Origin of the sequence: Kitasatospora sp. NPDC085895 (genome assembly GCF_040702125.1) — a bacterium.
GTDB classification, from domain to species: Bacteria; Actinomycetota; Actinomycetes; order Streptomycetales; family Streptomycetaceae; genus Kitasatospora; species Kitasatospora arboriphila.
Genome location: NZ_JBFBJY010000064.1, coordinates 1 through 51,267 on the forward strand (window position 1 = coordinate 1; position 51,267 = coordinate 51,267).

Sequence of the window (51,267 nt, forward strand, 5' to 3'; positions counted from 1 at the left end):
CCACTGGCCCCACTGGTAGGCCAGCACCCAGATGTTCTTGGGCGCGAAGTAGAACAGCGTGGGCGCCACCGCGGCCTGGCCCATCCCGCTCTGCCTGGCCGTCGCCATGTCCGACCAGTTGGTGAACGGGCTGAACATCATCGACCCGTACGACGACCCCGACACGTTCGAGCCGTAGACCAGGTGCTTGCCGTTGTACACCACGTTCGTGAAGTCCTTCACCGCCGACCACCCGTTCGCCGGCTGCGCCAGCGCACCCGTGGAGGACCACCGGTACGTCGACGGAAGCGCGCACGTGCCGCCCGGCGCGGGCGTTGTCGGGGTGGGCGCCGGGGTGGACGACCCGGACGGCCTGAAGTTCCAGTGCTGGTTGGCGGCGCCCCAGGAGTCCCAGATCTGGACGGGGGTGCCGTTGGCGGTCTGGTTGCCGGGGGTTTCCAGTGCCCGGCCGCTGGCGACGTTGATGAGGGTGTAGGAGCCGTCGGCGTTCCGGGTGGCCTTCCAGTGCTGGTTGGCGCCGCCGTTGTTGTCCCAGACCAGCAGCTTGGTCCCGTTGCCGGTCTGGCCACCCGGTTCGTCCAGGACCCGGCCGCTGGCGAGGTTGGTCAGCGTGTAGGAGCCGTCGCGGTTCTTGGTGGCCTTCCACTGCTGGTTGGTGGCGCCGCCGGCGTCCCACACCTGGAGCGGGGTGCCGTTGCCGTTCTGTCCCGCGGGCTCGTCGAGAACACGTCCGGCGGCACCCACCGCGGAGAGCGTGTAGACGGTGCCGGAGTTGATGCCGTCGCCCGGCGTGCTGCCGCCGGCGCCGCCGAGGGCGGTGAGGACGGCGGTGTAGGCGGGCTTCTTGTTGCCGCTGCTGTCGAACAGCAGCGGGTTCTCGCCGCCGCGCCAGGAGTCCCTGTCGCGGATGCCCCACACCGTGATGCCGGTGCAGCGGGCGACGTCGAGGCAAGCCTGGACGGTGTCGGTGTAGGCGGTGGCGGAGGCCTGGGCGATGTCGAGTTCGGTGATCTGGACGTCCACGCCGAGCGCGGCGAAGTTGGACAGGGTGGTCCGGAAGCTCGCCGGCGGGCCGCCGGTACCGAAGTGGCTCTGGAATCCCACGCAGTCGATGGGAACGCCACGGGACTTGAAGTCCTTGACCATGCGGTAGACGCCCTGGGTCTTGGCGTCGGTCCAGTTCTCGATGTTGTAGTCGTTGTAGCAGAGCTTCGCCGAGGAGTCGGCGCTCCGGGCGGTGCGGAAGGCCTCCTCGATGAAGCCGTTGCCCAGCACGTTCTGGAACACCGAGCTGCGGTGCTGGCCGCTGCCGCCGTCGGCGAACGCCTCGTTGACCACGTCCCAGGCGTAGATCCTGCCCTTGTAGTGGGACATCTCCTGGGTGATGTGGTTGTCCATCACGCTGCGCAGGGTGTTGGCGTCAGTGATCGAGGAGACCCAGTTGGGCAGTTGGGAGTGCCAGACCAGGGTGTGGCCGCGCATCCGCTGGCCGTGCGCGGAGGCGTGGTTGACGATCGAGTCGGCGGCGCCGAAGGTGAACGACCCGCGGGAGGGCTCGACGGCGTCCCACTTCATCTCGTTCTCGGGGGTGACCATGGTGAATTCCCGGTCGAGAACGGTGGAGTACGTCGAGTCCCCGAGCCTGCCCGCGGCCACCGCCGTGCCGAAGTAGCGGCCACTACCGGCAGCTGCCCCGCCGAGGACGGTCGGCGTGCCGGCATTCGACGTGAATGCGGCCTGGGCGACCAGCGGTACGGCGGCACCCACGGCGGCGAGCACCACGGCGGCGGCGATCAGGCGGCGGGTTGCCGGACGGCGGCGATGAGAGCGGTTCTGATCTGGCAACGGCTTCTCCCTCTGGCGTAGTGGGCCCTGGTCTTGGCCACGGTTACCTGCCAGTTGCCGCCACGCACACAGAGGTTGCCGTGATCGGGAGAACTTTTTGTCGAGGCGGAGATCTGCGCGGCCCTCGTCCCGTCGGGGTGAAGCCGCCCCCGGACCGCGAGGGCGCCCCCGGCGTTCCCTGCCTCGGCGCGATGGCTGTCGTCCTTGGTATTCCGTCAGACGCGGCGGGGCCGCAGGCCGTTCGGCCTGCGGCCCCGCTCAGGGGGTCGGGATCAGGACGGGTCACCGTACTGGAGGCCGCGTCCGTTGGTGCCGATGTAGACGCGGCCGAAGGTGTCGGGGTCGCCGGTGATGATGCCGAGGCTGCCGATGGCGCCCCACTGGTGGGCGTCGTCGTTGACGCGGAGCCAGGTGGCGCCCTTGTCGGTGGAGCGGAAGACTCCGGTGACGTTCTTGACGGTGCCGATCAGGTACAGGGCCTGGTAGTCGGCGCCGGGTGCGGCCTTGCCGAAGCCGAGGGCCGAGGCGGACTGCACCGAGCCGAGCGGGGTGAAGGTGCGGCCGCCGTCGGTGGAGTGCAGCAGCCCCTTGCCGCCGCCGGAGATCCACAGGTCCCCGGCGATGCCGGGGACGGCCGTGAGCCGGCCGGAGGGCAGGTTGCCGGTCCGGGCGGTGAAGGTCGCGCCGCCGTCGGTGCTGGCGTAGAGGGTGCCGCCGGACAGGGAGTAGAAGGTGTTGCCGGAGGAGCGGTCGGCGACGACCTCGGCGTCGGTGCCCAGGCCGCTGACCTTCGACCAGCTCGAGCCCTTGTCGGTCGAGCGGTACGGGACCTGACCGTCCTCGGTCCAGACGATGGTGGAGCCGTCCGCCGCAAGCGCGACATGGCCCGTCTGGGAGCTGCTGACCGGCTCTGACTTGAAGCCGTTCCAGCTGCTGCCGCCGTCGGTGGAGTAGGCGCCGTCCTGCGCGCCGCCACGGCCGACGCGGACCATCATCGAGGGGTTGGACTGAGCGAAATCGATGTCGGTGCTGCTGCTCATCAAGGGGTTCTTCAGCCGTCCGGCGGGCACCTCGGTCAGGGAGTCGTGGCGGAAGCCGCCCTGGTCGCCCATGGAGGTGATGACGGTGGCGCCGCCGGGAGGGGCGATCGCGTCCGCCAGCGAGGTCTCCTCCAGCCCGCGGGCCCCGGAGGCCCAGTGGCTGGTGCCGCCGCCGTCGGAGGCGTTGGCGTCCTTGCTGCGCCAGATGCCGTTGCCGGTGCCGTACAGCGCGTGCCCGGAGTCGAAGGGATCGATGGCCAGCGCGGTCATCCAGTGCCCGGTGCCGGTACCGACGTAAGGAGCGCCGGAGGCGTCGCGCTGCGACTTGTCGGCCAGTGCCTTCCAGGTCGTGCCGCCGTCGGTGGTCCGGTAGACCTCGTCCTCGGGCCACCAGCGGTCGAGGGTGGTGACCATCACCGTGGACGGGTGCTGCGGGTCGACGGCCAGACCGGAGAACCCGTAACCGCCCTGGGAGGGGGAGATGTTCTTCCACGCGCCGCCGGACGGCGTGTACTTCCACACCGAGCCGGCCGTCGCGTCCATGGGGCCGATGCTGTTGCTGTAGGACAGGTACAGCGAGCCGTCACCGGAGACCACGCCGTGCTGCGGCATCTGGCCGGTGGGCTGCCCGGAGACGGCCTGCCAGGTGTTGCCGCCGTCGGTGGAGCGGTACAGGGAGGTGGACCTGTCGTTGACGCCGACGTAGACCGTGTTGCTGCCGGCCGGGCCGTGGGTCACGAAGGAGATGCCCGCGCCGCTGCTCGCCCCGTCCTTGACGGGGAACGAGGAGACCTGCCTCCATGTCGCGCCGTAGTCGGTGCTGCGCCACAGGCCGTTCTTGCGGGTGCCCAGCAGTAGGGTGCCGTGGTTCGCGGGGTCGATCACGAGCCGTTCGCCCGCCCCGCGGCCGGGTTCGTTGCCGCCCAGCTTGAACGGCAGATCGGTGCGCTGGAAGGTGCGGCCCCGGTCGGTGGAGCGCAGGATCGCGCCGTTGCCGGCCCACTCGTTGGTGTAGGTGCCCGTCGCGAGGTAGAGCCGGTCGGGGTCGACGGGGTCGGTGGCCAGCGCATCCACGCCCAGCAGGTTCCAGTCCTTCTCGCCCATCCAGTCGGTCAGCGGGATCCACTGCTCGGCCGCGGTGTCCCAACGGTACGCGCCGCCCATGTCGGTGCGCGCGTACAGCAGGCCCTTCTCCTTCTGGTTGAAGACCAGGCCGGTCACGTAACCGCCGCCCACGACCTGGGCGTTCTTCCACACGTACGACCCGGACCCGGTCTGCGCGCCGCCGCCGCTCTCCGCCACCTTCACCAGCTTCCACTGCTGGTTGGCGCCGCCCCAGCCGGGCCACTGGATGACCTGCGCGCCCCGGTCCGTGGAGCTTCCGGAGACGTCCAGGACCTGACCGCTCCTGCGGGAGGTGAAGGTGACGGCGTCGGAACCGCTCACGTCGTCGATCCGCCACTGCTGGGACGCTGAGGACCTGTCCGTCTGCTGCTCGGCAGCAGCCGCCTGGCCGGTCGAGTCGCCCGCTATGCCCAGCACCTTGCCGCTGTTGCGATTCACCAGCTCGTAGTAGCCGTCCCCGGTGGACTTCAGTCTCCACTGCTGGTTGGCGGTGTTCTGGTCGGTCCACTGCTGGATCCGGGTGCCGTCGGCGGTGGAGAAGGCGTTGACGTCCACCACCTGGCCGCTGCGTACCGAGACCAGCCTGTAGTAGGCGCCGCCGTCGACCGTCGCGGCCTGGGAGTCCTCGGGTGTGAACATGAAGTACGAGACGCCGGCGAGGGGCACACCGAGCGCCAGAGCGGTGGCGCTGAAACGACGGCGGTGACGCCCGCGGCGCCCGCGGATGGGGTTGCTCATGGGTGGACGTTCTCCTTGCGAACCGTGCACGAGGGAAAGGCGGATCGGGACACCGGAACGGGCCGGCTCCGCTTCCTTGTGGTCACAGGCTCCGCAAAGGGTTGCCGCGAGCCGGGAACTTCTTCGGGTCACCTCGTGGTCAGGTGTCGATCAGCGTCCGGGGTGACGTCGGCTCCACGGCTGAGCAGTCACCTCGGAGGCGGTGGCGCCGGGAAGCAGTGCTTCTCCGCAATGCTTCAGCCCGGAAGCAGCACATTCGCGGCCCGACGACGGAGCAGGGCCACCGCTGAGGAGATGTGCGCCGGTCAGGGATCGGAGGATGCGTGCCCTGACGGCTGCGGTGGGCGATCCCTCGGCTCCGACGCCCAACGGCGGAGCGCTGCCCCGGGAGGCCCCCTCCACCTCCCGGAGCAGCGCGGTCGGTACCGGTCTCAGTCCGCCAGCGGCAGGTAGACCCGGTTGCCCTGGGCGGCGAACTCCGCGGACTTCTCGGCCATGCCGGCCAGCGCCTCGGCGTCGTAGCCGGAGGCGACCGCGGTGGAGCCGTCGCCGTGCTCGTCGCGGATCTTCTGACTGATCTTCATCGAGCAGAACTTCGGCCCGCACATGGAGCAGAAGTGCGCGGTCTTGGCGGGCTCGGCGGGCAGCGTCTCGTCGTGGAAGTCGCGGGCGGTCTCGGGGTCGAGGGCCAGGTTGAACTGGTCCTCCCAGCGGAACTCGAAGCGCGCGTCGGAGAGCGCGTCGTCCCAGGCCTGGGCGCCGGGGTGGCCCTTGGCGAGGTCGGCCGCGTGGGCGGCGATCTTGTAGGTGATGACGCCGGTCTTCACGTCGTCCCGGTTGGGTAGGCCCAGGTGCTCCTTGGGCGTGACGTAGCAGAGCATGGCGGTGCCCCACCAGGCGATCATCGCGGCGCCGATGCCCGAGGTGATGTGGTCGTAGCCGGGCGCGACGTCCGTGGTGAGCGGGCCGAGGGTGTAGAAGGGCGCCTCGTCGCAGATCTCCTTCTGGAGGTCCATGTTCTCCTTGATCTTGTGCATCGGGACGTGGCCCGGGCCCTCGATCATCACCTGGACGTTGCGCTCGCGGGCGATCCGGCCGAGCTCGCCGAGCGTCTGCAGCTCCGCGAACTGGGCCTCGTCGTTGGCGTCCGCGATCGACCCCGGGCGCAGGCCGTCACCGAGCGAGAAGGTGACGTCGTACGCGGCGAGGATGTCGCAGAGCTCCTCGAAGTTGGTGTAGAGGAAGTTCTCCTCGTGGTGCGCCAGGCACCAGGCGGCCATGATCGAGCCGCCGCGGGAGACGATGCCGGTCTTGCGGCGGGCGGTCAGCGGCACGTAGCGCAGCAGCACGCCGGCGTGCACGGTCATGTAGTCGACGCCCTGCTCGCACTGCTCGACGACGGTGTCGCGGTAGACCTCCCAGCTGAGGTCCTCGGCCCGGCCGTCGACCTTCTCCAGCGCCTGGTAGAGCGGCACGGTGCCGATCGGCACGGGGGAGTTGCGCAGGATCCACTCGCGGGTGGTGTGGATGTTGCGGCCGGTCGAGAGGTCCATGACGGTGTCGGCGCCCCATCGGGTCGCCCAGGTCATCTTCTCGACCTCCTCCTCGATCGAGGAGGTGACCGCGGAGTTGCCGATGTTGGCGTTGATCTTCACCAGGAAGTTGGTGCCGATGATCGCCGGCTCGACCTCGGGGTGGTTCACGTTGACCGGGATGACGGCCCGGCCGCGGGCGACCTCGTCGCGGACGAACTCCGGGGCGAGCCCCTCGCGCAGCGCCACGAACTCCATCTCGGGCGTGATCACGCCCTGCTTGGCGTACGCGAGCTGGGTGACGGCGGCGCCGGCCCGGCCGCGCAGCGGGCGCCGCGGGCGGCCGGGGAAGACCGCGTCGAGGTTGCGGAGGTTCCCGCCGCGCGGCGAGGTGTGCTTGATGCCGTCGTCCTCGGGGCGGGCCTCGCGGCCCTCGTACTCCTCGACGTCGCCGCGCTGGCGGATCCAGGCGTCGCGCAGGGCGGGCAGGCCGCGCCGCACGTCGGGCTCGTAGGAGGGGTCGGTGTACGGGCCGGAGGTGTCGTACAGCGGGACGGTGCGGCCGTTGGTGAGGAGGACCTCCCGGTACGGCACCCGGAGGTCGGGGCGGCTGCCCTCGCGGTGGGCCTTGCGCCAGGCCGGGGTCGGGTAGCCGGTGGACGCGCTGCTGACGCCCCGGCCGGAGACAGACTGCGGCTGTGCTTCAAAGGTGGTCATGAGACCCTCTACTCCCTACGCCGGCATTACCCGGTCAGGTTCCTGCGGTCGGCGCAGCGGTCGGTCCGTGTACCGCGGACCTTTCAGCGCCCTCTCAGCCCGGTGCTCCGAGCTCCCGTTGGCTGCAGGCGGATGCCTGCAGCAAGACGTCAACACCGTAGCGGCAGCGTCGTGGCAGGTCCAGACGGGTTCCGGCCAGTGGACGGGCACGGCAGACTGGCCGGCATGGTGGGCAGCACAGGGCGGGTGACCGGGCGGACGGGGCCGGGGCTGGTGGGCGAGGTGATGGTGTTCGTCCCCGAACGGCACGGGACGGAGGCCTTCCTGGCGTATCCGGCGGTGCCGGGCGAGGAGCTGGCGGTGGGCACCCCGGTGGTGGTCGTGGAGTACCAGCCGCCGCGCACGGTGTACGTCGCGGCGGTCCTTTGACGGAATCTTGACGCACTCCTGGGCGAAACACGGCCGCCGGGCCCTTCCCCCGCGATCACGACAGGCGCAGAATCTCCTGCTGCCGCCGGCTACCGCGCCTTCCTGCACACCAGAGCGCAGCCACGGGACACCGGCGTGCCCTGAAGGGGGAATCAGCCGATGTTGATCGGCATCGCGGGGGCCGTCGCGGCTTCCATCGTCGTCCTGGTCGTGCTCTTCAAGCTCATGTGGCGGGTCGCCGAACCGAACGAGGCACTGATCATCTCCGGGTCCCGGCACCGCTCCGAAGGGGTCGCGGACGGGCTCGGATTCCGCATCGTCACCGGGCGCGGCACGCTGGTGCTGCCCGGTGTCCAGGTGGTGCGCCGGCTCTCGCTGGACCTCAACGAGGCCGAGCTGGACGTCGAGTGCGTGACGTCGCAGGGCATCCCGGTGCACGTCAAGGGTGTGGTGATCTTCAAGGTCGGCGACGACCCGGTGTCGATCGCCAATGCCGCCCGCCGCTTCCTCGACCAGCAGAAGATGATGGGCCACCGGGTCCACAACGTCTTCGCCGGCCATCTGCGGTCCATCGTCGGCGGGTTGACGGTCGAGGACATGATCCGCGACCGGGAGCGGATGACCGGGGAGACCCGGGCCGCGTCCGGCAGCGAGATGGAGAAGCTCGGCCTGATCATCGACTCGCTGCAGATCCAGGAGATCCTCGACCCGACCGGCTACATCACCAACCTGGCCGCCCCGCACGCCGCCGCGGTGCAGCGGGACGCCCGGATCGCGGCCGCGGAGGCGGACCGCCGGGCCACCGAGGCCGAGCAGGAGGCCTTCGCCCGCAAGGCCGAGGCCACCCGCAACTCCGGCATCCAGCAGGCCGGTTACCAGGCCGAGCTGGAGACGGCGCAGGCCCGGGCGTTCCAGGCCGGTCCGCTGGCGCAGGCCGCGGCCCGGCAGGAGGTCGTCGTCCAGGAGACCAAGGTGGCCGAGCTGGAGGCGGACCGCAAGGAGCAGCAGCTGCAGGCGGACGTCCGCAAGCCGGCCGACGCCCGGGCGTACGAGACCCGGACGAAGGCGCAGGCCGACCGCGACGCCCGGATCTCGGCGGCCGAGGCGCTGGCCCGGGAGACCGAGCTGAAGGCCGCGGCCGAGGCGAACCGGGTGAAGATCGCCGCCACCGCGGAGGCGGAGGCCACCAAGGCCCGCGGTCTGGCCGCGGCCGAGGCCACCCGGGCGACCGGCCAGGCCGAGGCGGCGGCCGCGGAGGCCAAGGGCCTGGCGGCGGCCGAGGCGGCCCGTGCGCTCGGTCTGGCCGAGGCGGAGGCGATCAAGGCGCGGGCGTCGGCCCTGGCGGAGAACCAGGAGGCGGTCGTCGCGCAGCAGTTGGCGGAGAACTGGCCGGAGATCGTCCGGGCCGGCGCGGAGGCCTTCGGCAACGTCGAGCACATGGTGCTGCTGAACGGCGCCGAGGGCATGGGCGAGATGATGGCCAAGGCGCTCACCATGGGCGGCACGGGTCTCGGTCTGGCCCGGCAGCTGCTCGCCGCGATGGGCCAGCAGCAGGCTCCGGCCGAGCCGGTGGCCGCCGCCGGGCGCGCGGTGAGCCACGCCATCCCCGTCCAGGAGGGCGCGGAGGGCTGAGCACGGCGGCAGCCCGCCCGGCCGCGGTGTGCGGCGGGGCGGGCTGCTGCGTGTCCGGGGGCGGGCGGGCCGGGTCAGGCCCGGTAGGCCTCGGCGAGGGCGGTGAAGACGGCCTTGGGGCGGCGGACGCCGTCCTCCAGGGCGACCGCGCCGTACGAGCCGAGGTCGAGGTCGTGGGCCGGGTCGTCGGGGCGGTGCGGGGCGCGGTAGCCGGCCCAGGTGAACCAGAAGGCGGCGTCCACGCCCTCCTCCTCGAAGACCGGCAGCAGCTCCTGCAGGTACCGCACCTGCTCCTGCTCGTCGCGGACGAGTCCGGCGCGGACGGCGGGCGGCTGCGCGGTGCGGTCGATCACGTCCCAGCCGAGGCCGCCGCGGTCGCCGGCACCGGCGTAGGTGCAGCAGCCGAACTCGGTGACGGCCACCGGCTTGCCGTGGGCGGAGTGGGCGCGCAGCTCGTCGCGGTAGCGGGCGGCGTTGTGGGCGTCCCGGTAGGCGTCGACGGCGACCAGGTCGAAGGGCGTCCAGTCGATCCGCTCCCAGACGCCGGAGGCATAGGTGATCCGGCCGCCGAACGCGGCGCGGCAGACGGCGGCGGTGTCGGCGAGGAAGGCGTCGAGGCGGGCGGTCGCGGCGGGCACGGCCTGCCGGGTCCCGGGGTGGAGGAGGGCGGCGATCCGCTCGCCGAGGTCGGCGCCGGGCAGGAACCCGTCGGCGAAGAGGGTGAGTTCGCAGCCGAGGACGAGGAGCACCTCGGCGCCGGCGGCCCGCAGCCGCTCGGCGCGGCGGGCGCAGTCCAGCAGGACGGGTCGCATGGCCCGCTCGTCCAGGCCGCAGGGGAAGGGCGCGAACCAGACCTCCAGGCCGTGCGCGGCGGCGTGCTCGGCGGCCAGGGCGATCCGCTCCAGGTCGGCACCGGTGATCCGGACGGCCGTGCAGTGCAGGTCCTCGGCGATGCTGCGCATCTCGGCACGGACCTCGGCCGGGTCGAAGTGCGGCCGGGAGGACCGCCCGTCGGGGGTGAAGCCGGTGTCGTAGTTGATGCCCTTGGCGCGCATGGCGGTCGGTCCCCGTGGTCGTGGTGCGGCTGGTGGTCGGGTGCTCGGTGCGGGTGGTCGGTCCCGGGTGTGCCCGGTGGGGCGTTCGGGTCACTCGGCGTCGGCGACGACCTGCTCGGCGATCCGCTCGGCGACCTTGTTGCCGGCGAGGATGCCGACGCCGATCGCGGCGACCAGGAAGACGGTGCCGAGCCAGGCCATGGTCTCCACCGGCAGGGTGTAGGCGCCGACGACCCGGGCGACGCACTCGGCGACCAGGACGGAGCCCCAGACGAGCGAGAAGGTGCGCTCCTGACGGCGGAAGGCGGCCGAGCCGGCGGCCAGCCGGTCCCAGGCGGCGTCCCGGGCGGCGATGCCCTTGACGATGAAGGGCTTGAGGCCGGCGGTCATCAGCGGGCGGCGGCCGAAGGCCGAGACGATGATCGAGATGCCGATGATGCTGCTGATCGCGCCGTCCTTGGCGAGCATCAGCCGCGGGTCGCCGCTGATCGCGGAGAGCGCGATGCCGGCGGTGTTGACCACCAGCATGAGCAGCGCGAGCCCGTTGAGGGTGCGCTCGCGGAGCAGTCCGGCGACGGTGCGGACGGCCGGGACGGCGCTGGAGAGCGCCAGCGAGGGCACCAGGCCGAGGCCGAGGGCGCTGTGCGCGGCGAAGTAGACGCCGAGCGGGACGGCGACGTCGACCGCGAGCGGCCTGAGCGCCGCCAGCTTGGTGGCGGTGGCCTCGCTGCGGCCGCTCTTCGCGGTCTGCTCGGCGTGCTCGGTCGTGTCGATCGCCGCGGTGGTGGTGATGGTGGCCATGGTGTCCGCTCCCCGTTGTCGGTGGTGCCCTGTTCCCGATGCATCGAGAATCCCGTGGACGGGGGGTCGCCCGGCAGTGTCGGCCGCACCGGGATCCGCATGACGGATGTCACGGCCGCGTCCCGGCAGGGAGGTCGGGGGGAACACCGGTCGGTCCTGAGTACGGGTACTCAGGCCGTGGGCGCCCGTGCCCCGGCAGCATGGCGGGCATGGACCTTCGATTCCCGAGCGTGGGCATCACCGCGGTGGGCGCCGGCCTGCCGGCCCGGGTGCTGACGTCGCAACAGCTCCAGGACGAGGTGGTGGCGGGCAGCGGGCTCCGGCTCCCCGAGCGGATGTTCGAGAAGGCCACGGGCATCGTGACCCGCCGCTTCGCCGCCGACGACGAGTACGCCTCCACGCTGGCCCTGACCGCCGCCCGGAACGCCCTCGACGGCGCCGGGTACGACCCGCTCGACATCGACCTGCTGGTGTACGCCTCCGCCACCCGGGACGTCTGCGAACCCGCCACCGCCCACCTGGTGCAGGCCGAACTCGGCTCCCGGGCGCACGCGTTCGACGTCTCCAACGCCTGCAACAGCTTCATCAACGGCATCGACGTGGCCCGCGCGATGATCCTCGCCGGACGGGCCCGGCGCGCCCTGGTGGTCACCGGTGAGACGCCCAGCCGGGCGATGCGCCGCGACCCGTCCGGTCTGGCCGACTTCCGGGACGGCTTCGCCGGCTACACCTTCGGCGACGCGGGTGCGGCCGTGGTCGTCGAGCCGGTCGAGCGCGGCGGGATCCTCGACGTGGAGACCGAGACGGCCTCCGAGCACTGGGCGGTCGGCGGGATACCCGGCGGCGGCTCGCGCCACCCGCGCGGCGACGAGTACAGCTACTTCCGGGGCGGCGGCAAGGAGTTGCGCGGCGTCTTCGAGAAGATCGGCGGCGACATCCTGACCCGGGTGGCGGCCCGCACCGGCCTCGGCTGGGACGCCTACGCCCGGGTGCTGGTGCACCAGGTGACGCTGCCCTACCTGGAGCGCTTCGTGGAGCTCACCGGGGTGCCGGAGGAGAAGCTGGTGCTGACCGTGCCCGAGCTGGGCAACGTGGCCAGCGCCACCCTCGGCGTCCAGCTCGACCGGATCCACGGCCGACTCGCCTCCGGCGACAAGGTGCTGATGGTCGGCCTCGGCGGTGGTGTCAGCCTGATGACGATGGTCTGGGAGGTGCCGTGACCACGCTCTGGGTGGTCGTCCCCGCGTACCGCGAGGAGACCCGGATCGGCGGCACCCTGCGCGCCCTGGCCGCGCAGCGGGACACCGACTTCACGCTGCTGGTGGTGGACAACGCCTCGGACGACCGGACGGTCGCCGTGGTCGAGGAGTTCGCCGCCGGGGCGCCCTTCCCGGTGCACGTCCTGGTGGAGCCGGAGAAGGGCGTCGGCTGCGCCGTCGACACCGGGTTCCGGCACGCCATCGCGCACGGCGCCGCCCTGCTCGCCCGCACCGACGCCGACTGCCTGCCGGAGCCCGGCTGGACGGCCGCCGCCCGCGCCGGGATGCTCGCCTCCCGCGGCCTGGTCTGCGGTCACATCACCGCCCGGCGCGACGAGCACGGGCCGGTCGGCCGCCGGGTGTTCCGGGCCCTGGTGGTGACGGGTGCCTTCTTCGGCCGGATCCGTCCCGCGCACCACCGCCGGCACGGCTTCCTGGTGCCCTACCGGATGCACGCGGGCAACAACATGGCGATCACCGCGGCCCTGTACGAGGCGGTCGGCGGGATGCCGCGCCGGCCCTCGCCGACCGACCGCACCTTCATCAACCGGGTCCGCCGGCACACCACCGCGATCGTGCAGCAGCGCGACATGGTGGTGCAGAACTCCACCCGCCGGATCCGCGCCTACGGCGTCCTCGGCACCGCCCGCTGGTACCTGGAGCGGGGCAGCGGCGGCCGCTCCGTCGACCCCCGATGAAGGAGCCGGACGTGCTCGACCACCTCAGCCGGGTGCTGCGCGAAGGCGCGGACCGCCCGGCCGTCCTCGGCTGCACCCGCAGCGGCTCCGTCCGGGTGCGGGCCCGCTGCGGCGAGATCGCCGACCTCGCCGACCGGTACGCCGCCGCGCTGCACCACGGCCACGGGCTGACCGCCGGGGACACCCTCGGTGTCGCCGTCCGGCCCGGGCCGCGCGCCCTGGCCCTGATGCTCGCCGCGCACCGGCTCGGCCTGCGCGCCGCCGTCCTCGACCCGTCCGCCGGTCCCGACGTGCTGGTCGCCCGCCTCGAACTGGCCCGCCCCGCCCTGGTCGTCGCCGACGCCGCCGCGCAGGCCGTGGCCGGCTGGGCCCGCGGCCTCGCCCGCCGCGCCTCGCTGGAACTGCCCCGGCTGGACGCGCTCGGCCCGGTCGCCACCGCCGGTCCGCGCCGCCCCGGCTGCGCCCCCGCCCTGCGCTCCACCGGCGGACGCCCGCCCGCCGGCTACGACGGGGACGGCGACGCCGTGATCGTCTTCACCTCCGGCACCACCTCGGCGCCGCGGGCCGTGGTGCACACCCGCGCCTCGGTCGCCGCCGGGATGCGGGCCGTCGCCGGGCTGGTCCGCCCGCAGGCCGGGCAGGCCGTGCTCGGCGGCACCTTCTTCGTCCTGGTGCCCTCGCTGGCGGCCGGTGCCACCGTCGCCCTGCCGGCCCGCTCGCCGAAGGTGCTCGGCCGGCAGGTCCGCCGCCTGGAACCCTCCGAGACCTATCTGACGCCGCCGCAGCTGCGCGGCCTCGACCACCTCACCGGCCGGGTCTGGACGGGCTCCGCCCCCGCCTCCGCCGAGCTGCTGCGCCGCGCCAAGCAGGCCGGCGCCACCGAGGCCTGGGGCGTGTACGCGCTCACCGAGCTGTTCCCGGCCGCGGCCGTCGAGGAGGCCGAGAAGTCCGCCTTCGACGGCGACGGCGACCTGCTCGGCCACCCGCTGCCCGGCGTCACCACCCGGCTCGCCGACGGCGGCGAACTGCTGCTCTCCGGGGCCGCCGCCCGCGACCGCTACCTCGGCGAACCCCCCGACCCGTGGGTGCGCACCGGCGACCGCGCCCGTCCGGACGCCGACGGCCGGATCGTGCTCGCCGGCCGTTGCAAGGACATGGTGCTGCGCCGCGCCGAGAACATCTACCCGGGCCTGTACGAGCCCGCCCTGCACCTGCCCGGTGTCGAACTCGCCCTGCTGGTGGGCGTGCCCGCCGGGGACGGCGACGAGCGGCTGGTCGCCCTCGTCCAGCCGCGCCGGGGCACCGACCCGCGGCGGCTGCGGGCCGACCTGGAGCGCCCGCTCGCCCGGATGGGCAGTGCCCGCCCCGACGCCGTGCTGCTCGGCGAGGTGCCGCTGGCCGGCCGCTCCCGCAAGCCCGACCGGGCCGCCGCCGCCCGGCTGTGCGCCCGCGAGCTGGCCCGGTGACCGGGGACACGGCCGCCCGGGCCCGCACCCACCGCACCGCCCGGCGGCTCGACCGCAGGGTCTACCTGGGCTCCCACCCGGTGCTGTTCACGCTGCTCGCGGCCACCCGGCGCCGCCCGGTGCTGCGCCTCGGCCGCACCGTGCTGGTGCACGGCGCCGAGGCGTACCGCGAGGTGCTCACCCGGGTCCCGCTGGACCGCACCGCCGAGGGCACCACCGGCGGCGCCGCCGCCCGGCGGACCGACGGCGGACTGCTCTTCGACCAGGACGGCGGCGAGCACCGGGCCGCCCGCCGCGACCTCACCGAACTGCTCGGGGCGAAGGGCACCGAACGGCTCCGCCCGGTCTGGCAGACCGTCCTCGACCGCCGCCTGGGCGAACTCACCGGCACGATCGACCTGGTGGACGTCGTCCGGGAGGTCGCCGGGGCCACCGCCGCCGCGCTCACCGGCTCCGGCGCCGATCCGCTGCAGCTCGCCCGGGCCTGCGCCGACGCAGCCGCCGAGGCCGCCCGGGAGCACCTGCCGGGCCTGCCCCGGCGCACCTCCACGACGGCCGCCGAGCACCTCAACTCCCTCCTGCCGCACGGCCGGGACGCCATGCTCGCGGTCGCCGCGGTCAACACCACGACCGCCGCGCTGCCCAGGGCCGCCGCCTGGTGCGCCCGGGCCGGCCTGTGGGACGAGATCTCGCCCGAACTCGCCGTCGAGCTGCTCCGGTTGACGGCCCCTTCCCCGCTGCTGCCGCGGGTCGCCGCCGGCGACGGCACCGCGGGCGGCTGCCCGATCGGCCGCGGCGACCGGCTCGTCCTGGTCGCCCGGCACGCGGCCGGCGCCCACCGCACCGGGCCCGCCGACCCGCAGGCCGCCCAGGCGGTCTTCGGCGCGGGCCCGCACGCCTGTCCCGGCGCCCGGCTCGCCCGCGCCCAGCTCACCGACTTCCTGGCCGCGCTGGCCCCGTACCGGCCGGTCGTCGTCCGGGCCTCGGTGGACCGGCGCGCCGCCCTGCCCGGCTACTCCTCGCTGCTCGTACGGAAGGGCTGACCGCATGCTCCGGATCGCCGTGACCGGCGCCAGCGGCTTCTGCGGCTCGTACGTCGCCCGGGCGGCCGCGGCCGGCGGCGCCGAGGTGCGCTGCCTGGGCCGCCGCCCCGGCCCGGTCGGCCGCCACGTCCGCTGGGACGCCGCCGCCGAGGTCCCCGACCTGGCCGGCGCGGACCTGGTGGTGCACTGCGCCGCCGCCGTCGGCGACCACCCGCCGGGCTCGTCCGCCGAGGCCGAGCAGCACGCCGTCAACGTGGACGGCACCGCCCGGCTGCTGGAGGCCGCGGCCGGTCGGCCCGTGGTGTTCGTCTCCAGCGCCAGCGTCTACGACCCGCGCGCCGACCGCGCCCTGGTCCGGGAGGACCACCCCACCGCCGGCGGCCACCGCAACGCCTACGGCCGTACCAAGGCCGCCGCCGACCGGCTGGCCCTGACGGCGGGCGCCGTGGTGCTGCGGCCGCGCGCCGTCTACGGGCCGGGCGATCCGCACCTGGTGCCGCGTCTGCTGGAGCGGGTCCGCCGCGGCCTCCTGCTGCTGCCCGGCCCGGACGTGCCGCTCAGCCTGACGGCCGTGCAGAACCTGGCCGACGCCTGCCTGGCCGCCGTCGACTGGGCGCCGGGCGCGTACAACATCGCCGACGCCCGGCCGTACCGCCGCGACGCCGCCGTCCGCGCGGTGCTCGCCGGGCTGGGCGTCCGGGTGCGGATCGGCCACGTGCCGACCGCCGCCGCCGAGTTCGCGGCCCGCCGCGGCCTGCTGCCCGGGCTCACCCCGTACGCCGTGGACCAGCTCGCCCGGCCCGTGGTGCTGGACACCGCGAAGGCCGCCGGCCGGGGCTTTCGGCCGCGGTGGGAGCTGGCCTCCGCACTCGCGGCCTGACGCGCCCGGGCCCCGGACACCGTGGGGTGTCCGGGGCCCGGGGGGCTGTCCGGCTCAGCTCTTGGCGGCCTTCTTGACCAGGATCACCACCGCGGCGCCGAGGCCGACGACCAGCAGGACCTTGATCAGGAATCCGATCAGCGAGCTGACCACGCCGACCACGAACCAGATCAGGTTCCAGGCCAGGATCAGCACCAGGATCGGGACGACGATGTTGCGCACCCACGAGGGCAGCGACTTCCAGAGCTCGGCCATGTCCGTTCCTTCTCTCCCCTCGGGCTCGGCGCCGGTCCGTCCGCCGCTTTCCCGCTCGCTTCCGATGCTTCGATCGTAGGCGGCCCCGGGACGCCGATCGAGGGCCGGCGGCCCGGAGAGAACCCGGAGATCCCCCCGAGGCCGACCACCGGGTCATCCCTCACTGAGCCGTCAGACCGGCCAGGTCTCGCCCCGCCAGGCCGCGTCCCAGAACATCCACTCGTAGCGCGAGGTGGTGCTGAAGTGCCGTACCGCCCGGCGCCGTTCGGCCGGGGAGATCTCCTCGCCGAGCCGGTCGGTGAGGTCGAGCACCCGCCGGACGACCGACTGGAAGGCCTCGTCGCCGTAGGTGGCGATCCACTTGGCGTAGAGCGGGTCGGGGGAGGACTTCGCCAGCAGCTCCTCGCCGACCCGGGCGTAGATCCAGTAGCAGGGCAGCACCGCGGCGACCGCCTCGGCGAAGGAGCCGCCGTGCACGGTGGCCAGCAGGTAGCTGGTGTAGGCGAGGGTGGTGGGCAGCACCGGTTCGGCGGCGGCCTGCTCGGCGCTCTCGCCGAAGGCGGTGAGGAACGCGCCGTGCATCTCCTGCTCGGCGGCGAGCGCGCCCACCGCGTCGTCGGCGAAGGCCCGCACGTCGGCCTCGTGCGGCGCCCTGGCGGCGCAGACGGCCAGGGCCCGGGCGTAGTCGCGCAGGTAGTGCGAGTCCTGCACCACGAAGTGGCGGAAGGCATGCCGGGGGAGGGTGCCGTCGGTGAGGCCGGCCAGGAAGGGGTGGGCCAGGATCTCGTCGTAGACCGGCTCGATCGCCGACCAGAGTTCGTCGGTCAGGGCCACTGCTCTCGCTCCTCGTGTCGGGTGGTCGCGCCCGGCCGACCCTATCCGGCGGAGGTCAGTCCTCGGGCGGCGAGAAGATCACCAGGACGCGCAGCTCCTCGGTGATGTGGTGGAAGCGGTGCGGCACCCCGGCCGGCACGTAGACGACGCTGCCGCGGCCCACGGTGGCGGTCTCCCGGCCGACGGTGATCTCGGCCCGGCCGCTGATCACCTGGTAGATCTCGTCCTGGGCGTGCGGGGCCTGGGTGTCGGTCTCGCCGGGGGCGAGCGCGTACAGGCCGGCGGACATGTTCCGCTCCTTGAGGAACTGCAGGTAGGAGCCCTGGTGGGCGGCCCGTTCCGCGTCCAGCTCGTCCAGCCGGAAGACCTTCATCGCGCGCTGCTCCTCTCCTGGTCGGGGACCATTCAACACCCGGACGGGCTCCGGCCCGGCACCCGCGCGGGTACCGGGCCGGAGGGTGCGCACGCGTCAGGCGCGGTGGGAACCGGCGTTGCGGCGGCGCAGCACGACGAGCGTGCCGACGCCGAGCGCCAGCACACCGGCGCCGGTGGCGGCGATCACGCCGGCGTGGTCGCCGCCACCGGTGTTGGCGAGGCGGTCGCCGGCCTTCGCCTTGGCCTTGGTGACCGTGGCGGTGGAGGGCTTCTTGGTCGGCACCACGCCGCCCGGCTTCACGGTCGGCTTGTGGGTCGGCTTGGTGGTGGGCTTACCGCTCGGCTTGGCCGAACCGCTGGGCTTGGCCGAACCGCTCGGCTTCGCCGAGGCGGAGGCCGACGCGGAGGCGGAGGCGGAGGCGGAGGCGGAGGTGCTCGGCTGGGCCGAGGCGGAGGAACCGCCGCCGGCCGCGACGATGGCGAACTCCTGGGGCTCACCGATGACGGTGTTGCCTGCCTCGGCCTCCTCGTCGTCCAGCGCGAAGAGGACGGCGAGGGACTGCGCGACGGCCGCACCCGGCTTGGCGGCGGCGCCCAGGCTCAGGCGGACGTCGATGTCCAGGGTCTCACCCGCACCGACGAACAGGAAGGAGTCCTCGTCCGGGCCCTCCTCGCCGAGCTGACCCAGGATGACCGCGACGCTGCCGTCCTCGCCGCCCTCGACGGACGCGCTCAGCCACTTGCCGCTGTCGGGGTGCTTGTACTGGGCCTTCACCTGGCCCTCGGTCAGACCGTTCTCGGCGCCGAAGACGACGGCCGGGATGAGCAGCGCGTCGCCGCCAGCGTTGTTGATCTCCTCGGTGAAGGTGACCTCGGTGCCGCCGGCGGTGACCTGGGCGGGGAAGTTCTTCAGCGTCACGCTGCCGCCCGCCTTGGCGGCGGCATGGGCGATGCCCGGCGCGACGGGGGCGGCCAGGGCGGCCGGGGCGGCGAGGACGGCCGCACCGGTGACGAGCGTCGTGGCGGCGGATATCGCCAGGGCACGGCGCAGCTTCATGGAAACCTCACAGGTCTGCCGGCACACCCGGTGTGCCGGCACGGGGGAGTGTCATGAGGGCGGCATCCGTGGATGCCGCGGACCCGCGGTGTTCCGCAAGATCGGAGCCGGATCGTATCCACATGAATAAGTGCTGGATAAGACCGGGGTGCCCACTGGGGGTTCGCACGCCCTCCACCGCTTCAGCACGCCGTGTACACGACATGCACGCCCCGGAGGGCTCTCCGCCGACGTATCGTCAGCACAGGCTCCGACCTGCGGAGATGAACCACGGGACACGGGATGGCCGAGGCCGCTCCGGACGGGCGCGCATCGACGCACAGGCGGGGAACCCCCGCACCCCACCTCCGTCAGGACGTGACGGAAACCACGTCCCGGTCAACGGGCGGGCGCACGTCCCGGGACCGGTACGGCTCGAGGACGTGGCCGCCGGGAGCTTCCCAGCGGGCGGGCGGCCTGCCACCATCCGGTGCCATGAAGAGTTTCGTGATCAAAACGCTCATCAACGCGGCGGCGATCTGGGTCGCCGCCTGGATCGTCGACGGGATCACCCTCTCGGACGGGAGCTGGGGCCACCAGGCGCTGACCGTGATCGCGGTGGCGCTGGTCTTCGGCGTGGTCAACTTCCTGATCAAGCCGTTCGTGAAGCTGCTCTCGCTGCCGCTGTTCGTGCTCACGCTCGGCCTGATCACCTTCGTGATCAACGCGCTGATGCTGTGGCTGACGTCCTGGGCGTCCGACAAGATCGGCCTGGACTTCCACGTCTCGGGCTTCTGGTCGGCGCTGCTCGGCGCCCTGATCATCAGCGTGGTCTCGTGGGGCCTCGACCTGGCCCTGGGGGACGACGACTGAACCGCCGGGCGGGGCGTCAGCCCGCGTTCTCGCAGCCGCCGCTGAGGATCAGGTCGAGCTGGGCCTCCAGTTCGACCTCGCTCTCCTCCTGGCCCATCGGCACCAGCCGGTCGGTGCGGGCGAGGAAGGCGATCAGCGGCGGGGCGGGGGCGTGCAGGGTGGCGTCGCCGTCGGGCGAGCGCAGCACCACGCCGATCTCGGTGAGGTCCTCGCCGATCGGGTGGATGTGGACGTCCCCCTCGCCGGCGGGCCGGCTGATGCCGTCGACCAGCAGCTCGCGGGCGAAGTACCAGGTGACCGGGGTGTCCCCGGGCAGGTGGAAGGTGAAGCGGACCGCGTACGGGTCGTCGGTGTCGTAACCGAGGTCGACGGCGATGCCGACGGAGAGCTCGGCGCCCGCCACGAGGTTCATCACCACGTGGCCCTGGACTGTGCTGCTGTGCATGCCGCGCTACCTCCGCGATCCGTTGGTGTCGCCTGCCCCGGCTGGCGGCCATTGCAGCACAGGGACCACCCCGCTTCAATGATTACAGCGGGTGAAGACGCCAAATGAGCTTCAATTCGAAGGCCAAAGCCTATTCGAATCTTAGCGATCGACCACATCTCTCGGGGCGGCCTTCGAATGGAAGATCCAATACCGTGACCGCCCGGTCCTGCTCGAACACGCAGCGGCACGCCGAATCATCCGTTCGGCCCAACGTTTTCCCCCTGTTCGCCCATGTGTGCGAGTTTCATTCCCCCCGGCGCGCGGGAGAATCCCGCACAACCCCCGTGTCTCCGGAGGTGGCCATGGCCGTCCCCGTCCGCCCCGTCGTCAAGCGCACCGCGCGGGCGATCCTGCTGGAGGACGACCCCGGCGATCCGCACGCGCCCGCCACCATCGTGCTGATCCGGCGCGTCCGGCCGGGCGCGGCGCACCCGTACTGGATCACCCCCGGCGGCGGCGTGGAGCCGGAGGACCGCTCGGTCGTCGACGCCCTGCACCGCGAACTGGACGAGGAGCTCGGCGCCAAGGCCGTCGACGTGGTGCCCGCCTTCGTCGACACCGTCGCCCACTCCCACCACGACGACGGCACCCCCGCCCACCCGCACGGGGTGAAGGTCCAGCACTTCTTCGTCTGCCGGCTGGCCTCCATGGACCTCTCCCGGCGGCACGGCCCCGAACTGGAGGACCCGAACGGCGAGTACGAGATCGTCCGGCTGCCGTTCACCCGCGAGGGGGTCACCTCGGTCAACGTCGTGCCGCCGAGCCTGCGCGCCTACCTGGCGGCCAACATCGAGGGCGTCCGCGCCCTGCTCGCCCGCGACCTGGCCTGAGCCGGACCGGGCCCGCCGGGCGCCCGGGCGGGCCTCCCGCCCGCGGCTCACCCGGCGGGCTGCTCGGCCGCGAGGTCGTGGTGGATCCGGTCCTGCGCGACCCCGGCCCGCAGCAGCACCCCGACGGCCCGGCGCACCATCGCCGCGGGCCCGCTCACGAAGGCGTCGTGGCCGTGCCAGGGCGCGTACCGGGAGACCACCTCGGGCAGCAGGCCGACCACCGCCTCTCCGGGCGCCGTGCCCGGCGACTCGACCACCGGGTGCACCTTCAGCCAGGGGTGCCTCCGGTCGAGCCGGCGCAGTTCCTCCAGGGCGTAGAGCTCGGGCAGGCTGCGGGCGCCGTAGAAGACCTCGACCGAGCGGCCGTTCACGCCGTACTCGGCGACCTCCTCCACCAGCGCGGCGAGCGGGGCGATCCCGGTGCCGCCACCCAGGCAGAGCAGATCCGCACCACGGGCGTGGTCGACGACCATCCCGCCCGTCGCCGGGCCCAGCCGCAGCACGTCCCCGGGCGCCGCCCGGCCGACCAGGGCGGTGCTCACCCAGCCCGCCTGCACGCCCTTGACGTGGAAGGTCAGCAGTCCGTCCGGGCGCGGCGCCCCGGCCAGCGAGTAGGGCCGCCAGACCCGCGGCCACCAGGGCGTCTCCACCGCCGCGTACTGGCCTGCACGGAACGGGTAGGGCTGGTCGGGCCGGACGGTGAGCACCGCGACGTCACCGGCCCGACGCTCGTGCGAGACGACCTCGGCGTGCCACCAGGCGGGCGCGGTGCGGGCGGACTCCTCAGCCGCCTCGATCATGATCCCGGAGACCAGCCGGTACACCCGGCGCCAGGCCAGCTCCGTCTCGCCGTCCCAGCGGTCGCCGGAGTACTTGGCGAGCGCGGCCACCAGGCACTCCCCCACCGGCGCGTAGTGCGCGGTCCGCACGCCGTACTTGCGGTGGGCGCGGCCGAGCCCGGTGAGGTACTCGGTGAGCTTCGCCGGCTCCCCGGCGCTGCGGGCGGCCGTCGTCAGCGCCCGGAACAACCGGTCGCGCTGCACGTCCATGGCGGCCGGGAAGAGCGCCCGGACCTCCGGGTGGTGGAGGAAGATCAGCGCGTAGAAGTGCGCGGTGGCACGGTCGGCGACCGGTTCGACGGCCGCCAGGCTGTCCCGGATCAGGGCGAGGTCGCGCAGGGTGGGCGGCAGCTCGGCCTCCGGGGACGCGATCCCCGGCAGCTGCCCGGGCGGCGGGACGGGGAGCGGTGCGCCCTCCGTCCAGGCCCGGCTCCAGTGGTCGCCGGGGCCGGACCGGTTGAGGGCGGGGGCGCCGGTGAACCGCGGTGCGGGCGGCGGCCCGGCCGGGGCGTCCGGGCCCGCGTCCGGGCGGCCGGGCGCCGGAATGCGCGGCGGCACCGCGGGCGGCGCCGGAACGGCGGGCAGGGCCGGCCGGGGCGCCGGACCGGGCTCGGCGGGGCCGGCCGAAGCGGACGGGAGCGCGGCGGGCGGGGCCGCCGGGGCGGGCGCCACGGGGACGGGCAGGGTGTCGGCCGTGGAGCCCGGGACGGCGGGGGTGGGGGCGGTGGATTCGGCCGGGGCCAGCCCCGGAACGGCGGACGGTCCGGCGGAGCCCGAGCCTGCTCTGACCCGCAGCGGACGTGCCCTCAATGCGACATGACGAGTACCCAAGAGAATCGTTTCGCTTCCGGTCGCCCTGCAGCCACGCGGCTGGCTTCTCTCTGCTGACGCCCTCAGCAGACTGGCACGGCCCGGATGCTCGTCCCACGAATCAACGGAACCCCGGACACACGACCGCGGGACGCGCTAGTCTCGCGCAACTCGCGCCCCCCGTCCCCCGGTGCGCGCCCGGGCGCCCGTGACCGGGCGCCCGCGGGACGTCGAGCGCCCTCCTGCATCCGCGCGCCGGGAACGCCGACGGGCCGGGCCCCGACAGGAGCCCGGCCCGGTGCGGGTCGGAGGCGATGCGCCGACGGACGGCGAACGGCTACAGCGTGCGCAGCAGCAGTCCCGGCTGCTCGACGCAGTCCGCGACGAAGCGCAGGAAGCCGCCGGCCGTACCGCCGTCGCAGACCCGGTGGTCGAAGGTGAACGACAGCTGGGTGACCTGCCGGACGGCGAGCTCGCCCTCGTGCACCCACGGCTTCGGCGTGATCCGGCCGACGCCGAGCATCGCCGCCTCCGGATGGTTGAGGATCGGCGTGGAGCCGTCCACCCCGAAGACCCCGTAGTTGTTCAGGGTGAAGGTGCCGCCGGTGAGTTCGGCCGGGGTGAGCGAACCGGCCCGGGCCGACTCGGTGAGCCGGGCGAGCTCGGCGGTGAGCTTCTCGGTGCCGAGCAGGTGGGCGTCGCGGACCACCGGGACGACCAGACCGCGGTCGCTCTGCGCGGCGAAGCCGAGGTGCACCACCCGGTGCCGGAGGATCTGCGAACCGTCCGGCGAGACGCTGGAGTTCAACTCGGGGAAGCGCTCCAGCGCGGCCGTGCAGATCCGGGCGAGCAGCGCCAGCACGCTGACCTTGGGGCCGGGGGCACGGTTCAACTGGGCGCGCAGTGCCATCAGTTCGGTGGCGTCGACGTCCACCCAGCAGGTGGCGGCCGGGATCTCCCGGTGGCTGCGGCCGAGCTTCTCGGCGATGGTGCGCCGCAGACCGCGCAGCGGGATCACCTCGGCGTCCCGGTCGGCCGGTGCCGCGGCCGGCACGGCCGCGGCGGGCGCGGCCGCGGCGGTGTCCACCGCACGCTGGACGTCCGCACGCATGATGAGCCCGTTCGGACCGCTGCCGGCCAGGGCGGCCAGGTCGATGCCGTGGTCCCGGGCCATCCGGCGCACCAGCGGCGAGATCACCGGCACCACGGCCGGGACGGCCGCCGCGACCGGTGCCGGGGCGGCCGGAACGGCCACCGGGACGGGAGCGGGCGCCTGGACGGCCGCGGACGCGGCGGCCCGGACCCGGGCCCGGCGGCTGCCGCGCGACTCGGCGACGCCGTAGCCGACCAGCGGGCGCTCCACCGGCTCGCCGGGGCCGCCCGCGGGCGCCGCGGCGGAGTCCGCCGCACCGGTGCCGCCGCTGCCGGAGACCGCGACGGTCACCAGCGGGGCGCCGACCGGCACCTCCTCGCCGACCTCGCCGAACAGGGCGGTGACCACGCCGCCGTACGGGCAGGGCACCTCCACCACGGCCTTGGCGGTCTCCACCTCGACCACCGGCTGGTCGACGGCGATGACCTCACCGACCTCGACCATCCACCGCACGACCTCGGCCCCGGTGAGACCCTCGCCGAGGTCGGGCAGGGTGAACTCGCGGACGACGGGCATCACAGTCACTCCTCCCACTGCAGCCGGGCGACCGCGTCCAGGATCCGGTCCACCCCGGGCAGGTGGTGGTGCTCCAGCATCGGCGCCGGGTAGGGGATGTCGAAGCCGCTGACCCGCAGCACGGGGGCGGCCAGGTGGTGGAAGCACTTCTCGGTGAGCCGGGCGGCGATCTCCGCGCCCGGGCCGGCGAAGCCGGTGGCCTCGTGGACGACGACGGCGCGGCCGACCGACCGGACGACCTCGCAGGCGGTCTCCTCGTCGAAGGGGACGAGCGAACGCAGGTCGAGCACCGCGAGGTCCCAGCCCTCGGCCTTGGCGGCCTCCGCGGCCTCCAGGCAGACCGGCAGCGAGGGACCGTAGGTGATCAGCACGGCGGAGCGGCCGGTGCGGCGCAGCACGGCCTTGCCGATCGGCTCGACGGGCGCCGCCGGGTCCCACTCTGACTTGCCCCAGTAGAGCCGCTTGGGCTCCAGGAAGACGACCGGGTCGTCGGAGGCGATGGCCTCGCGGAGCAGGCCGTAGGCGTCGTGGACGGTGGCCGGGGTGACCACGTGCAGACCGGGGGTCTGGACGTAGTACGCCTCGGAGGAGTCGCTGTGGTGCTCGACGCCGCCGATGCCGCCGCCGTAGGGGACGCGGACGGTGATCGGCAGCGGCAGCTTGCCTGCGGTGCGGTTGCGCATCTTGGCGACGTGCGAGAACAGCTGCTCCAGCGCCGGGTAGGCGAAGGCGTCGAACTGCATCTCCACGACCGGGCGCAGGCCGTACATGGCCATGCCGACCGCGGTGCCGAGGATGCCGGCCTCGGCGAGCGGGGTGTCCAGGCAGCGGTCCGGGCCGAACTCGGCGGTCAGGCCGTCGGTGATCCGGAAGACGCCGCCGAGCCTGCCGACGTCCTCGCCCATGACGTGCACGGTCGGGTCGGCCTGCATGGCGTCGCGCAGGGCCGCGTTGAGCGCCTGCGCCATGGTGCTGGTGCGGGCGGAGACAACTGTCGTCATCAGTGGTGCACCTCGGCCTCGGCGGCCAGTTCGGCGGCGAGCTGGGCGGCCTGCTCGCGCAGCTGCGGCGTGGGCTCGGCGTAGACGTGGGCGAAGAGCGACATCGGGTCGAGCTGCGGGTCCTCGTGGAACTCGGCGCGCATCCGGGCGGCCAGCGCCTCGGCCTCGTCGGCGGCCTCCTGGACGAGGGTGTCGTCGAGGAGGCCGAGCGGACGCAGGTGGCGTTCCATCAGCAGGATCGGGTCGTGCTCGCGCCAGGCGGCGACCTCGTCGTCCGTCCGGTAGCGGGTGGCGTCGTCGGCGTTGGTGTGCGCCTCGACGCGGTAGGTGAGCGCCTCGACGAGGGTCGGGCCGCCGCCGCCCCGGGCCCGCTCGAACGCCTCGGTGAGGACGGCGTGCACGGCGGGGGCGTCGTTGCCGTCGACCAGTCGGCCCGGCATGCCGTAGCCGACCGCCTTGTGGGCCAGGGTCGGGGCGGCGGACTGCTGGGTGAGCGGGACGGAGATCGCGTAGCCGTTGTTCTGGACGAGGAACACGACCGGGGCGTTCAGCACCGCGGCGAAGTTCAGCGCCTCGTGGAAGTCGCCCTCGCTGGTGCCGCCGTCGCCGAGCATGGCCAGCGCGACGACCGGGTCGCCGGCCAGCCGGGCCGCGTGGGCGAGGCCCACCGCGTGCGGGGCCTGGGTGGCGAGCGGGGTGGAGAGCGGGGCGGTGCGGGTGGCGCGCGGGTCGTAGCCGGTGTGGGCGTTGCCGCGCAGCAGGGTGAGGGCCTCCAGCGGGTCCACGCCGCGGGCGACCACGGCGAGGGTGTCGCGGTAGCTGGGGAACAGCCAGTCCTGCTCGCGCAGCGCCATCGCGGCCGCGACCTCACAGGCCTCCTGGCCGGTGGTGGCCGGGTAGACGGCGAGGCGGCCCTGCTTGGTGAGGGTGGTGGCCTGCTGGTTGTAGCGGCGGCCGACGACCAGGCGCCGGTACAGCTCGCGCAGCAGGGCCGGGTCGGTCTTCTCCAGTGCCGGGGTGCCCAGGACACGGAAGGGGGAGTCGTCCGGCAGCAGCGGGGCGGGGTCGGTCCGCGGGGCGGTGGCACCGGGCAGCCAGCCGGGTACGGCGGCTGTCTGGTGTCGGTGGTCGAGAACGGTCATCTCGGGGCACCTCCGGAGTGGTGGGGGCTCCCTACCGATTGTTCGGTCGTCTGTTCATCTTGACCAGATGTGCGACAGGGTGGTGGACAATCGGCCCGATCGGCGGTCGACTGGAGGCAGCACGTCCAATCAGGGAGGGTGGGGGGCCATGTCGGCTGAACAGACGTCCAGGCTCGACCGTGTCGACCGTGCGATCCTGCGGCTGCTGCAGCAGGACGGCCGCGCTTCGATCCGCTCGGTGGCCGAGCGGGTGCACGTCTCCCGGGCCAACGCCTACGCCCGGATCTCCAGGATGGTCGAGGAGGGCGTCATCCGCGGCTTCACCGCGCGGGTGGACCACGAGAAGTCCGGGCAGGGCGCGTCCGCCTACATCACGCTGAAGATCGTCCAGAACTCCTGGCGGACGATCCGCGAACAGTTGCTGGGGCTGCCCGGGGTCGCGCACATCGCGCTGGTCGGCGGCGAGTACGACGTGCTGATGCTGGTGCACACCGCCGACAACCGGGCCCTGCGGGAGCTGGTGCTCAACCGCATCCAGGCGATCCCGGACGTCCTGGGCACCCAGACCATGCTGGTCTTCGAGGAGAGCGACCAAGTCCCCCCGGACGCCTGAACCGGGCACCACCGGGGCAGCCGCTCAGGGACGCGTGGGGGCACCTCCCGGCCGAAGGCCGGGGAGAACTGCGCAGGCCGGGGCCGGTGATCGCAACAGTTGCGGCCGGCCCCCGACCCGTACGGTGAGCCCCATCCGGATTGCACAGTTCCCCGCGCCCCTGGGTGGCCCGCCCCGGATCGCCCGCCCTACCGCGCGCGGAGGCCGTCGAAGGCGAGGTGGGCGACGGCGTCGGCGACGCCGTCCGCCCCGCGGGTGCCGGGCCGGTACCACTCCACGATGGAGTTGATCATGCCGAAGAGCAGCCGGGTGGCCAGCCGGGGCTCGACGTCCGACCGCAGTTCGCCGGCGGCGACCGCGGCCCTGAGCAGTTCGGCGACCCGGTGGTCGAAGTCGCGGCGGCGCTCCAGCGCCCACTGCTCGGTGGCGGTGTTGCCGCGGACCCGCAGCAGCAGGGTCACGTAGGGGAGTTCGGAGAGGAGCACCTCGGTGGTGCGGCGCACCACGTGCTCCAGCCGGTCCACCGGCTTGCCGGTCTCGGCGGCGGGCTCCTCCAGGATGCCGAAGAGGGCGTCCAGCGCGCGCCCGACGGCCAGCCGCAGCAGTTCCTCCTTGCCGCGGACGTGGTGGTAGATCGAGGACTTGGAGATCCCGGCGGCCCGGGAGAGGTCCTCCATCGAGGTGCCGTCGTACCCGCGCTCGTTGAAGACCCGGACCGTCACGGCGAGCAGCGATTCGACGGTGTAGGCGGTACGGGGGGTGTTCTCGGCCATGGGCACGAGTATCCCCGGCGTCCGGGTGCCGCCTCCGCGCGGGGTGGCGGCGACGGCGGCCGACGGGACCGCCGGACGGGCGCCTACCCAAACGGCCGGCAGGCTGGCCTGAATTCCGGTGTTCCGCCCCCGCAGGGCCGCATAAGGTCCATTTCTCGGGGGGACGTAGACGAACCGGAATATCCGGAACGGGTCCTTCAGCATTTCTTTCAACCCATCACCGGAAAGGCTCTTCCATGACGAACTGGATGCGGCGCGCCGCCACCCTCTCGGCCGGTCTGGTGCTCGCCGGCGGTGCCGCCATGGCGACCGCCCCCACCGCGTCCGCACTGGTCAGCGGCCAGCTGCACCCCGCCAGCTCGGGCAAGTGCCTCGGCGTCTACGGGATGTCGACCGAGAACGGCACGGACGCCGTCCAGTGGGACTGCAACGGCAATGCCGACCAGCGCTGGAGCTACTCCGGCGTCGGCGGCGGCTACTACACCATCACCAACGCGAATTCCGGCAAGTGCCTCGGCGTCTACGGGATGGACCAGAAGAACGGCGCCGTGGCGGTCCAGTGGGACTGCAACGGCAACCCCGACCAGCAGTGGTACATCGACTCGGTCGGCAACGGCGCCGCCCACCTGATCAACCGCAACTCCGGCAAGTGCCTGGGCATCTACGGCGGCGACACCGCGAACGGCACCGTCGCCGTGCAGTGGGACTGCAACGGCAATCCCGACCAGGTCTGGTACTCCTGACGCCCCGCCCGCGGCCGGCCCGGGGCGTGCCCGCGAGGGTGCCCCGACCGGCCGGCCGCGGGCCTTCGGAGCGCTCGGGGGCGGGCGGTAGACTCCGCCGCGCCACCCGCATGCGGCGGGGTGACCGGCGACGGAGGACCGACGTCCATGAGCGCGATACCTGACACCGCGGTGCCGCGTCAGCGGCCCGCCGCCGACCCGGTGGGCGCCGGTCCGGTGCCGGCGGGTGCGGAGGACCGCGGCGACCGGCGGCCCCCGCAGCCGCTGCGCGGCGCGTTCGGCTCGGCGGCGGCGCGCTTCGGACCGGCGCTCGGGCTGTTCGGCGCGGTCAAGCTGATCGGTTTCGCCGTCTTCATGATGCTGCTGGAGTCGTCCGGCAAGTTCCGCGAGCAGTCGCCGCGGTTCGGCGGCGGCGCGCACCCGTGGGACGTGGTCGGCTCCTGGGACGGCTGGTGGTACCGGCAGATCGCGGAGATCGGCTACGACCCCAAGCTGATACCGGACCCGGGCGGGTTCTTCCCCGTCCACCAGGACTCCTCGGCGTTCTTCCCGCTGTACCCGGGCCTCGTCCGGCTGGTGTCGGACGGCACCGGCCTCGGGCTGTACGGCGCGGGCATGCTCGTCTCGGTGGTCTCCTCCTTCGTGGCCGCGGCCGGCATCCACGCGGTGGCGGCGCACCTCGGCGGCAGGCGGGCCGGCGTGATCGCCGCGGCGGTCTGGGGCGCCTTCCCCGGGGCGGGCGTCGAGTGGGCGGTGTACACGGAGTCGCTGTTCGTGGCGCTGGCCTCGTGGGCCTGCTACTTCACGATCACCCGGCAGTGGTCGCAGGCCGCGCTGGTGGCCTTCGTCGCGGGGCTGAGCCGGCCGACCTCGATGACGCTGATCGCCGGTGTCGCGCTCTCCGCGGCCGTCGCGCTGTTCCGGCGCCGGGAGGAGGGCGTGGCCGGGCCGCTGACGGCGATCCTGCTGCCCCCGCTGAGCTTCTTCGGCTACATCGGCTGGGTGGGCTGGCGGATGGGGCACCTGGACGGCTACCTCACCCTGCAGCGCTACGGCTGGCTGCACTTCTTCGACTGGGGCTCGTACACGAGCACGGCCGTCTCCAACATCCTGGTCGGCGAGACCGCCTACCTCTTCCCGTACCCGACCGAGGACCTGGTCGCCGTCCTGGTGCTGTTCGCGCTGCCCTGCCTGCTGGTGCCGTTCCTGTCCCGGCGGCCGCCGCTGGTGCTGGTGGTCTACACGCTGGGGACGCTGGTGCTGGCCCTGGGCAGCCAGCAGATGTTCGGCACGCTCTCCCGCTTCGTGCTGCCGGTGTTCCCGCTGGCGATCCCGGTGGCGCTCGGGCTGCGGCGGCTCAGCCTGCCGTCGCTGGCGGTGGTGCTGGGCGTGGCCGGCGTCGCGTCCGGCTGGTACGCCGGCTACGTGATCTTCGAGCTGGGCATTCCATAACCGCGGAGGCGGCCGGGCGGCGGGCGGCCGCGCCCTCTTGTCCCGACCGATCGTTCGGTTACTCTTTGGGGTGTCCCGCCCGCCCCTGTGAGGAGCGCACCATGGCTGCTGCGACCCCCGACCTCAAGGTCGCCGACCTGATCGAACGCCACCAGGACACCCTCGACCGCGCGCTCACCGCGATGGCCGAGCGCGACTACTGGTCGCCCTACCCCGAGTTCCCCAAGGCGTACGGCGAGACCGGCGCCGAGGACGGCAAGGCGGCCTTCGACGCCCTGCTCGGCAACGTGTTCGCGGTCGAGGGCCAGCCCACCGACGGCGACCTGGTCGGCGGCGAGACCTCCCCGTACGGCATCGAGCTCGGCGTCAGCTACCCGCACACCGAGCCCGGCGCGCTGATCGAGGCGCTGGAGGCGGCCCGCCCGGCGTGGGCGGCGGCCGGCCCGGCGGCCCGCGCGGCGGTCTGCCTGGAGATCCTGGCCCGGATCAACGCCCGCTCGCACGAGTTCGCGCACGCGGTGATGCACACCACCGGCCAGGCCTTCGGCATGGCCTTCCAGGCCGGCGGCCCGCACGCCCAGGACCGCGGCCTGGAGGCCGTCGCGTACGCCTACGCCGAGCAGACCCGGCTGCCGCAGAGCGCCGGCTGGACGAAGCCGCAGGGCAAGCGCGAGCCGCTGCAGATGGTCAAGGAGTTCACCGTGGTGCCGCGCGGCACCGCGCTGCTGATCGGCTGCAACACCTTCCCGACCTGGAACGGCTTCCCCGGCCTGTTCGCCTCGCTGGCCACCGGCAACGCCGTGCTGGTCAAGCCGCACCCGCGGGCGGTGCTGCCGCTGGCGCTGACCGTCCGGATCTCCCGCGAGGTGCTCGCCGAGGCCGGCTTCGACCCGAACCTGGTGTGCCTGGCCGCCGAGCACGAGGGCGGCACCGCCGCGCAGGTGCTGGCCGTCCGCCCCGAGGTCAAGGTCATCGACTACACCGGTTCGACCTCCTTCGGCGACTGGCTGGAGGACAACGCCCGCCAGGCCCTCGTCTACACCGAGAAGGCCGGCGTCAACACCGTGCTGGTCGACTCCACCGACGACTACCGCGGCATGCTGAACAACCTGGCGTTCTCGCTGTCCCTGTACAGCGGCCAGATGTGCACCACCCCGCAGAACCTGCTGATCCCGCGCACCGGCATCGCCACCGACCAGGGCGACAAGTCCTACGACGAGGTGGTCGCCGACCTGGCCGCCGCCGTCGACGGGCTGCTCTCGGACGACGCCCGCGCGGCCGCCATCCTCGGCGCGGTGGTCAACCCGGGCGTGCTGCAGCGCACCGCCCAGGCCGCCGGCGGCGAGTTCGGCGAACTCGCGCTCGCCCCGCGGCCGGTGTCCTCCGCCGAGTTCCCCGGCGCGACCATCCGCACGCCCGCCCTGGTCAAGGCCGACGCCGACAAGCCGGACGACCGGGCGGCCTTCCTGGACGAGCAGTTCGGCCCGATCTCCTTCACCGTCGCGGTGGAGAACACCGCGGCCGGCATCGAGCTGCTGCGCCGCAGCGTCCGCGAGCAGGGCGCGATGACCGTCGGCGCCTACACCACCTCCCCCGAGGTGGAGCAGGCCCTGGTCCAGGCCTGCCTGGACTCCGGCGTCTCGCTCTCGCTGAACCTCACCGGCGGGGTCTACGTCAACCAGACCGCCGCCTTCTCCGACCTGCACGGCACGGGTGCCAACCCGGCCGCCAACTCGGCCTACTGCGACGGCGCGTTCGTCGCCGGCCGGTTCCGCACGGTGGAGGTCCGCCGGCACAGCTGATCCGGCGTCCGGCACGGTCCGGCGGCCCGCTCCCGCACCGCGGGGGCGGGCCGCCGGTCTTCCCCGGCCCGCCGCCTCACCGGCGGGCCCGCCGCGGGTTGAACACCCAGACCCGCAGCAGCACGAAGCGCACCAGGGTGGCCAGCGCGTTGGCGGCGACCAGGGCGGCCAGCTCGGCGGAGTGCCCGGCGGCCGGGGCGGCCGCCCCGAGCAGGGCGATCGCCCCGCTGCTGAGCACCAGCCCGATGACGAAGGCGATCCCGCCCTCGATCTGGTGCTTGAGCGCGTCCCGCCGGCCCGTCACCCCGAAGGTGAAGCGGCGGTTCGCGGCGGTGTTGAACACCGCGGTGACGGCCAGCGCCAGGAAGTTGGCGGCCAGCGCCGGCACCAGCTGACGCATCCCCAGGTAGAGCAGCACGTAGGCGAGCGTGGACACCGTGCCGACCACGGCGAAGCTCGCGAGCTGCCAGCCGAGGCCCGGCGGCAGCCGGTCCTGCCCGGGCCGCTCGGGCGGCTGCACCACGCCGGCGCCGGACAGCGAGCGGCGGGCGACCCTGGCCATGCCCCGGAGGTCGTCGAGGGCGGTGCGGACGATGTCCACCCGGCTGTCCGGGTCGTCCACCCAGTCCACCGGGACCTCGTGGATCCGCATCCCGGACCGCTCGGCGAGCAGCAGCAGCTCGGTGTCGAAGAACCAGGCGTTGTCCTCGACCTCGCCCAGCAGCTGCTTCACCACCGCGGTGCGGCCCGCCTTGAAGCCGCACTGGGCGTCGGAGAACTTGGCCGCCATGGTCGCCCGCAGCAGCAGGTTGTAGGTGCGGGAGATGAACTCCCGCTTGGGCCCGCGCACGACCGCCGAGCCGCGGTGCAGCCGGCTGCCGATGGCGAGGTCGCTGTGGCCGGAGAGCAACGGCGCCACCAGCGGCAGGAAGGCCTCCAGGCCGGTGGAGAGGTCGACGTCCATGTAGGCGACGACGTCGGCGTCGCTGTCGCCCCAGACCTGCCGCAGTGCGCGGCCGCGGCCCTTGAGGTCCAGGTGGACGGCGGTGACCCGGGGGACCTCCTCGGCGAGGGCGGTCGCGACCTGCCAGGTGCCGTCGGTGGAGGCGTTGTCGGCGACGGTGATCCGGTAGGGGTAGGGGAAGGTCCCGGAGAGGTAGGCGTGCAGCCGCCGGACACACCGCTCCAGGGTGTGCTCCTCGTTGTAGACCGGGACGACCACCTCGACCAGGCTCGTCCGTACCGTGCCACCGCCCGGAGCGGTGTCGGCCGGGATCGTTGCGGGCTCTGTCATGCCAAAGAGGCTCACAGCGGCTGATGGGCCCGGGATGATGGGAGGGTGAGAGCGGACTGAGAACCGCGCAGCCCGCTCGCCGTACCACCAACGGGAGATGACACATGGCTGACAGGCAGCTCGACTCCGATGTCGTGGTCGTCGGCGCAGGCCCCACCGGCCTGCTGCTGGCCGGCGACCTGGCGGCGGCGGGGGTCCGGGTGACGGTGCTGGAGAAGCGCGGCGCCGAGTCCAACCTGACCCGGGCGTTCGCGGTGCACGCCCGGACCCTGGAGCAGTTGGACGCCAGAGGGCTGGCCGACGACCTGATCGCGACCGGGACACCGCTGTCCTCGCTGCGGCTGTTCGGCAGGGTCCGGGTGGAGCTCGGCGACCTGCCGACCCGCTTCCCCTTCGTGCTGATCACCCCGCAGTCGAACACCGAGCGGCTGCTGCAGGAGCGGGCGCTGAAGGCCGGCGCGGTGATCCGCCGGGGCGCCGAGGTGGTGGGGCTGCGGCAGGACGCCGCCGGGGTGCGCCTGGACGTCCGCGAGGACGGCGGCACCGCCTCGTACCGGGCCGCCTACGCGGTCGGCACGGACGGCGTGCACAGCACCGTCCGCGACCTGCTGGGTCTGCCCTTCCCGGGCACCTCGGTGGTGGACTCGGTGATGCTCGCGGACGCCCGGCTGGAGAAGGCGCCGGAGGAGGTCCTCACGGTCGGCGCCAACGAGGCGGGCTTCGCCTTCGTCGCGCCGTTCGGCGACGGCTGGTACCGGGTGATCGCCTGGGACCGGCACCGCGGCCTGCCGGACGCCGCCCCGGTGGACCCGGCCGAACTCACCGGGCTGCTGCGCGCGGTGCTGGGCACCGACCACGGACTCCACGACATCCGCTGGTCCTCCCGCTTCCACAGCGACGAGCGGCAGGTGCCGACCTACCGCTCCGGCCGGGTCTTCCTCGCCGGCGACGCGGCGCACTGCCACTCGCCGGCCGGCGGGCAGGGCATGAACACCGGCCTCCAGGACGCCGCCAACCTGGGCTGGAAGCTCGCCGGCGCGGTGCAGGGCTGGGCGCCGGACGCCCTGCTCGACACCTACCAGAGCGAGCGCCACCCGGTCGGGAAGGCCGTGCTGCGCAGCTCGGGCGCGCTGATCCGGGTGGCGCTGGCGCAGTCCCTGCCGGCCCGGGTGGCGGGCGGGGTGCTGACCGCGGCGGCGGACCGGCTCGGCCCGCTCACCCGGTTCGGCGCGCGGGCGGTCTCCGGCCTCGCGGTGGCGTACCCGCCGGCCGGGGAGGCGCACCCGCTGGTCGGCCGGCGCATCCCCGACCTGCGGCTGGCGGTGGACGAGCCCGGGGGTGCGCCGCGGCTGTACGAGGCGCTGCGCGGCGGCCGCGCGGTGCTGGTCTCCAACGACGAGCAGCCGTACGCCGACCAGTGGGCCGGCCGGGTGGTGACGGCGGCCCCCGCCGACCCGCACGGCAAGCTGCGCGACACCGTCCTGCTGGTCCGCCCGGACGGCTACGCGGCCTGGGCCGCGGTCGACCCCACCCGCACCGAGGTCCGCACCGCCCTCACCGCGCTGCTCGGCCGTCCCGCCCAGCCGTAGGGCCGGGGGCGTCCCACGGTGCGCCCGTGCGCCCGCCGGCCGTCCGCTCGTAATGGCGGGCGGCTTTCGAGCGGTTCCCGCAGAGCGCCATCGAGCACCACCGCCGGCGCCCGTTCTGCGATGTGTCGAAGAAGTGCAGAATGCACGCCGGGTGTGCGCACTGCTTGATGCGGTGCGCGCCCCGGCGCAGCAGCGAGAGGTAGTCGTCGGCGGCGAGCCAGGCGGCGAGCTGCTGCGGCGGGTCGGCCTCGGCGGCCTCGGCGGGGCCGTCCGGGCCGAGGCTGTGCCGGAGCCTGCCGTGCGCGAGGACGGCGTTCAGTGCGGCGGCGCCCTCGGCCGAGCCGGGGTCGGCCACGAGCAGGTCGAGGGCGCCGCGGGCGGCCTTCACCGCGGTCAGCGAGGCCTCGTCGGCGGGGCAGCGGTCGGCGAGGCCGGCCGAGGAGAGCCAGATGCGGTAGCCGTCGAGGTCGGCCAGGAGGTCCTGCTGCCCGGCGCCGCGCCAGCGGGTGTTCAGCAGATCGAGGGCGAGCGGTTCGCCGATCAGCGGTCGCGGGTCGCGGGGGTCAGCCATGCCGCCGAGTGTAGTGCGGCACCGCCGGACGCCATTCACTGTATGAATTCACATCCATTCTGTTGATGGATCCGAATTCCACACTTGACTGTTTTTTAGCAAGCGATTGCTGCCGCATGGGCCCATTCCTGGGTGCTTTCTGGGAACTTCGTGCAAGCGTTTTCGAACCCGGAACGCCCCACACCTTCCGGAGGACCCCGTGCGACCCCGCTCGCTCGCTCTTTCCGCGGCCATAGCCGTCCTGCCCCTGACCGTGGTTTCGCTGGGCGTCTCCACCGCCCAGGCCGCGCCGACCCCGCAGGCCGCCTCCCGGGTGGCCCTGCCGAACACCGTGACCCCGGCGGTGGCCCGCTCGCAGAAGCAGGGCGACCTGCCCGCCGACCGGACGATGTCCGTCTCGGTGAACCTGAAGCTGCGCAACACCGCCGACCTCGACCGCTTCCTGAAGGCGGTCAGCACGCCCGGCACCCCGGAGTACGGCCGCTACCTGACGCCGGCACAGTTCACCGCGCTGTACGGCCCGACCGAGGCGGACGTGGCGAAGGTCCGCGCCTACCTCACCGGCCAGGGCCTGACGGTCGACTCGGTGAGCGCCAACCGCCAGGTGGTGAACGTCCGAGGCACCGCGGCGCAGGTCGCGAAGGCCTTCGGCACCCACGAGAGCTCGTACAGCGACCCGCAGCAGGGCGGGCGCACCTTCTTCGCCAACGACGCGGCGGCCAGCGTGCCGGCCGAGCTGGCCGGCACGGTCGAGGGCGTCTCCGGCCTCGACAACCACACCGTGCGCACCTCACGCGCCGTCAAGCCGAAGGCGGTCGCCCCCCACGCGACGCCGAGCGGCTTCGGTCCGGCGCAGTACGACGGCGCCTACCGGCTCGACAAGGTCGGCGCGGACGGCACCGGTACGACCGTCGCCCTCTGGGAGTTCGACGGCTACAGCTCCACCAACCTGCGCACCTACGACAGCCAGTACGGCCTGACCGGCCCGGCGGTCTCCACCGTCTCGGTGGACGGCGCCAACTACGACGCCAAGCCGGGCGACGGCCAGGGCGAGGTCGAGCTGGACAGCGAGATCGTCCGCGGCGTCGCCCCGAAGGCCACCCAGCTGGTCTACGAGGCCCCCAACAGCGACCAGGGCGAGATCGACATGGCCGCCCAGATCGTCTCGGAGAACCGGGTCTCGGTCATCTCGATCTCCTGGGGCTCCTGCGAGCCGGACACCACCGCGTCCTCGATGACCGCGGTGAACAACTCCTTCAAGCAGGCCGCCGCCCAGGGCATCTCGATCTTCTCGGCCTCCGGCGACGACGGCTCCCGCGACTGCACCCGCTCGACCAGCGGCTCCACCGTGAAGGCGGTCGACTTCCCGGCGTCCAGCCCGTACAACACCGGCGTCGGCGGCACCAACCTCAAGGTGAGCGGCAACGCGTACTCCTCGGAGAGCGCCTGGAGCACCGCGGGCGGCGGCGTCTCCACCCAGTTCGCCAAGCCGAGCTGGCAGACCGGCACCGGCGTCACCGGCACCATGCGCACCGTGCCGGACATCGCCTCCAACGCCGACCCGGCGAGCGGCTTCGCGATCTACACCACGGGCGGCTGGCAGGTCTACGGCGGCACCTCCGCCGCGGCCCCGCTGTGGTCCGGCTACACCGCGCTGTTCAACCAGAAGGCCAAGGCTGCCGGCCAGGCCGTGCTCGGCGAGGCCAACCCGAAGCTCTACTCGCTGGCCAACTCCAGCAGCTACGGCACCGTGCTGCACGACGTCACCACCGGCAAGAACCAGGACTTCTCCACCAAGACCGGCTACGACCAGGTCACCGGCTGGGGCACCCCGGTCGCCGACTCGCTGACCACCGCCCTGCTCGGCGGCACCACCCCGCCGCCCACCGGCGGCTGCACCTCCGCCCAGCTGCTCGGCAACGCCGGCTTCGAGACCGGCACCGCCGCGCCGTGGACGGCCTCCTCCGGCGTCGTCGACAACAGCGCCTCCGAGGCCGCGCACGGCGGCTCCTGGAAGGCGTGGATGGACGGCTACGGCTCCGCCCACACCGACTCGGTCTCGCAGACCGTGTCGATCCCGGCCGGCTGCAAGGCGACCTTCACCTTCTGGCTGCACGTGGACACCGCCGAGACCGGCAGCACCGCCTACGACAAGCTGACCGTCGCGGCCGGCTCGACCACCCTGGCCACCTACTCGAACGCGAACGCCGCGAGCGGCTACGTGCAGAAGTCCTTCGACCTGTCGGCCTTCGCCGGGCAGACCGTGACGCTGAAGTTCACCGGCACCGAGGACTCCTCGCTGCAGACCAGCTTCGTCGTGGACGACACCGCGCTCACCGTCTCCTGACACCCCCCTCGCCCCGGCCGGCGCGGACCTCTCCCGGTCCGCGCCGGCCGCACTGTTGCGACTGTGTTTCTATCCGCCGTGAACTGGGACTTTCTTGTCGTGACCACTGTCATATGTCCGAGTTGATGACGTAACCTCTCGACGGTGCGTAGGGTGTGCCCCCAGCTCGGTGTGGCAGCCCGATCACGGAACGCTGGGCCGACGCCGCCGAACTCGCCTGGTGGGGGAGGTATCCGGATGAGTTCTCAGCAGCCGCAGCACGCGGGTCGGCTCAGGCTGGTCGGTGAGCGCGACGCGGGGCCGGCGTACGGCCGGCCGCGGCCGAACGGCGACCGGGCCGCGGCGCCCCCGCCCGCCCGCACGCCCGGGCAGCCCCCCGCACCGGCCCAGGTCCCGCCCCAGCCCGCGCCGCAGGCGCCCGCCGCCGGTGCGCTCGGCTTCGCCGAGGTGCTGAACGCGGCGATCGAGGCCAGCGGGCTCAGCCTCGACCGGATCCGCGCCGCCCTCGCCCACCAGGGCGTCAGGATCAGCGTCACCACCCTCAGTTACTGGCGGCGCGGCCGCAGCCAGCCCGAACGAGCGGCCTCGCTGCGCGCCGTCCACCTGTTGGAGGAGCTGCTGGCGCTGCGCCGCGGCACCCTCTCCTCGCTGCTCGGGCCGCCCCGCCCGCGCGGCCGCTGGATCGCCCCGACCACCCACGACGCCCTGCGGGTGGAACAGGTCTGGCCGGGCGAGCAGGAGATCGCCGAGGTCTTCGAGGAGCTGGACGCCCCGCCCACCGGGGACCTGGAGCGCCTCTCCATCCACGACGCGTACTTCGTCGACGCCAACCGCCGCGGCCACCTGCTGAGGATGCGCCAGGTGGTGCGGGCCACCGTCGGCGGGGTGGCCCGCTGCGTGGTGGTGCACAAGGCGGACGAGGGCGCCGTGGGCTGCCCCGAGATCACCTCCGTCCGGCACGCCCGGCTCGGCCGGGTCCGGCGCCGTCCGGAGAGCGGCCTGCTCGTCGCCGAGCTGCTGCTGGACCGTCCGCTGGCGCTCGGCGACTCCACCGTCTTCGAGTACGAGGTGGACATCCCGGACACCGGCCCGACCAGCGACTACGGCCGCTTCTTCGCCGTGCCGGTCCGCGAGTACGTGCTGCAGGTGCACTTCGACCCGGCGGCCGTCCCCGCGCACTGCGAGCGCTTCGAGCGCGAGCCGGCCGCCGAGGTCGACCGCAAGCGCGAGCAGCTGTGGATCGGCGCCTCGGCCAGCGCCCACGTGCTGGCCCCGGACCAGCCCCCGGGCCAGGTCGGCATCCGCTGGCAGTGGGAGTAGCCGGATTATCTAACCATTACACGACCACATACCGGTTTGCGTCCCGATCTTCTAACCCGTACTGTCCCGAAGTACCGGTTAGACGACCGGGCCGTCCCCTCTTCCGGGAGTGATGCGTCGTGTCCACCGCCGCCCTTGCCCCACGCACCCTGCAGACCGGCCACGTCGGGCTGAACGTCACCGACCTGACCCGCTCGGTCGCCTTCTACCGGCGCCTGCTCGGCCTCGACGTGGCCGCCGCGAGCGACGAGCCCGGCCGCCGCCACGCCCTGCTCGGCCGCGACGGCACCCTGGTGCTCACCCTCTGGGAGCAGAGCACCGGCAGCTTCGCCCCCGGCGCCCCCGGGCTGCACCACCTCTCCTTCCGGGTGGACTCGGTCGAGGAGGTCCGGGCCGCCGAGGCCGTCCTCAAGGAGCTCGGCGCCGACTTCGCCCACGAGGGGGTCGTCCCGCACCGCGAGGGCGCCGACTCGGGCGGTGTCTTCTTCACCGACCCGGACGGCATCCGGCTGGAGATCTTCACCCCCGCCGGGGTGGCCGGGACCGGGGCCACCGCGCCCGACACCACCGCCCCCACCTGCGGATTCTTCTAGGAGTCGGGATGTGGCACGCGGGCGAGCGCGCCGTCCAGCGGCGCACCGGGCAGCAGGAGCGGGCCGAGCACACCGGCCGGTCGATCGGGCGCACGATCCCGCCGGTCGCAGCCCGCTTCCTCACCGAGCGGCGGACGATCGTGGTCGGCGCCGCCGACCCTGCCGGGCGGATCTGGGCCACCCAGCTCGCCGGTCCGCCCGGCTTCGTCCGCGCCGACGGCGACCGCGCCGTGCTGGTGGCCGCCCGGCCGGCCCCCGGCGACCCGCTCGCCGAGGTGCTGGCCGGGCCGGCGGAGGTCGGCACCATCGCGCTGGACGCGGCCGGGCGGCGCCGGATGCGGCTCAACGGCCGCTCCGAGCCGGACGGCCCGGACGGCCTGCGGATCAGCGCCGAGCAGGTGTACGCCAACTGCCCCAAGTACATCCAGCGGCGCAGCCCGCGCGAGCTGCCGGCCGCCGAGCCCGTCGCCACCGCGGGCGACCGGCTGACGCTGCCCCGGCAGCTCGCCGTCGCCGCCGCCGACACCTTCTTCCTGGCCACCGCCGGCCCGGACGGCCGGGTGGACGCCTCGCACCGCGGCGGCTTCCCCGGCTTCGTCGAGGTGCTGGGGCCGAACCGACTGCGCTGGGCGGAGTACGCGGGCAACAGCATGTTCATGAGCCTCGGGAACCTGGAGCTCGACCCGGCGGCCGGCCTGCTGCTGCCCGACTGGGACACCGGCGACGCCCTGCTGCTCACCGGCCGTGCCGAGGTCGACTGGTCCGACCCGTCCGCCCCGGTCGTCGACTACACCGTCCTCCGCACGGTCGACCTGACCCATGCCGTACCGCTCACCTGGACGGCCCCCGAGTTCTCCCCGGCGCTCCCCCACCCGGTCTCCCGCCCGGTCCGCTGACCGGCCGTCGGCGCCCCCTCCGCTTCACAGATTTGTCATATTTTGTTACCTATCAGGTGATATTCCGTCGGCTGACGGTGGAACACATCCCCTTCCTGAATCCGGAGAAAGGGACCCACCGTGCTGATGGAGTTCACCGAGGTCGAGCCGGACGGCGGCTGCGGCTGCCCCGGCTGCGGCGCCCGAAGCCTCGCGCGGCTGCACGCCGCCCGCACCCCCGCCGCCGGGCCGGCCACCCGGGGAGCCCGCCGAGCCGCCGTGCTGGTCGCCGCGGTCGGCACCGTCCTCGGCGGCGCCACCAGCGCCATAGCCGCCGTCCCGCGGGCCGCCGCCGCGGACACCCCCGCCCCGACCCCGACCTCCCCCCAGGGCGAGGTCGCCGGCCCCTACGGCGGCGAGGGCGAGCAGCCCCGCGCCCTGCTCCGCGCCACCACCCGCGAGGAGATCCTCGCCCGCGCCCAGGTGTGGGTGGACAGGAAGGTGCCGTACGCGATGAGCCGGTACTGGTCGGACGGCTACCGCCAGGACTGCTCCGGCTTCATCTCGATGGCCTGGGGCCTGGGCAGCAGCCAGACCACCTGGACACTGCCGAACTTCGCCGACCGGATCGCCAAGGACGACCTGGAGCCCGGCGACGCGCTGATCTACAACGACTCCGCCAACCCGCAGGGCGGCTCGCACGCCGTCCTCTTCGGCGGCTGGACGGACTCCTCGCACACCCGCTACACGGCGTACGAGCAGACCAGCCCGAACACGATCAAACGCAGCACCCCGTACGCCTACTGGAGCCACTCGAGCTCCTACCTGCCGTACCGCTACCGGGGCGTCGCCGCCGCGGCGGACGGGGAGGCCTTCCCCGGGTCGGTGTGGTTCGGCATCGGCCAGACCAACCAGTACGTGAAGCGGCTGGGCGAGATGCTGGTGCAGCGCGGTGCCGGGCGGTTCTACACCGAGGGCGCGGACGCCACCTGGAGCGAGGCGGACCGCAGGGCGACCCAGGCGTTCCAGCAGGCGCAGGGCTGGACGGGCACCGAGGCGGACGGCGTCCCGGGCAAGGAAACCTGGGCGCTGCTGGTGGCCGGCCGCGGTCGGGACGTCCCGCCACAGGCCCCGCAGCCGGTGCCGCCGCCGGTGCCCACCGTCCCCGGCGTTCCCGGCGTCCCGACGGTGCCGACCGTGCCCCCGGTGCCGAGGGTCCCGGGTGCGCCGGCGCAGGCCTTCCCCGGGACGGACGCCTTCGGTCCGGGCCGGGTGAACGCCGCCGTGCAGCTGCTCGGCGAGCAGCTGGTCCGCAGGGGCTACGGCGGGTTCTACACCGTCGGCCCGGGCCCCGAGTGGACGGAGGGCGACCGGCGCAACGTCGAGGCGTTCCAGCTGGCGCAGGGCTGGACGGGCACCGAGGCGGACGGCTACCCCGGTCCGCACACCTGGCGGCTGCTGTTCGGCTGAGCCGCGCTCAGGGGCGGCCGACGCCCGCGCCGTGCACCCTCACCCAGGCGTGCATGGCGATGGCGGCGGCCGCCCCGGCGTTGATCGACCGGGTGGAGCCGAACTGGGCGATCGAGCAGACCGCGGCGGAGTGCTCCCACGCCTCCGGGGTCAGCCCGGGGCCCTCCTGCCCGAAGAGCAGCACGCAGCGCTCCGGCAGCTCGTAGGTCTCCAGCGGGACGGCGCCGGGCAGGTTGTCGATGCCGATCACCGGCAGTCCCTCGGCGGCCGCGAAGGCGGCCAGCGAGGCGACCGAGTCGTGGTGGCGGACGTGCTGGTAGCGGTCGGTCACCATGGCGCCGCGCCGGTTCCAGCGGCGCCGACCGACGATGTGCACCTGCCCGGCCAGGAAGGCGTTGGCGGTGCGCACCACCGAGCCGATGTTGAAGTCGTGCTGCCAGTTCTCCACGGCCACGTGGAAGCCGTGCCGCCGGGTGTCGAGGTCGGCGACGATCGCCTCGCGGGTCCAGTACCGGTAGCGGTCCACCACGTTGCGGCGGTCGCCGTCGGCCAGCAGCCCGCGGTCCCAGTGGTCGCCCTCGGGCCACGGCCCGGGGTGCGGGCCGACGCCGATCTCCCGGTCGTCGGGCACGAAGGCGTCGTCGTACTGCTCGCCCTCGTGGGGCACTCCGGTCTCGCTCACGCCCCCGAGGGTACGCGGCGCGGCCGGACGGCCCGTTCCAGGTCGCCGAGCGCCTGCAGCATCAGCTTGGCGCCGGCCCGGGCGACCACCGCGCGGTCCTCGTGACCGGGCACGGCGTCCCCGACCGGGTACCCGTCCCAGCGGGCGTAGGCCTCGCGCAGCCCGGAGAAGTCGACCGGCTCGCCGATCAGCACCCCGGCCGCGGCGATCGCGGTGGCGTACTGGAGCTCCTCGGCGAACTCGGCCGCGCCGGCGACGGGCGGGCTGTCCCGGTGCGGCACGTGCGCCTCCATCAGGACGGCGCTGCGGGCGAGGAGTCCGACCGCGGTGCGGGCCCGGTCGAGCTGCTTGCGGCTCAGCTCGGGCAGCCGGTCGCCGTGCTTGACCGGCTCGGCGTCGGCCCGTTCGAGCGCCTCCATCAGCTCGGCGCGGGCCTCCCGGGAGTCGAGCAGCGCGTCCCGCACCCCGCGGTCGTCGCGGCCCTCCGGATCGCCGTACGCCTGGAGCACGGCCGCCCCGTAGCGGCCGGCCGCGGCGAGCCACTCGGCGAGCCGCTCCGCGAGCCGCGCGGTCTGCCAGGTCGGGAAGAGCGCGTAGGCGCCGAGCGCGGTGGCGCCGCCGAGCAGGGTCAGCAGCACCCGCTCCAGGGCGGTCTCCAGCGGGTTCCCGGCCTGCAGGCCGAGCAGGAACACCACGTAGGAGGAGACGCAGGCGGTGGTGAAGGCGTAACCGGTGCGGATGGTCAGGTAGGCGCCCGCGATGCAGACCACGGCGAGGGCGGCGGAGAGGTACGCGCCCGGGTCCAGCAGCTGCACGACGGCGGTGGTGACGGCCACGCCGACGACCGTCCCGGCCAGCCGGGCCACGCCGCGGCTGAAGGTCTGTGCGAAGTCGGGCCGCATCACCATGGCGGCGGTCAGCGGCGCCCAGTAGCTGTGGTGCAGCCCTGTCGGCCGGGCGGCCAGGTAGGAGAGGGTGACCACGGCCGACATCCGCACGGCGTGCTGGAAGACCGCGGAGCGCGGCTGCAGCTGGCGGCGGACGGCCTGGAGGGCGACCGGCACGATCTTCAGCAGCGACGGTCGGCGCAGTTGCGGGCCGGTCGTCCGCACGACGGTGCGGTCCTGCCGGTCGAGGGCACCGACGGCCCGGGAGAGCTGGGTGGCGAGCCGTTTGGCGGCCCGGCGGGCGGCGCCGGTCAGCTCCGGGCCCTGGGCGGCCTCGGCGAGGGTCAGCGCGGGGGTGCTCGTCGGCGGCCGGACGGCCTCGCCGGCCCGCACGGCGGTGGCGACGGCGTCCAGGAGTTCGGCCGCGGCGGCGAGGACCTCGCGGGCGAGGTCGCGTCCGGGGCCCTCGGCGGGGGCGCCGACCGCCGGGTCGGCGAGGGCGGCGAGGGCGGGCCGGATGTGCTCGGCGACGGCCCGCAGACCGCGCATCTCGGGCGGCCGGTGCCGGGCCTGCCAACCCGTCAGGGCGCCGGCCCGCCGGGCGGTCATGAACGGCTCGGGGTCGAGGACGGCGACCGGGTCGTGGCGCAGTCGGCGTGCGTAGTGGCCGAGTTCGGCGTAGGCGTCGGCGAGGGCGTCGCGGTGGCCGCGCCAGCGGTCGACCGGCCAGAGCAGCGTGACCAGCGCCTGGACGGCGCCGCCGAGAGCGCAGAGCAGGCCGTGGCCGAGCGCGCCGGCCAGGCTGACGGGCAGTTGGACGACGACCAGCATCACGGAGATCGTGGTGGCGGCGACCGTACCGCCGGTCGGGCCGACCGCCCAGATCATCCCGGCGCCGAACGCCCAGACGGCGAGCAGCACCGGGAAGGCGCCGGGCACGCCGACGGCGGCGTAGCCGAGGAAGGTGCTGATGCCGAGGCCGAGGCCTGCGCCGACGGCGATCGAGGCGCGCGGGCGGAAGGTCCGCTGGAAGGTCGCGGTGCCGGCGATGAATCCGCCCATCGCGGCCGAGGTGGCCGGGCCGGTGCCGGCGACCGCCAGCACCGGGAACAGCACCAGGCCGACGGCGAGTGCGCCGCGCACGGCCCGTCGCGGGTCGGAGAGTTCGCGGGCCGGGAGGAGTCCGGCCTTCGCAGTCTCCCGGAGTGCGACAGACCAGGGCATGTCGGGCAGTCTAGGGCGAAGGCGGGCGCGCCGCCGGGAGGCGTACGGCCGCCCGGAGCCGTCGGGCGGCCGGGCCGCAGCGGGCGTCCAGCCGCTCCAGGAAGGCGGTGGGCAGGAAGACCAGGTCGGCGGCGATCATCGCCAGCGAGAAGAACGGCAGCCCGAGGACGACCGCGATCGCCGAGTGCTCGGCGATCATGAGGGCCAGCAGCACGTTCTTCAGGCGCCGGTTCGCGAGCGTGAACGGGAAGGCCACCTGCAGGATCACCGTGCCGTAGCTGAGCACGAAAGTGATCAGCAGGCTGGAGCCCAGCAGCGCGGACAGCTCCGGCCAGGGGGCGAAGTAGTCGAGGTGCAGCGGGTAGTGCAGGGCGGTGCCGTCCTGCCAGCGGGAGCCCTGCACCTTGTACCAGCCGGCCGTGGAGTAGATCAGCACCACCTGTGCGGCGATGATCGCCATGCCGCAGTTGTGCAGCATGGTGACGAGCGCGTCGCGGACGGCCGGCAGCTCCCCGGCGGGCGCGGTCGGCGCCTCCCGGCGGGCCCGGCGGCGGGCGTCCAGCGACCACACCAGGCCGGAGCGGACGAGCACCAGGTACATCGCCATCAGGTGCACGACGTTGTCGCCGCCGTCGCCGACCAGCACGTTGCGGTTCTGCAGGGAGAGCACGGTGACGGCGAAGAGCACGGCGCTCGCCCGGGTGCGCCAGCCCAGCACCATCAGCACGGCGGCGAGGATCCCCAGGTGGTAGACGGTCTCGAACCAGAGCCGGCCGTCCGACCAGGAGAGCACGGTGAAGGCGTGGGTCGCGGAGAGCAGCCGGTCGGAGAGGTCGGCGGACCACGGCGAGCGGTCGCCGTACAGCACCCGCCGGTTCGGCCACTCGCGGAGCAGGAAGCCGAGCCAGGCGAGGCCGAAGCCGATCCGGACCACCGCCGCCTGGCGGCGGCCGACGACGGTGCCGGTGAAGGCGTCGAAGAGCCGCTCGAAGCGGGTGGGCGGCGCCGCCGCGACCGGCGCGGGGTCGGCGGCCGCGACCGGGTCGGTGGCCGTTCCGCTCACAGCAGCCCCCGGTAGTCGTCCTCGTCCACCGGCCACCAGGGCAGTTCCTTGTACGGGGTGGACTCGCCGGGCTCCTCGGTGCTCCAGGCGGGCGGCGGGACGGCCTTCGCCGCCGAGCGGAACTGGATCTGCAGGATCCGCTCGCCGCCGGCGGTGCGGCCGAACCGCTGCAGGGCTATCCGCTTGAGGTACTCCTCGGCGAGCTTGCCGCGCTGTCCCGGCACGGCGCCGTCCTCGGCGGGGTGGCTGGACTCGTAGAAGTCCCAGGCGCGGCGCAGCATGTTCTGGTCGACGTGGCTGGGCGCCGGGTTGTGGCGTATCGCGGCGGCGTCCCGGGCGGTCAGGCCGGTCCAGTCGCGGGTGTGCACCTCGCCGTCCTCGGCGATGGTCTGCACCCGGGCGTCGACGGTGACGTTCTGCTGCAGCGGGTTGGGCGCGAACAGCTTCCAGTTCTGCTCGAACTCGGGGTAGACCAGCCCGTCCAGCTGCTGCCGGTACTCCTGGGAGAGCGCGTTGGACGGGGCGTTGTGCAGGAACAGCGCCCCGAGCAGGATCGCCGTCCCGCCGATCATGCCGGCCCCGGAGAGGCAGAGCACGGTGAGGGCGGGGGTGGACCAGGTGCGCACGCGGTGTCCTCCCCTACGGCTGCTGCGGCACGGTTCGCCCGGTCATCCTGCCGTACCGGCGCGCCGGGGGACAGGGCCGGGGAGTGCCCCGGGCACGGCCGGGGGCCCGCCGGAGCGGGTCCCCGGAGCCGGGCGGGCGGCCCGCGGTGCGGTCAGAGGACGAACGGGTCCCGGCCGTCGGCGGCGGTCATCGGGCGGCCGGCGGCCTCCCAGGCGAACATGCCGCCGTCCACGTTGACCGCGTCCCGGCCCTGCGCGACCAGGTACTGGACGACCTGGGCGGAGCGGCCGCCGACCCGGCAGAGCACGTACAGCCTGCCGTCGGGCAGCTCGTCGATCCGGGCGATCACCTGGCCGATCGGGATGTGCAGCGCGCCGTCCACGTGGCCGGCGTCCCACTCGTCCTGCTCGCGGACGTCGAGCAGTGCGGCGTCGGCCGGCACGGACGCGGCGTCGGTGGTGGGCAGCGCTTGCGCGAACATCGTCGGATTCTCCTGGGCGTGGGTGCGGGGGCGGTTCTGCGAGGGGTCCTCCCCTCCATTGTGCCGACCGGCCGGCGCCGGACCGGGCACGACGTCGTCGCCGAGCAGCCGCTCCAGGTCGGCGCGCCGCTCGGAGGCCCGGGCGAGGAGCTGCTCGGCGAGCTCCTCCAGCAGCCGCTCCGGCTCCTGCGGCGCCAGCAGCAGCAGCTCGCCCATCGGGGTGCGCTCCAGGCGGACCTGCTCGGTGGCGAGCTGGCCGATCCGCGCGGTCAGCCACTCCAGGCGGCGCAGCAGCCAGTCCGGCCGGTCGGGGGAGTCAGGGTCGGGCGCGGTCTCCGGGGCGGTCGACCACTCGCCGGCCAGCTCCTCCAGGCCGGCGGTGTCGCCCTGCGCGTACGCCTCGTTGACCCGGGCGATGAAGGCCGAGCGGCGCTCCTGCTCGGCCGGGTCGGTGGTGAGGTCGGGGTGGGCGCGGCGGGCGAGGTCGCGGTAGATCCGCTGGGCGTTCCGGTCGGGCCGGACCTTGGCGGCGGCCGGCGGCTCGGGGGCGAGGTCGGCGGCGGCCGGGTCGTCCGGCTCGGCGACCCGGCTGCGGGCCTCGGCCGCGCGGCGCAGCGCCTCCGGGTCCCCGGTGCGGACGGCGACGGCCTCGGCGATCAGCGCGTCCAGCTCGTCGAGGCGGGCGTACAGCGGCCCGAGCAGCTGGTGGTGGACCAGCGCGAAGTTGTCGATCTCCACCCGGAGGGTGGCGACGTCGACGTCGAGGGTCAGCCAGGCCAGTTCGGCGGCGGCCACCCGCTCCTCGAGCAGCAGCCGATCCTGCTCGCTCCACTGGACGGGGCTCTCCGCGCTCACCAGTCCGCCTCCGCATGCACCCGGTCTCCGAGCCTGCCACCCTACCGGGGGGCCGGACCGGTCCGCCGGGCCCGCGTCCCGGTACTCCTTCCGGTTGAACCCGCAGCGCACACGGGCGCTCACCCAGCGACACGCAACTGATACCGAGGAATCTCCGCGATTCGCTGTCGGAGCCGGGCTCGCACGTGCTTCGCTGGAGGGTGCCTCCGTCCTACGCCGCGCCTGTGGCCGAGCGCAGCCCGGGGGCCCGCGTACAGAAGGATGGGACACGCAGGAGCGGCCGGGGACAAGGAGCCGGTGCGCCGCGCCGACACGGCGGCCGCTCCCCGGCAGGGCGGCCAGGCGGGAGCAGACCGAACCGATGGTGGACGAGCCGAACTCCGCACCGACGGCGGGAGGGGCCGCGGGGGACCCTCCCTCCGGAGTGGTCGCCCTGCTGCGCGTCGCCGCGGTGATGGTCGACCCGGACGGCCGGATCGCGCTGTGGAACCGCGCCGCGGAGGAGCTCTTCGGGCACCGGGCGGAGGTCGCCTGCGGCCGCACCGCCTCCGGTCTGCTGCCCGCCGTCGAACCCCGCCCGGAGACCGGTGCGCCGCGTCCGGGCACGCCGCCGCGGCGCTGCGACGCCCTGGACACCCTGGACGACCTGACCCGGCCCGACGCAGCCTGGTCGGGCGCGATGGCCGTGGTCGACCGCGAGGAGCGGCTGCGCGACGTCATCTGGTGGGCGTATCCGCTGGTCGAGCCGGCCGGCCGCAGCCTGCTGGCGCTGGCCGCGGACGCCCGGCCGCTGCGGGCCGGCGGGCCGCGGATAGCGCTCGGCGAGCGGCTGCTGGCGTACGCCGCGGCGCCCGCCGCGACCGGTGCCTTCCACCGGGTCTCCCCCGCCTTCGCCCCGGTCGGACCGGGCGGTGCGGCGCAGCTGGACGGCCTGCTGCCGCGCGGCTCCGAGGAGCGCCGCCGACGGCTGCTCGGGCAGGTCGCCGCGGCCGGGGTGCCCGCGCTCTGGGTGGACGCGGCGACCAGACTGCCCGTCCTCCCCTACGAGCCGGCCGGCCGCGGCGCGGCCCGGGTCGCCGCCGGACTGGTCCGCCGGTACCCGACCCCGCAGCAGCGCGCCGACCGGCCCCGGGCGGCCCGCCGCCCGGCCGATCCGGCCGCGCCCGGCGGGCGCCGCACGATCGGCCTGCAGGTCCTGCCCGCCGGGGCGCCGCGCGGCGCCGAGGACGGGCAGGGGATCGGCACCACCGTGCCCGGGCAGCGCGAGTCCGGGGCGGTCACCGCGAACGGCCAGAGCCAGGGAGGCCCAGCCATCGAGTCCACCGCCAACGGCACCGCGCCCGTCAGGGCCGCCGTCGGGTCCGCTCCGCCGCAGGGCCGATCGGACGGGCCGGACGGACACCCCTACGACACCCCCGGTGTCCCGGCACCGCCGGCACCGCCGTCCGTCGAGGTGCTGACCGTCAGCCAGGCCGGCGAGCAGCTGGCCCTGCTGAGCGAGGTCGGCAACCGGGTCGGCACCACCCTGGACCTCGACACGACCGCCCGCGAGCTGTGCGAGGTCCTCGTCCCGCGGGTCGCCGACTTCGCCTGCGTCGACCTCCTGGACGGCCTGATCTCCGACTCGGAGCTGCCCGACGAACGCCCGGACGACCGGACGATGCTGCGCCGGGTCGCCCGCGCGGTGAACAGCTCCCCCGGCCACTGGGACCACGTCCTGGACGAGGGCGCCCTGCTCGCGATGCCCCGTTCCACGCCGCCGGGCCTCGCCCTGCAGGAGAACCAGCCGGTGCTGGTGCCGGTGATCGACCCGGACGTGGCGGTGGACTACGCGGCCTCGCTGGGCGGCGGGCCGGACCTGGTGCCGGTGGTGGTCGGCCGGTCGATGCTGGTGCTGCCGCTGTCCGCCCGGGGCACGGTGCTGGGCATCCTGAAGCTGCTGCGGCTGCCGGACCGCTCGCCGTTCGACAAGTCCGACGCCGCCACCCTGAAGGAGCTGGCGGCCCGGGCCGCGCTGTCGCTGGACAACGCCCGGCTGCACCGGGCGGAGTCCCGGGTGGCGACCACCCTGCAGCGGTCGATGATCCCGACCCGGCCGCCGCGGATCCCCGGTGTGCAGATCGCGCACCGCTACCTGCCGGGCGACTCCCGGGCGGAGGTCGGCGGCGACTGGTTCGACGCGATCCAGCTGCCGGGCAGCCGGGTCGCCCTGGTGGTCGGCGACGTGATGGGCCACGGCCTGCACTCGGCGGCCGCGATGGGCCGGTTCCGCACCGCCATGCAGACCCTCGCCGCACTGGACCTGCCGCCCGGCCAGCTGCTGCGGCACCTGGACAACCTGGCCCACAAGCTCGGCGACGACCACCTGGCGACCTGCCTGTACGCGGTCTACGACCCGATCAACCGCACCTGCGAGCTGGCCAGCGCCGGGCACGTCCCGCCGGTGCTGGTGCACCCCGACGGCCGGGGCGAGCTGCTGGAGATCCCGGAGGGCGCGCCGATCGGCGTCGGCGGGGTCCCGTTCGTGGCGAAGCGGATCGACGTCTCGGACGGCTCGATGCTGGTGATGTGCACCGACGGCCTGGTTGAGGTGCGGGGCGGTGACATAGGAGAGGGCCTGGCCGCGCTCTGCGGCAACCTGATCGACCCCAAGCAGACCCCGGACGAGGCCTGCGACACGGTGCTGGAGCGGCTGCACACCGACGACCGGGCCGACGACGTCGCGCTGCTGGTCGCCCGCTTCGACGGCGTGCCGCCGAGCGAGGTGGCGACCTGGGAGCTCGCCGTCGCGGAGGGCGAGGTCCGCCGGGCCCGGTCGCTGGTGCGCGGCCAGCTCGCCGCCTGGGGGCTGGACGCCGTGGACGACACGGTGGAGCTGCTGGTCAGCGAGCTGGTGACGAACGCCGTCCGGGTCGCCAGGGACCACGTCCAGCTGCAGCTGATCAGGGTCGACAAGCTGCTGGTCGAGGTCAGCGACGACAACCACAACCTGCCGTCGCTGGAGCCCGCCGGTTCCATGGACGAGCACGGCCGGGGGCTCCACCTGGTCAGCAAGCTCGCCGAGCGCTGGGGGACCGCCCGCAAGGCGGTCGGCAAGGTGGTCTGGTTCGAACTGGCACTGCCCAGGGGCTGAAGGGCGCCGCCGTACGGCCCGGGGCCGTACGGCGGGGCCGCGGCACGGCCGGGTGGCCCCGGCGCACCGGGTCAGCGGACGAGCGGCACCGCCGTCCGCGGTCCGCCCTCGGCCGCCACGGAGGCGGCCGCGCCCACCCCGGCCAGCACCCGCGGCCAGAACTGCCCGAAGACCTCCAGCGAGGCCGCGATCAGCCCGGCCACCAGCACCGCCACGACGTGCTCCAGCCCGGCGAGGTTCGGCAGCAGCACGGCCTCGACGACCATCGCCAGCACCACCGCGCCGCCCGTCCACCAGGCCCGGCAGCGGATCGCCACGCAGACCGCCAGCGCGACCACGGCCGCGGACGGGCCGGTGTCCCGGACGTGGCCCACCCAGGTGGGGAAGCCGAAGAGGTGCTCCGGGCCGAGCTCCACGCCGATCCGGGCGAAGAGCGTGCCCGCCAGGGTGCAGGCGTAGGCG

General features: G+C 74.1%; 42 protein-coding genes, 1 pseudogene and 1 riboswitch. Of the genes and pseudogenes, 20 read left to right on the forward strand and 23 right to left on the reverse strand.

Features of this window, described 5'->3' with window-relative positions; genetic code table 11:
* From AB0442_RS30445 to thiC, 3 genes are all read right to left on the reverse strand, one after another.
* The coding region (locus AB0442_RS30445) for a non-reducing end alpha-L-arabinofuranosidase family hydrolase (protein ID WP_366166885.1) at positions 1-1,797 on the reverse strand (1,797 nt) is incomplete at its 3' end.
* A gap of 320 nt (positions 1,798-2,117) precedes the next feature.
* Positions 2,118-4,748: an RICIN domain-containing protein gene (locus AB0442_RS30450; RefSeq protein ID WP_366166854.1), complete on the reverse strand. Its 2,631-nt coding sequence runs from the start codon at positions 4,746-4,748 to the stop codon at positions 2,118-2,120.
* A gap of 431 nt (positions 4,749-5,179) precedes the next feature.
* Entirely contained in the window at positions 5,180-6,997 is a 1,818-nt protein-coding gene (gene thiC / locus AB0442_RS30455; protein ID WP_366166855.1) for a phosphomethylpyrimidine synthase ThiC, read from the reverse strand.
* A riboswitch (TPP riboswitch) is annotated at positions 6,993-7,124 on the reverse strand. Its footprint overlaps the gene before it by 5 nt.
* A 98-nt stretch (positions 7,125-7,222) precedes the next feature.
* Here thiC and AB0442_RS30460 point away from each other — a divergent pair.
* Both AB0442_RS30460 and AB0442_RS30465 read left to right on the forward strand, forming a co-directional pair.
* A complete protein-coding gene (locus AB0442_RS30460; RefSeq protein WP_344623074.1) occupies positions 7,223-7,426 on the forward strand; it encodes a hypothetical protein in 204 nt (67 codons plus the stop codon).
* Positions 7,427-7,585: 159 nt separating this feature from the next.
* Complete coding sequence (locus tag AB0442_RS30465; RefSeq protein WP_366166856.1) at positions 7,586-9,058, forward strand: SPFH domain-containing protein; 1,473 nt, start codon at positions 7,586-7,588, stop codon at positions 9,056-9,058.
* Positions 9,059-9,132: 74 nt separating this feature from the next.
* Here AB0442_RS30465 and AB0442_RS30470 read toward each other — a convergent pair whose 3' ends face one another.
* Complete coding sequence (locus AB0442_RS30470) at positions 9,133-10,113, reverse strand: hypothetical protein (protein ID WP_366166857.1); 981 nt, start codon at positions 10,111-10,113, stop codon at positions 9,133-9,135.
* Positions 10,114-10,203: 90 nt separating this feature from the next.
* Positions 10,204-10,914, reverse strand: a complete 711-nt coding sequence (locus tag AB0442_RS30475) for a VC0807 family protein (protein WP_366166858.1) — start codon at positions 10,912-10,914, stop codon at positions 10,204-10,206.
* 209 nt (positions 10,915-11,123) lie between these two features.
* On the opposite strand from AB0442_RS30475, the gene AB0442_RS30480 reads away from it, so the two are divergent.
* From AB0442_RS30480 to AB0442_RS30500, 5 genes are read left to right on the forward strand one after another with little or no spacing between them, the layout of a single operon-like run.
* Positions 11,124-12,134, forward strand: coding sequence for a ketoacyl-ACP synthase III (locus AB0442_RS30480; protein WP_366166859.1), 1,011 nt, complete (start codon positions 11,124-11,126; stop codon positions 12,132-12,134).
* Entirely contained in the window at positions 12,131-12,871 is a 741-nt protein-coding gene (locus AB0442_RS30485) for a glycosyltransferase family 2 protein (protein WP_366166860.1), read from the forward strand. The genes AB0442_RS30480 and AB0442_RS30485 overlap by 4 nt, the downstream gene beginning before the upstream one ends.
* A gap of 11 nt (positions 12,872-12,882) precedes the next feature.
* Positions 12,883-14,337 (forward strand): class I adenylate-forming enzyme family protein, encoded by a 1,455-nt coding sequence (locus AB0442_RS30490; RefSeq protein ID WP_366166861.1) that lies wholly within the window; start codon positions 12,883-12,885, stop codon positions 14,335-14,337.
* Positions 14,334-15,380 (forward strand): cytochrome P450, encoded by a 1,047-nt coding sequence (locus AB0442_RS30495; protein WP_366166862.1) that lies wholly within the window; start codon positions 14,334-14,336, stop codon positions 15,378-15,380. The genes AB0442_RS30490 and AB0442_RS30495 overlap by 4 nt, the downstream gene beginning before the upstream one ends.
* A 4-nt stretch (positions 15,381-15,384) precedes the next feature.
* Positions 15,385-16,260: an NAD(P)-dependent oxidoreductase gene (locus AB0442_RS30500; RefSeq protein WP_366166863.1), complete on the forward strand. Its 876-nt coding sequence runs from the start codon at positions 15,385-15,387 to the stop codon at positions 16,258-16,260.
* A 54-nt stretch (positions 16,261-16,314) separates the two neighbouring features.
* Here the strand turns inward: AB0442_RS30500 and AB0442_RS30505 are convergent, their stop codons facing one another.
* From AB0442_RS30505 to AB0442_RS30520, 4 genes are all read right to left on the reverse strand, one after another.
* Positions 16,315-16,515 (reverse strand): DUF5326 family protein, encoded by a 201-nt coding sequence (locus AB0442_RS30505; RefSeq protein ID WP_030270022.1) that lies wholly within the window; start codon positions 16,513-16,515, stop codon positions 16,315-16,317.
* Positions 16,516-16,686: 171 nt separating this feature from the next.
* On the reverse strand, positions 16,687-17,349 hold the full coding sequence (tenA, locus tag AB0442_RS30510; protein ID WP_366166864.1) for a thiaminase II: 663 nt from the start codon (positions 17,347-17,349) through the stop codon (positions 16,687-16,689).
* Between the two features lie 55 nt (positions 17,350-17,404).
* Entirely contained in the window at positions 17,405-17,722 is a 318-nt protein-coding gene (locus AB0442_RS30515; protein ID WP_030270025.1) for a cupin domain-containing protein, read from the reverse strand.
* A 96-nt stretch (positions 17,723-17,818) separates the two neighbouring features.
* On the reverse strand, positions 17,819-18,781 hold the full coding sequence (locus AB0442_RS30520; RefSeq protein ID WP_366166865.1) for an LPXTG cell wall anchor domain-containing protein: 963 nt from the start codon (positions 18,779-18,781) through the stop codon (positions 17,819-17,821).
* A 474-nt stretch (positions 18,782-19,255) separates the two neighbouring features.
* Between AB0442_RS30520 and AB0442_RS30525 the strand changes: the two genes are divergently transcribed.
* On the forward strand, positions 19,256-19,633 hold the full coding sequence (locus AB0442_RS30525; protein WP_030270030.1) for a phage holin family protein: 378 nt from the start codon (positions 19,256-19,258) through the stop codon (positions 19,631-19,633).
* A 16-nt stretch (positions 19,634-19,649) separates the two neighbouring features.
* On the opposite strand, the gene AB0442_RS30530 is transcribed toward AB0442_RS30525, so the two are convergent.
* On the reverse strand, positions 19,650-20,078 hold the full coding sequence (locus AB0442_RS30530; RefSeq protein WP_366166866.1) for an SsgA family sporulation/cell division regulator: 429 nt from the start codon (positions 20,076-20,078) through the stop codon (positions 19,650-19,652).
* A gap of 344 nt (positions 20,079-20,422) precedes the next feature.
* Here AB0442_RS30530 and AB0442_RS30535 point away from each other — a divergent pair, with 344 nt between their 5' ends.
* Positions 20,423-20,950 carry an NUDIX domain-containing protein gene (locus AB0442_RS30535; RefSeq protein ID WP_344623060.1) on the forward strand — a complete coding sequence of 176 codons (528 nt, stop codon included), beginning with the start codon at positions 20,423-20,425 and terminating at the stop codon, positions 20,948-20,950.
* Between the two features lie 47 nt (positions 20,951-20,997).
* On the opposite strand, the gene AB0442_RS30540 is transcribed toward AB0442_RS30535, so the two are convergent.
* From AB0442_RS30540 to pdhA, 4 genes are all read right to left on the reverse strand, one after another.
* Positions 20,998-22,599, reverse strand: coding sequence for a globin domain-containing protein (locus AB0442_RS30540; protein WP_366166867.1), 1,602 nt, complete (start codon positions 22,597-22,599; stop codon positions 20,998-21,000).
* A 337-nt stretch (positions 22,600-22,936) separates the two neighbouring features.
* Positions 22,937-24,268: a dihydrolipoamide acetyltransferase family protein gene (locus AB0442_RS30545; RefSeq protein WP_366166868.1), complete on the reverse strand. Its 1,332-nt coding sequence runs from the start codon at positions 24,266-24,268 to the stop codon at positions 22,937-22,939.
* A 5-nt stretch (positions 24,269-24,273) separates the two neighbouring features.
* The gene (locus tag AB0442_RS30550; RefSeq protein ID WP_263104355.1) at positions 24,274-25,269 is read right to left on the reverse strand and encodes an alpha-ketoacid dehydrogenase subunit beta; all 996 of its coding nucleotides are present in this window, start codon (positions 25,267-25,269) and stop codon (positions 24,274-24,276) included.
* A complete protein-coding gene (gene pdhA / locus AB0442_RS30555) occupies positions 25,269-26,411 on the reverse strand; it encodes a pyruvate dehydrogenase (acetyl-transferring) E1 component subunit alpha (protein ID WP_366166869.1) in 1,143 nt (380 codons plus the stop codon). Before pdhA ends, AB0442_RS30550 begins: the two co-directional genes overlap by 1 nt.
* A gap of 148 nt (positions 26,412-26,559) precedes the next feature.
* On the opposite strand from pdhA, the gene AB0442_RS30560 reads away from it, so the two are divergent.
* Positions 26,560-27,024, forward strand: a complete 465-nt coding sequence (locus AB0442_RS30560) for an Lrp/AsnC family transcriptional regulator (protein ID WP_344623056.1) — start codon at positions 26,560-26,562, stop codon at positions 27,022-27,024.
* A 188-nt stretch (positions 27,025-27,212) separates the two neighbouring features.
* On the opposite strand, the gene AB0442_RS30565 is transcribed toward AB0442_RS30560, so the two are convergent.
* On the reverse strand, positions 27,213-27,797 hold the full coding sequence (locus tag AB0442_RS30565; RefSeq protein ID WP_344623055.1) for a TetR/AcrR family transcriptional regulator: 585 nt from the start codon (positions 27,795-27,797) through the stop codon (positions 27,213-27,215).
* A gap of 236 nt (positions 27,798-28,033) precedes the next feature.
* On the opposite strand from AB0442_RS30565, the gene AB0442_RS30570 reads away from it, so the two are divergent.
* The 3 genes from AB0442_RS30570 to paaN all read left to right on the forward strand — a co-directional run bounded on the left by AB0442_RS30570 (position 28,034) and on the right by paaN (position 31,794).
* Positions 28,034-28,540 (forward strand): RICIN domain-containing protein, encoded by a 507-nt coding sequence (locus AB0442_RS30570; RefSeq protein ID WP_366166870.1) that lies wholly within the window; start codon positions 28,034-28,036, stop codon positions 28,538-28,540.
* A 147-nt stretch (positions 28,541-28,687) separates the two neighbouring features.
* Positions 28,688-29,992, forward strand: coding sequence for a hypothetical protein (locus tag AB0442_RS30575; protein WP_366166871.1), 1,305 nt, complete (start codon positions 28,688-28,690; stop codon positions 29,990-29,992).
* Between the two features lie 101 nt (positions 29,993-30,093).
* On the forward strand, positions 30,094-31,794 hold the full coding sequence (gene paaN / locus AB0442_RS30580) for a phenylacetic acid degradation protein PaaN (protein ID WP_366166872.1): 1,701 nt from the start codon (positions 30,094-30,096) through the stop codon (positions 31,792-31,794).
* Between the two features lie 76 nt (positions 31,795-31,870).
* Here paaN and AB0442_RS30585 read toward each other — a convergent pair whose 3' ends face one another.
* Complete coding sequence (locus AB0442_RS30585; protein ID WP_366166873.1) at positions 31,871-33,088, reverse strand: dolichyl-phosphate beta-glucosyltransferase; 1,218 nt, start codon at positions 33,086-33,088, stop codon at positions 31,871-31,873.
* A gap of 104 nt (positions 33,089-33,192) precedes the next feature.
* Between AB0442_RS30585 and AB0442_RS30590 the strand changes: the two genes are divergently transcribed.
* A complete protein-coding gene (locus tag AB0442_RS30590) occupies positions 33,193-34,677 on the forward strand; it encodes an FAD-dependent monooxygenase (protein ID WP_366166874.1) in 1,485 nt (494 codons plus the stop codon).
* Here the strand turns inward: AB0442_RS30590 and AB0442_RS30595 are convergent.
* Positions 34,643-35,248 carry a CGNR zinc finger domain-containing protein gene (locus AB0442_RS30595; RefSeq protein WP_366166875.1) on the reverse strand — a complete coding sequence of 202 codons (606 nt, stop codon included), beginning with the start codon at positions 35,246-35,248 and terminating at the stop codon, positions 34,643-34,645. The two genes, AB0442_RS30590 and AB0442_RS30595, sit on opposite strands and share 35 nt — an antisense overlap.
* A gap of 199 nt (positions 35,249-35,447) precedes the next feature.
* Here AB0442_RS30595 and AB0442_RS30600 point away from each other — a divergent pair, with 199 nt between their 5' ends.
* The 5 genes from AB0442_RS30600 to AB0442_RS30620 all read left to right on the forward strand — a co-directional run bounded on the left by AB0442_RS30600 (position 35,448) and on the right by AB0442_RS30620 (position 41,853).
* Positions 35,448-37,595 (forward strand): protease pro-enzyme activation domain-containing protein, encoded by a 2,148-nt coding sequence (locus AB0442_RS30600; RefSeq protein ID WP_366166876.1) that lies wholly within the window; start codon positions 35,448-35,450, stop codon positions 37,593-37,595.
* Between the two features lie 237 nt (positions 37,596-37,832).
* Positions 37,833-38,915, forward strand: coding sequence for a hypothetical protein (locus AB0442_RS30605; RefSeq protein WP_366166877.1), 1,083 nt, complete (start codon positions 37,833-37,835; stop codon positions 38,913-38,915).
* Positions 38,916-39,034: 119 nt separating this feature from the next.
* A complete protein-coding gene (locus AB0442_RS30610; RefSeq protein WP_366166878.1) occupies positions 39,035-39,508 on the forward strand; it encodes a VOC family protein in 474 nt (157 codons plus the stop codon).
* 8 nt (positions 39,509-39,516) lie between these two features.
* Positions 39,517-40,404 carry a pyridoxamine 5'-phosphate oxidase family protein gene (locus AB0442_RS30615; protein ID WP_366166879.1) on the forward strand — a complete coding sequence of 296 codons (888 nt, stop codon included), beginning with the start codon at positions 39,517-39,519 and terminating at the stop codon, positions 40,402-40,404.
* Positions 40,405-40,530: 126 nt separating this feature from the next.
* Positions 40,531-41,853 (forward strand): peptidoglycan-binding protein, encoded by a 1,323-nt coding sequence (locus tag AB0442_RS30620; RefSeq protein ID WP_366166886.1) that lies wholly within the window; start codon positions 40,531-40,533, stop codon positions 41,851-41,853.
* 7 nt (positions 41,854-41,860) lie between these two features.
* Here AB0442_RS30620 and AB0442_RS30625 read toward each other — a convergent pair whose 3' ends face one another.
* The 5 genes from AB0442_RS30625 to AB0442_RS30645 form a co-directional block, all read right to left on the reverse strand.
* On the reverse strand, positions 41,861-42,520 hold the full coding sequence (locus tag AB0442_RS30625; RefSeq protein ID WP_366166887.1) for a TrmH family RNA methyltransferase: 660 nt from the start codon (positions 42,518-42,520) through the stop codon (positions 41,861-41,863).
* 11 nt (positions 42,521-42,531) lie between these two features.
* On the reverse strand, positions 42,532-44,646 hold the full coding sequence (locus tag AB0442_RS30630; protein WP_366166880.1) for an FUSC family protein: 2,115 nt from the start codon (positions 44,644-44,646) through the stop codon (positions 42,532-42,534).
* 10 nt (positions 44,647-44,656) lie between these two features.
* Positions 44,657-45,709 carry an HTTM domain-containing protein gene (locus AB0442_RS30635; RefSeq protein ID WP_366166881.1) on the reverse strand — a complete coding sequence of 351 codons (1,053 nt, stop codon included), beginning with the start codon at positions 45,707-45,709 and terminating at the stop codon, positions 44,657-44,659.
* Positions 45,706-46,335 carry a DUF5819 family protein gene (locus AB0442_RS30640; RefSeq protein ID WP_366166882.1) on the reverse strand — a complete coding sequence of 210 codons (630 nt, stop codon included), beginning with the start codon at positions 46,333-46,335 and terminating at the stop codon, positions 45,706-45,708. Before AB0442_RS30640 ends, AB0442_RS30635 begins: the two co-directional genes overlap by 4 nt.
* A 152-nt stretch (positions 46,336-46,487) precedes the next feature.
* Entirely contained in the window at positions 46,488-47,672 is a 1,185-nt protein-coding gene (locus tag AB0442_RS30645; protein WP_366166883.1) for a rhodanese-like domain-containing protein, read from the reverse strand.
* Between the two features lie 361 nt (positions 47,673-48,033).
* Between AB0442_RS30645 and AB0442_RS30650 the strand changes: the two genes are divergently transcribed.
* On the forward strand, positions 48,034-50,805 hold the full coding sequence (locus AB0442_RS30650; RefSeq protein WP_366166884.1) for a SpoIIE family protein phosphatase: 2,772 nt from the start codon (positions 48,034-48,036) through the stop codon (positions 50,803-50,805).
* A gap of 71 nt (positions 50,806-50,876) precedes the next feature.
* Here the strand turns inward: AB0442_RS30650 and AB0442_RS30655 are convergent.
* Positions 50,877-51,267, reverse strand: a pseudogene (locus tag AB0442_RS30655) (hypothetical protein); the annotation flags it as partial.

Bases quoted from the DNA above. Each gene is read 5' to 3' on its own strand.
- AB0442_RS30450 (WP_366166854.1), bottom strand. From the start codon at position 4,748: ATGAGCAACCCCATCCGCGGGCGCCGCGGGCGTCACCGCCGTCGTTTC.
- thiC (WP_366166855.1), bottom strand. From the start codon at position 6,997: ATGACCACCTTTGAAGCACAGCCGCAGTCTGTCTCCGGCCGGGGCGTC.
- AB0442_RS30460 (WP_344623074.1), top strand. From the start codon at position 7,223: ATGGTGGGCAGCACAGGGCGGGTGACCGGGCGGACGGGGCCGGGGCTG.
- AB0442_RS30465 (WP_366166856.1), top strand. From the start codon at position 7,586: ATGTTGATCGGCATCGCGGGGGCCGTCGCGGCTTCCATCGTCGTCCTG.
- AB0442_RS30470 (WP_366166857.1), bottom strand. From the start codon at position 10,113: ATGCGCGCCAAGGGCATCAACTACGACACCGGCTTCACCCCCGACGGG.
- AB0442_RS30475 (WP_366166858.1), bottom strand. From the start codon at position 10,914: ATGGCCACCATCACCACCACCGCGGCGATCGACACGACCGAGCACGCC.
- AB0442_RS30480 (WP_366166859.1), top strand. From the start codon at position 11,124: ATGGACCTTCGATTCCCGAGCGTGGGCATCACCGCGGTGGGCGCCGGC.
- AB0442_RS30500 (WP_366166863.1), top strand. From the start codon at position 15,385: ATGCTCCGGATCGCCGTGACCGGCGCCAGCGGCTTCTGCGGCTCGTAC.
- AB0442_RS30505 (WP_030270022.1), bottom strand. From the start codon at position 16,515: ATGGCCGAGCTCTGGAAGTCGCTGCCCTCGTGGGTGCGCAACATCGTC.
- AB0442_RS30515 (WP_030270025.1), bottom strand. From the start codon at position 17,722: ATGAAGGTCTTCCGGCTGGACGAGCTGGACGCGGAACGGGCCGCCCAC.
- AB0442_RS30520 (WP_366166865.1), bottom strand. From the start codon at position 18,781: ATGAAGCTGCGCCGTGCCCTGGCGATATCCGCCGCCACGACGCTCGTC.
- AB0442_RS30525 (WP_030270030.1), top strand. From the start codon at position 19,256: ATGAAGAGTTTCGTGATCAAAACGCTCATCAACGCGGCGGCGATCTGG.
- AB0442_RS30530 (WP_366166866.1), bottom strand. From the start codon at position 20,078: ATGCACAGCAGCACAGTCCAGGGCCACGTGGTGATGAACCTCGTGGCG.
- AB0442_RS30535 (WP_344623060.1), top strand. From the start codon at position 20,423: ATGGCCGTCCCCGTCCGCCCCGTCGTCAAGCGCACCGCGCGGGCGATC.
- AB0442_RS30545 (WP_366166868.1), bottom strand. From the start codon at position 24,268: ATGCCCGTCGTCCGCGAGTTCACCCTGCCCGACCTCGGCGAGGGTCTC.
- AB0442_RS30550 (WP_263104355.1), bottom strand. From the start codon at position 25,269: ATGACGACAGTTGTCTCCGCCCGCACCAGCACCATGGCGCAGGCGCTC.
- pdhA (WP_366166869.1), bottom strand. From the start codon at position 26,411: ATGACCGTTCTCGACCACCGACACCAGACAGCCGCCGTACCCGGCTGG.
- AB0442_RS30560 (WP_344623056.1), top strand. From the start codon at position 26,560: ATGTCGGCTGAACAGACGTCCAGGCTCGACCGTGTCGACCGTGCGATC.
- AB0442_RS30565 (WP_344623055.1), bottom strand. From the start codon at position 27,797: ATGGCCGAGAACACCCCCCGTACCGCCTACACCGTCGAATCGCTGCTC.
- AB0442_RS30570 (WP_366166870.1), top strand. From the start codon at position 28,034: ATGACGAACTGGATGCGGCGCGCCGCCACCCTCTCGGCCGGTCTGGTG.
- AB0442_RS30575 (WP_366166871.1), top strand. From the start codon at position 28,688: ATGAGCGCGATACCTGACACCGCGGTGCCGCGTCAGCGGCCCGCCGCC.
- paaN (WP_366166872.1), top strand. From the start codon at position 30,094: ATGGCTGCTGCGACCCCCGACCTCAAGGTCGCCGACCTGATCGAACGC.
- AB0442_RS30585 (WP_366166873.1), bottom strand. From the start codon at position 33,088: ATGACAGAGCCCGCAACGATCCCGGCCGACACCGCTCCGGGCGGTGGC.
- AB0442_RS30590 (WP_366166874.1), top strand. From the start codon at position 33,193: ATGGCTGACAGGCAGCTCGACTCCGATGTCGTGGTCGTCGGCGCAGGC.
- AB0442_RS30595 (WP_366166875.1), bottom strand. From the start codon at position 35,248: ATGGCTGACCCCCGCGACCCGCGACCGCTGATCGGCGAACCGCTCGCC.
- AB0442_RS30605 (WP_366166877.1), top strand. From the start codon at position 37,833: ATGAGTTCTCAGCAGCCGCAGCACGCGGGTCGGCTCAGGCTGGTCGGT.
- AB0442_RS30615 (WP_366166879.1), top strand. From the start codon at position 39,517: ATGTGGCACGCGGGCGAGCGCGCCGTCCAGCGGCGCACCGGGCAGCAG.
- AB0442_RS30620 (WP_366166886.1), top strand. From the start codon at position 40,531: ATGGAGTTCACCGAGGTCGAGCCGGACGGCGGCTGCGGCTGCCCCGGC.
- AB0442_RS30630 (WP_366166880.1), bottom strand. From the start codon at position 44,646: ATGCCCTGGTCTGTCGCACTCCGGGAGACTGCGAAGGCCGGACTCCTC.
- AB0442_RS30650 (WP_366166884.1), top strand. From the start codon at position 48,034: ATGGTGGACGAGCCGAACTCCGCACCGACGGCGGGAGGGGCCGCGGGG.